Source organism: Pantoea sp. JV6 (assembly GCF_025910055.1).
In the GTDB taxonomy this organism is placed as follows: domain Bacteria; phylum Pseudomonadota; class Gammaproteobacteria; order Enterobacterales; family Enterobacteriaceae; genus Pantoea; species Pantoea agglomerans.
This window is the reverse complement of sequence record NZ_JAPCIM010000002.1, coordinates 573,850-631,520: the sequence shown is the minus strand read 5'-3', so window position 1 is coordinate 631,520 and position 57,671 is coordinate 573,850. Positions and strand designations below refer to the sequence as shown.

The 57,671-nt window shown below is 55.4% G+C and carries 49 protein-coding genes and 1 tRNA gene (1 of these 50 running past the window's edge); 15 read left to right on the top strand and 35 right to left on the bottom strand.

Annotated features, from left to right (window positions below):
- Positions 1-40 precede the first annotated feature (40 nt).
- On the top strand, positions 41-1,138 hold the full coding sequence (locus OK412_RS03530) for a glycerol dehydrogenase (RefSeq protein ID WP_264352691.1): 1,098 nt from the start codon (positions 41-43) through the stop codon (positions 1,136-1,138).
- 30 nt (positions 1,139-1,168) lie between these two features.
- Here OK412_RS03530 and OK412_RS03525 read toward each other — a convergent pair whose 3' ends face one another.
- Positions 1,169-2,017, bottom strand: coding sequence for a hypothetical protein (locus tag OK412_RS03525; protein WP_052270587.1), 849 nt, complete (start codon positions 2,015-2,017; stop codon positions 1,169-1,171).
- 413 nt (positions 2,018-2,430) lie between these two features.
- Complete coding sequence (gene cutC / locus OK412_RS03520; RefSeq protein WP_010258601.1) at positions 2,431-3,183, bottom strand: copper homeostasis protein CutC; 753 nt, start codon at positions 3,181-3,183, stop codon at positions 2,431-2,433.
- A gap of 85 nt (positions 3,184-3,268) precedes the next feature.
- On the opposite strand from cutC, the gene OK412_RS03515 reads away from it, so the two are divergent.
- Positions 3,269-4,414: a MalY/PatB family protein gene (locus OK412_RS03515; RefSeq protein WP_264352690.1), complete on the top strand. Its 1,146-nt coding sequence runs from the start codon at positions 3,269-3,271 to the stop codon at positions 4,412-4,414.
- Here the strand turns inward: OK412_RS03515 and OK412_RS03510 are convergent.
- Positions 4,411-4,971, bottom strand: a complete 561-nt coding sequence (locus OK412_RS03510) for a VOC family protein (protein WP_033769295.1) — start codon at positions 4,969-4,971, stop codon at positions 4,411-4,413. The genes OK412_RS03515 and OK412_RS03510 overlap by 4 nt on opposite strands.
- Positions 4,972-5,285: 314 nt before the next feature.
- On the opposite strand from OK412_RS03510, the gene OK412_RS03505 reads away from it, so the two are divergent.
- The 6 genes from OK412_RS03505 (at position 5,286) to OK412_RS03480 (ending at position 10,385) form a co-directional block, all read left to right on the top strand.
- Entirely contained in the window at positions 5,286-5,408 is a 123-nt protein-coding gene (locus OK412_RS03505) for a hypothetical protein (protein WP_009089698.1), read from the top strand.
- 210 nt (positions 5,409-5,618) lie between these two features.
- A complete protein-coding gene (gene argS / locus OK412_RS03500) occupies positions 5,619-7,349 on the top strand; it encodes an arginine--tRNA ligase (RefSeq protein WP_264352689.1) in 1,731 nt (576 codons plus the stop codon).
- 87 nt (positions 7,350-7,436) lie between these two features.
- Positions 7,437-8,372 (top strand): LysR family transcriptional regulator, encoded by a 936-nt coding sequence (locus OK412_RS03495; protein ID WP_264352688.1) that lies wholly within the window; start codon positions 7,437-7,439, stop codon positions 8,370-8,372.
- Positions 8,373-8,581: 209 nt separating this feature from the next.
- A complete protein-coding gene (locus tag OK412_RS03490; protein WP_264352687.1) occupies positions 8,582-9,580 on the top strand; it encodes an aldo/keto reductase in 999 nt (332 codons plus the stop codon).
- 74 nt (positions 9,581-9,654) lie between these two features.
- Entirely contained in the window at positions 9,655-9,972 is a 318-nt protein-coding gene (locus OK412_RS03485; protein WP_010670815.1) for a type II toxin-antitoxin system RelE/ParE family toxin, read from the top strand.
- A gap of 80 nt (positions 9,973-10,052) precedes the next feature.
- Entirely contained in the window at positions 10,053-10,385 is a 333-nt protein-coding gene (locus tag OK412_RS03480) for a HigA family addiction module antitoxin (protein ID WP_010258577.1), read from the top strand.
- Positions 10,386-10,547: 162 nt separating this feature from the next.
- On the opposite strand, the gene flhE is transcribed toward OK412_RS03480, so the two are convergent.
- The 18 genes from flhE to otsB form a co-directional block, all read right to left on the bottom strand.
- Entirely contained in the window at positions 10,548-10,940 is a 393-nt protein-coding gene (flhE, locus tag OK412_RS03475; protein ID WP_050679619.1) for a flagellar protein FlhE, read from the bottom strand.
- Entirely contained in the window at positions 10,940-13,033 is a 2,094-nt protein-coding gene (gene flhA, locus OK412_RS03470; RefSeq protein WP_010258569.1) for a flagellar biosynthesis protein FlhA, read from the bottom strand. Before flhA ends, flhE begins: the two co-directional genes overlap by 1 nt.
- Positions 13,026-14,177 carry a flagellar biosynthesis protein FlhB gene (flhB, locus tag OK412_RS03465; protein WP_010258565.1) on the bottom strand — a complete coding sequence of 384 codons (1,152 nt, stop codon included), beginning with the start codon at positions 14,175-14,177 and terminating at the stop codon, positions 13,026-13,028. Before flhB ends, flhA begins: the two co-directional genes overlap by 8 nt.
- A gap of 188 nt (positions 14,178-14,365) precedes the next feature.
- The gene (gene cheZ, locus OK412_RS03460; protein WP_003849160.1) at positions 14,366-15,007 is read right to left on the bottom strand and encodes a protein phosphatase CheZ; all 642 of its coding nucleotides are present in this window, start codon (positions 15,005-15,007) and stop codon (positions 14,366-14,368) included.
- Between the two features lie 9 nt (positions 15,008-15,016).
- Positions 15,017-15,406: a chemotaxis response regulator CheY gene (gene cheY / locus OK412_RS03455; protein WP_010258559.1), complete on the bottom strand. Its 390-nt coding sequence runs from the start codon at positions 15,404-15,406 to the stop codon at positions 15,017-15,019.
- A 39-nt stretch (positions 15,407-15,445) separates the two neighbouring features.
- Positions 15,446-16,495: a protein-glutamate methylesterase/protein-glutamine glutaminase gene (locus tag OK412_RS03450; RefSeq protein WP_010258555.1), complete on the bottom strand. Its 1,050-nt coding sequence runs from the start codon at positions 16,493-16,495 to the stop codon at positions 15,446-15,448.
- Positions 16,495-17,367 carry a protein-glutamate O-methyltransferase CheR gene (cheR, locus tag OK412_RS03445; RefSeq protein ID WP_010258551.1) on the bottom strand — a complete coding sequence of 291 codons (873 nt, stop codon included), beginning with the start codon at positions 17,365-17,367 and terminating at the stop codon, positions 16,495-16,497. The genes OK412_RS03450 and cheR overlap by 1 nt, the downstream gene beginning before the upstream one ends.
- 80 nt (positions 17,368-17,447) lie before the next feature.
- Positions 17,448-19,124 (bottom strand): methyl-accepting chemotaxis protein, encoded by a 1,677-nt coding sequence (locus OK412_RS03440; RefSeq protein WP_033778982.1) that lies wholly within the window; start codon positions 19,122-19,124, stop codon positions 17,448-17,450.
- Between the two features lie 106 nt (positions 19,125-19,230).
- Positions 19,231-20,793: a methyl-accepting chemotaxis protein gene (locus OK412_RS03435; protein WP_010258545.1), complete on the bottom strand. Its 1,563-nt coding sequence runs from the start codon at positions 20,791-20,793 to the stop codon at positions 19,231-19,233.
- Between the two features lie 194 nt (positions 20,794-20,987).
- Positions 20,988-22,661, bottom strand: coding sequence for a methyl-accepting chemotaxis protein (locus tag OK412_RS03430; RefSeq protein ID WP_033757951.1), 1,674 nt, complete (start codon positions 22,659-22,661; stop codon positions 20,988-20,990).
- Positions 22,662-22,822: 161 nt separating this feature from the next.
- Positions 22,823-23,320 (bottom strand): chemotaxis protein CheW, encoded by a 498-nt coding sequence (gene cheW, locus OK412_RS03425; RefSeq protein ID WP_010258541.1) that lies wholly within the window; start codon positions 23,318-23,320, stop codon positions 22,823-22,825.
- Between the two features lie 23 nt (positions 23,321-23,343).
- A complete protein-coding gene (gene cheA, locus OK412_RS03420; protein WP_264352717.1) occupies positions 23,344-25,326 on the bottom strand; it encodes a chemotaxis protein CheA in 1,983 nt (660 codons plus the stop codon).
- Positions 25,327-25,337: 11 nt separating this feature from the next.
- Positions 25,338-26,279 (bottom strand): flagellar motor protein MotB, encoded by a 942-nt coding sequence (gene motB, locus OK412_RS03415; RefSeq protein ID WP_010258536.1) that lies wholly within the window; start codon positions 26,277-26,279, stop codon positions 25,338-25,340.
- Positions 26,276-27,163: a flagellar motor stator protein MotA gene (gene motA, locus OK412_RS03410; RefSeq protein WP_003849139.1), complete on the bottom strand. Its 888-nt coding sequence runs from the start codon at positions 27,161-27,163 to the stop codon at positions 26,276-26,278. Before motA ends, motB begins: the two co-directional genes overlap by 4 nt.
- A 133-nt stretch (positions 27,164-27,296) precedes the next feature.
- The gene (flhC, locus tag OK412_RS03405) at positions 27,297-27,875 is read right to left on the bottom strand and encodes a flagellar transcriptional regulator FlhC (RefSeq protein ID WP_010258532.1); all 579 of its coding nucleotides are present in this window, start codon (positions 27,873-27,875) and stop codon (positions 27,297-27,299) included.
- Entirely contained in the window at positions 27,872-28,225 is a 354-nt protein-coding gene (gene flhD / locus OK412_RS03400) for a flagellar transcriptional regulator FlhD (protein WP_010258528.1), read from the bottom strand. The genes flhC and flhD overlap by 4 nt, the downstream gene beginning before the upstream one ends.
- Before the next feature lie 1,019 nt (positions 28,226-29,244).
- A complete protein-coding gene (otsA, locus tag OK412_RS03395) occupies positions 29,245-30,681 on the bottom strand; it encodes an alpha,alpha-trehalose-phosphate synthase (RefSeq protein WP_010258527.1) in 1,437 nt (478 codons plus the stop codon).
- Positions 30,678-31,466: a trehalose-phosphatase gene (gene otsB, locus OK412_RS03390; protein WP_033772016.1), complete on the bottom strand. Its 789-nt coding sequence runs from the start codon at positions 31,464-31,466 to the stop codon at positions 30,678-30,680. The genes otsA and otsB overlap by 4 nt, the downstream gene beginning before the upstream one ends.
- A 452-nt stretch (positions 31,467-31,918) precedes the next feature.
- Between otsB and eptA the strand changes: the two genes are divergently transcribed.
- The 6 genes from eptA (at position 31,919) to OK412_RS03360 (ending at position 37,104) form a co-directional block, all read left to right on the top strand.
- A complete protein-coding gene (eptA, locus tag OK412_RS03385; protein WP_264352716.1) occupies positions 31,919-33,547 on the top strand; it encodes a phosphoethanolamine transferase EptA in 1,629 nt (542 codons plus the stop codon).
- Complete coding sequence (gene pmrA / locus OK412_RS03380) at positions 33,547-34,227, top strand: two-component system response regulator PmrA (protein ID WP_010670822.1); 681 nt, start codon at positions 33,547-33,549, stop codon at positions 34,225-34,227. Before eptA ends, pmrA begins: the two co-directional genes overlap by 1 nt.
- On the top strand, positions 34,224-35,282 hold the full coding sequence (gene pmrB, locus OK412_RS03375) for a two-component system sensor histidine kinase PmrB (RefSeq protein WP_245116450.1): 1,059 nt from the start codon (positions 34,224-34,226) through the stop codon (positions 35,280-35,282). Before pmrA ends, pmrB begins: the two co-directional genes overlap by 4 nt.
- A gap of 310 nt (positions 35,283-35,592) precedes the next feature.
- On the top strand, positions 35,593-36,159 hold the full coding sequence (locus tag OK412_RS03370) for a flavin reductase family protein (RefSeq protein WP_022625495.1): 567 nt from the start codon (positions 35,593-35,595) through the stop codon (positions 36,157-36,159).
- 59 nt (positions 36,160-36,218) lie between these two features.
- The gene (gene msrA / locus OK412_RS03365) at positions 36,219-36,752 is read left to right on the top strand and encodes a peptide-methionine (S)-S-oxide reductase MsrA (protein ID WP_031594591.1); all 534 of its coding nucleotides are present in this window, start codon (positions 36,219-36,221) and stop codon (positions 36,750-36,752) included.
- A 264-nt stretch (positions 36,753-37,016) separates the two neighbouring features.
- Positions 37,017-37,104 (top strand) — tRNA-Ser (locus OK412_RS03360).
- A 169-nt stretch (positions 37,105-37,273) separates the two neighbouring features.
- Here OK412_RS03360 and phoH read toward each other — a convergent pair.
- From phoH to putP, 5 genes are all read right to left on the bottom strand, one after another.
- On the bottom strand, positions 37,274-38,062 hold the full coding sequence (phoH, locus tag OK412_RS03355) for a phosphate starvation-inducible protein PhoH (RefSeq protein WP_010258505.1): 789 nt from the start codon (positions 38,060-38,062) through the stop codon (positions 37,274-37,276).
- Between the two features lie 571 nt (positions 38,063-38,633).
- Positions 38,634-39,911 (bottom strand): iron uptake transporter deferrochelatase/peroxidase subunit, encoded by a 1,278-nt coding sequence (efeB, locus tag OK412_RS03350; protein WP_264352686.1) that lies wholly within the window; start codon positions 39,909-39,911, stop codon positions 38,634-38,636.
- Positions 39,912-39,913: 2 nt separating this feature from the next.
- Complete coding sequence (gene efeO / locus OK412_RS03345) at positions 39,914-41,029, bottom strand: iron uptake system protein EfeO (RefSeq protein WP_033772025.1); 1,116 nt, start codon at positions 41,027-41,029, stop codon at positions 39,914-39,916.
- 52 nt (positions 41,030-41,081) lie between these two features.
- The gene (gene efeU / locus OK412_RS03340; RefSeq protein ID WP_264352685.1) at positions 41,082-41,906 is read right to left on the bottom strand and encodes an iron uptake transporter permease EfeU; all 825 of its coding nucleotides are present in this window, start codon (positions 41,904-41,906) and stop codon (positions 41,082-41,084) included.
- Positions 41,907-42,095: 189 nt separating this feature from the next.
- A complete protein-coding gene (gene putP, locus OK412_RS03335; protein WP_264352684.1) occupies positions 42,096-43,580 on the bottom strand; it encodes a sodium/proline symporter PutP in 1,485 nt (494 codons plus the stop codon).
- 451 nt (positions 43,581-44,031) lie between these two features.
- On the opposite strand from putP, the gene putA reads away from it, so the two are divergent.
- On the top strand, positions 44,032-47,979 hold the full coding sequence (gene putA, locus OK412_RS03330) for a trifunctional transcriptional regulator/proline dehydrogenase/L-glutamate gamma-semialdehyde dehydrogenase (protein WP_264352683.1): 3,948 nt from the start codon (positions 44,032-44,034) through the stop codon (positions 47,977-47,979).
- A gap of 1,415 nt (positions 47,980-49,394) precedes the next feature.
- Here putA and OK412_RS03325 read toward each other — a convergent pair.
- The 9 genes from OK412_RS03325 to fliB form a co-directional block, all read right to left on the bottom strand.
- The gene (locus OK412_RS03325; protein WP_264352682.1) at positions 49,395-50,480 is read right to left on the bottom strand and encodes an acyltransferase family protein; all 1,086 of its coding nucleotides are present in this window, start codon (positions 50,478-50,480) and stop codon (positions 49,395-49,397) included.
- Between the two features lie 464 nt (positions 50,481-50,944).
- Entirely contained in the window at positions 50,945-51,697 is a 753-nt protein-coding gene (tcyN, locus tag OK412_RS03320; RefSeq protein WP_010247571.1) for an L-cystine ABC transporter ATP-binding protein TcyN, read from the bottom strand.
- Positions 51,694-52,362 (bottom strand): cystine ABC transporter permease, encoded by a 669-nt coding sequence (tcyL, locus tag OK412_RS03315; RefSeq protein WP_003854540.1) that lies wholly within the window; start codon positions 52,360-52,362, stop codon positions 51,694-51,696. The genes tcyN and tcyL overlap by 4 nt, the downstream gene beginning before the upstream one ends.
- On the bottom strand, positions 52,362-53,162 hold the full coding sequence (gene tcyJ, locus OK412_RS03310) for a cystine ABC transporter substrate-binding protein (protein WP_010247584.1): 801 nt from the start codon (positions 53,160-53,162) through the stop codon (positions 52,362-52,364). The genes tcyL and tcyJ overlap by 1 nt, the downstream gene beginning before the upstream one ends.
- Before the next feature lie 113 nt (positions 53,163-53,275).
- The gene (locus tag OK412_RS03305; RefSeq protein ID WP_250327577.1) at positions 53,276-54,262 is read right to left on the bottom strand and encodes a D-cysteine desulfhydrase; all 987 of its coding nucleotides are present in this window, start codon (positions 54,260-54,262) and stop codon (positions 53,276-53,278) included.
- Between the two features lie 218 nt (positions 54,263-54,480).
- Positions 54,481-54,984: a flagella biosynthesis regulatory protein FliZ gene (gene fliZ, locus OK412_RS03300; protein ID WP_010247591.1), complete on the bottom strand. Its 504-nt coding sequence runs from the start codon at positions 54,982-54,984 to the stop codon at positions 54,481-54,483.
- Positions 54,985-55,034: 50 nt separating this feature from the next.
- Positions 55,035-55,757: an RNA polymerase sigma factor FliA gene (locus tag OK412_RS03295; protein ID WP_003854529.1), complete on the bottom strand. Its 723-nt coding sequence runs from the start codon at positions 55,755-55,757 to the stop codon at positions 55,035-55,037.
- Between the two features lie 144 nt (positions 55,758-55,901).
- Entirely contained in the window at positions 55,902-56,870 is a 969-nt protein-coding gene (locus OK412_RS03290; RefSeq protein WP_033772033.1) for an HNH endonuclease signature motif containing protein, read from the bottom strand.
- A gap of 305 nt (positions 56,871-57,175) precedes the next feature.
- Positions 57,176-57,671: the final stretch of a flagellin lysine-N-methylase gene (gene fliB / locus OK412_RS03285; RefSeq protein WP_022625487.1), read on the bottom strand. The gene runs 707 nt beyond the window's last position; 496 of the gene's 1,203 nt are visible here — the last part of the coding sequence; its start codon lies off the right edge, out of view; the stop codon is at positions 57,176-57,178.

Here is a 57,671-nt window from a genome sequence, read left to right as displayed (position 1 = left end):
GGCTAAGGGCGGTTTAACTTCATATTAAGGAGCTGTGATTATGAGTAAATTTATCTTCTCTTCACCCCGTAAATATGTGCAGGGCGCGGGCGTGCTGGATGAGCTGGGCCCCTACGTGGCCGAACTGGGTGATAACGCTTTCCTGGTCGCGGATGATGTCGTCTGGAAATTGATTGGCGAACGCGCCCAACAGGCGCTGCAAAAGGCGGACGTTACCTTCAACTGGCACCCGTTCAACGGCGAGGCGTCGAGCAATGAGATCACCCGTCTGAGCCAGCTGGCGAAAAACCAGGGCTGTAATGTGGTTGTCGGACTGGGCGGCGGCAAAACGCTGGATACGGTTAAGGCGGTGGCGGATGAGCTGAAGCAGCCGGTAGCCATCGTGCCTACGATCGCCTCCACCGATGCCCCCTGTAGCGCCCTGTCGGTCATCTATTCTGATAGCGGCGTATTTGAGAGCTATCGCTTCTACAGCAAAAATCCTGATTTGGTGCTGGTGGACACCGCAGTCTGCGCCAGTGCGCCAGCACGACTCTTTGCCTCCGGCATTGCCGATGGACTGGCGACCTGGGTTGAAGCGCAGGCGGTGGCGCGTTCGCATTCAAAATCGATGGTCAATGGTGATCCGACAATTGCCGGACTGGCGATTGCCCGTGCCTGTGAAGAAACGCTGCTTACATGGGGTTACAGCGCCTATGTTGCCGTCACCCAAAAACGAGTGACGCCCGCCGTGGAAGCGGTGGTTGAGGCGAATACGCTGCTATCGGGGCTGGGCTTTGAAAACGGAGGGCTGGCAGCTGCGCACGCTATTCATAATGGGTTCACCGCGATTGATGGTGATATCCACCATCTGACCCATGGCGAGAAAGTCGCCTACGGCACACTGACGCAGATGGTGCTTGAGAAGCGTCCGGATGAGGAAATTGCGCGCTATATCCGCTTCTATCGCGCGATCAACATGCCGACCACGCTCCGGGAGCTGCATCTGGAAAATGAGAGCTGGGAGAATCTGGTCAAAGTGGGTGCACTGGCGAACAGTGAGGGCGACACGCTGAAAAACCTTAATCCAAACCTTTCACCGGAAGATATTGCAAACGCGCTGCTGGCGCTGGATGCCTTTAGTCAGACGGTTAAATAGTCACACGACTGGCGATCATCCGATCGCCTTTTACTCCGCCGCCGCTGGCTGGTCCCAGTACTCATATTTGTAGGCGGAACTGAGATGGCGCTCAATAGTGCCGCGCGTGAAGATTTCGGTCTCGTGCAGATAGCTCAGGGTACAGTTACCCACCTGATCCCAGGACTGACACTCATCTACTGACCGGATGGTGCTCAGCGGTGTGGTCGCCGTGCCGTTGAGCCGCACTTCACGCCATTGGGGATCGTAGGTATAACTGTCGGTGCTGCGGGCCGATGTGGTGCGGGTCACCAGACCTTGCGGATTCCAGTGGTAATGATTTTCACCGTTGGTCAGGGGATCGCTGCCGCGTGCCACGCTCTTCTCCAGCCTGAACTGCCGATCATAACGGTAAGTCGTGTCGGTAAAGCCGCTTTTACCCATGCTGGTAAACCTGTCGGAGGCGCTGGTAATGTTGCCATGCTGACCTTTCTGCCAGTTAATCGTCCCCTGTCGGTTATCGACCACCACCTCTTTGCCCTCTTTCAGCACTTTTACCAGATACGCATATTCCGCCACCCAGCCGCCCTGCACGCGGGCAATGTGTTGCTCCATGCTGAGAATAACGTTGCGCTCACTTTTGTCATAGCTGACGTCGGCAACCGTCAGATCGCCACAGGCGTCAAACTGCCCCAACACCCGCTTTTGCGAGTTCACATCTTTACCAAACTCGCCCGCAACCACCTGCTTGACCGCGCCTTTCGCATTCCCGCCCAGCAAAATCAGGTTATTGCTGTTAGCCACAGCAATGTTGTTCGGGCTACATGCGCTGGCGGCAGCGCTGCCACTGCAGAGAGCAGTCAGGATCAGAGTCAGGACAGCAATCGGATTGGGTTTCATAGGATCTTTTCCAGGCGACGTTGCTTTCAGTGTAAACGCTGCGGTGATGAACAGCGGCAATCTGTGAAGATTTCAGCCTGCATCGCCCTTTAAGAACCGAAGAGGCGACACGGCATCAGCATAACGAAGAAAGCGAGTGATTACTTTGCTGCCGGGCCTGAAAGTCCTGGATGACATGTAATGATTAATATGGGGCAGGTCATTTTTATCGAGCCAGGCGAAAGAGTGATAACTTCGCTGCAGCCGGATATTAGATCCCTCTGACATCAATAACATGCCAGAGAAACGCAAAAAGATTTAGCCGGGACGGCGTGTGCTTTACACAAAAAGAACCCCAGCAAGGATACTGGGGTTTGGTACTTGCAAACACCACGTCAATGATCGGCGTGCTGCGCGGCAAAATCTGTTGTGGTTCAGGCGACCCGAACGGTGCTCATCTGCATCACGCTTTTCATCGCCTCAACCACATCGCCGTCTACACAGTAGCGGCTGAACTCGTCAGTCTCGGCTTCTGAACACATGGAGACCCCCGCTTTGCGGTAGCGCATCGGCGACGCCACCAGGCGGCTGGCCGAGCTGTGAACTTCATCAATCCCCATGTCGAGAAACTTTTGCAGGTTGCTGAGACGTACCCCGGCACCCGCCATAATAATAGGACCGGTGCTGGCCTCATTTAGTTCCCTGAGTAATGCAATTCCGTTTTCAGCGCTCTGCTGCTGACCGGATGTCAGAATACGCGCCACACCCAAATCGGTTAGTTCTTCCAGCGCACGCTTGGGGCTGTGACAGAGATCGAAGGCGCGATGAAAGGTTACGGCCAGGCCGTCACACAGCGCCATAATCTGCCGCATCTGACCATGATGAATGTGAGCATCTTCATCCAGCATCCCAATCACCAGACCAGGAAAACCGAGCTCACGGATTAACGCCACATCCGATTTCATCGCTTCAAATTCGCGTGCGGTATAACAAAAATCGCCACCACGTGGCCGGACAATAGGATGAACCGGAATCGAAACTTCTTGCCGGGCGGCATTCAGCATCCCCGCAGACGGGGTCAGGCCGCCTTCACGCGGTGCGGCACAAAGTTCAACCCGATCGGCACCCGCCTGTTGTGCGGTCACAGCGCAATCCACGCCATAGCAGCAAATTTCCAGTGTGGTCATTCTCTTCTCCTTTACATGACTCTGGTTCAAGGCAGATTCATCAGTTAGTCTGGCTGCTGGAATGAGTTTACCGGGAAAGTTAACTATGGCATTCAATTTCGACCAACGGATAGACCGTCGTCACAGCGATAGCCTTAAATGGAACAAATATGCGGACCAGGACATTCTGCCGTTGTGGGTGGCAGACACCGATTTCCGATCGCCTGACTGCGTCATCGATGCGATTAAAACCCGTGCCGAACATGGGATTTTCGGCTATGGCGACACGCCAGTTGAATTTATCGATAGCGCGATAGCCTGGCTCGCCTCACGCTATCAGTGGCACGTTAATCCGGAATGGATTGTGGTTTTGCCGGGTGTCGTAAGCGGTCTGAATCTGGCAGTGCGCGCTTTCACCGCGCCTGACGAGCTGACGATTGCGCCAACACTCATCTATCCGCCGTTTCGCGGTGCAGCAAAACTGGCAGAGCGCGGTCAGATCACGCTGCCACTGACGCTGCAAGAGGGACGCTGGCTGCTGGATCTGGCTGCGCCGGAAGGTCAGCTGGACGATAAAGCGCGGCTGTTAATGCTGTGCAACCCGCAGAATCCGGGCGGCACCGTCTATCGCCGCGAAGAACTGCAGGCGCAACTGGAATTGGCGCAGAAGCACGATTTGATTGTCTGTTCCGACGAGATCCACAGCGATCTGCTGCTGGAACCCGGCGTTAAGCACATACCCTTTGCTTCACTGAGCGAAGATGCAGCCCAGCGTAGCGTGACGCTGATGTCGCCCTCAAAGTCCTTTAATATTGCCGGTCTGGGGGCTTCCATCGCCATCATCCCCAACGCCGGGCTACGCGCGCAATTCAACCGGGTACGACGCGGCATTGTGCCGGATGTTGATATTCTGGCACTCACGGCAGCAGCAGCGGCATGGCGCGAGGGTGAGCCCTGGCTGAATGCGCAGAATGCCTATCTGCGCAGTAACCGTGACTGGCTGGTGTCGCAGGTTAATAAGATGACCGGCCTATCACTCGCCTCGCCGGAAGCGACCTACCTGGCCTGGATCGACGCCAGCGCGCTGGGTGTGGCCAGCCCGGCGCTCTATTTTGAAAAGCACGGGCTGGGCTTAACCGCCGGACGTGAGTTTGGCAATGACCAGTTTGTCCGGCTCAATTTCGGCTGTACCCGCGCGCTGCTCGACGAAGCCGTTGCGCGCCTGAAGCGTGCGTTAGCCGCCCGCCTTTAGTTCTGTTCGCTGGCGACAATCTCCTCCAGTCGCCACGGATGGAACTTGATTGTCGTCTGCCCATCCGTTACCGCCAGGGTCGGATTGGGCAGGCGCTCATTCTCGCCCTGCGGTGAACTGGTTTTAAATGAAATACCCGGCTGCGTCAGCGCCTCATCTGACAGCAAGGCCATCGCGCGCACGCCCAGCGTCTGATGATCGCCGCGTAACACCACCTCAATATGCTCCCAGCCTTCATGGCGATAACGCTTTTCACCCGGCCATGGCAGTTCAACCACATCAATCTGCCTGCCTGCGACAATCAGCGGGTCATGGAGTTTAAACAGGCAAATCTGCCTGCCGTTGATCATCGCCGCCGAAAACTGCGTGCCAATCTGCTGCAAACCTTGCTGCCAGCGTATCGCCGTCGTGTCCTGATGGCAACGCACCGCGATATGGTCCACTTCCAGATCGGTAAGACGCAAACCGAGCCGCTGCGCAAAACTTTGCAACGATTCTTCAAAACGTACTAAATCTGTCTTTAAATCATCCAATTCTGCCGGAAAAGTTCTCGTCACTACCCCAGTTCCTCTCAATTTGTTTAGCATTTATAACCCGCCTGGCTTTTGGCGCGCCGCGTGCTGAGCATCACATAATGATAAGATTCATCTTATTTGGCCCGAAATTTAACGCTAATCCTTATAATAACATCTTTCATTTCGGATTTATCTCCTGTTTAGGACCATGAGTTCCTTGATGAAAGCATGTTAACTATATGATTATTATCAACTTCTTTAATACAATAAGATAACTCTCATTTACCTGGCAAACAATTGCAGCCCACCCCGCCTTCCTATAAATTTGACCTAACACAACCAAAAGGAATGGCTCTATGTCTATGCTCATCGTTGTCGCTGTCCTGATCGCACTGATGGGATTTGCAATCTCCCGCCATTGGAAGGTGCGTGAAGATAAAAGCGTAAAGAACCCACGCCGTCATCTGCGACGTCGTTAATGCTTCAGGGAAACATCTTATTCAGCTCTGTTTCCCCGCTTCATCCAACTGCTGACGCCCACTGACATTTCACGTATACTTTTCCCCTCATTTTTTTCCGTTTTGTCTGCCCCATCCGTTTCTGCCTCTCCGTGACGCGATGCGCTCAGGCAAGATGATGACAGCCCGGCTTTCTGGTCCGGGCGTTGCTCAGCACATGAAGGTAACTCGGTGAATATTCAGGCACTTCTTTCCGCAAAAGTCAGTCAGGCAATGGTTTTAGCCGGCGCACCCGCCGATTGCGAACCCCAGGTTCGCCAATCCGCCCGGGTTCAGTTTGGAGACTATCAGGCCAACGGCATTATGGCCGTGGCGAAAAAGCTGGGACAGGCACCGCGACAATTAGCGGAAACGGTGATTCAGCACCTCGACCTGACCGGCATCGCCAGCAAAGTCGAAATTGCCGGGCCGGGCTTCATCAATATCTTCCTTGACCACAACTGGCTGGCCAGTCATGCCCGGGAAGCGCTGCGTCTGCCGCGCCTTGGCGTGCAACTGGCCGAGCCCCAGACTATCGTCGTCGACTACTCTGCGCCTAACGTTGCGAAAGAGATGCATGTGGGCCACGTCCGCTCCACCATCATTGGTGACGCGGCGGTGCGTACGCTGGAGTTTCTCGGACATAAAGTGATCCGAGCGAACCACGTTGGCGACTGGGGAACGCAGTTCGGTATGTTGATCGCGTTCCTGGAAAAGCAGCAGAATGAAGATCATGCAGAGATGGCGCTGGCCGATCTCGAAGGCTTCTACCGTGAAGCCAAGCGCACTTATGATGAAGATCCTGAGTTTGCCGAGCGCGCACGCAGTTATGTGGTGAAATTACAGGGCGGCGATGACTATTGCCGCCAGATGTGGAAGAAGCTGGTCGACATCACCATGAGTCAGAACCAGAAAATCTATGACCGCATGAACGTCACGCTGACGCGCAACGATGTTATGGGTGAAAGTCTCTATAACGATATGCTGCCTGGTATCGTCTCCGATCTGAAACAGAAAGGCTTAGCGGTAGAGAGTGAAGGTGCGACCGTGGTGTTCCTGGATGAATTCCAGAACAAAGAGGGTGAACCGATGGGCGTCATCATCCAGAAAAAGGATGGCGGCTACCTCTACACCACCACCGATATCGCCTGTGCGAAATATCGTTACGAAACGCTGAAAGCCGATCGTGTGCTCTATTACATCGACTCACGTCAGCATCAGCATCTGGTTCAGGCCTGGACTATCGTCCGCAAAGCGGGTTATGTGCCGGAATCTGTTCCGCTGGAGCACCATGCGTTCGGCATGATGCTGGGCAAAGATGGCCGTCCGTTCAAAACCCGCAGCGGCGGCACCATCAAGCTCTCCGATCTGCTGGATGAAGCCTATCAGCGTGCCTACACGCTGGTGCGTGAGAAGAACCCGGAGATGAGCGAAGCGGAAGTGAAAACGCTGGCGGAAGTGGTTGGCATCAGCGCGGTGAAATACGCCGATCTGTCAAAAAGCCGTACTACCGATTACATTTTCGACTGGGACAACATGCTGGCGTTCGAAGGCAACACCGCGCCTTACATGCAGTATGCCTATACCCGCGTACTCTCCGTGTTCCGCAAGGCGGGCATTGATGCCGATTCGCTGGATGCGGAGATTGTGATCAGCGAAGAGCGTGAAGCGCAGCTGGCCACCCGTCTGCTGCAGTTCGAAGAGGTCATTACTCAGGTCGCTCGTGACGGCACGCCACACGTGATGTGTGCCTATCTCTACGATCTGGCCGGTCTGTTCTCCGGATTCTACGAGCACTGCCCGATTCTCAACGCAGAATCAGACACAACCCGTCTGAGCCGACTGCAGCTGGCCGCGCTGACCGCGAAGACGCTGAAGCAGGGCCTGGATACGCTGGGCATCGACACCGTCGAGCGCATGTAACCTCTTAAACGGAGAGGGGTTTCCCTCTCCGTTGCTGAATTCGTATATCCGCTCTGATCCCCCAAATCTTCGCAGCAGGATGGTGTTATGTCTGTAGCCGCGCACCTCATCAGCAGCCACCTTCCCACCATAAAACAGTTACAGTGCTTTCTGGCTGTTGCGCACGAGCTGAATTTTCGCCGGGCCGCAGAACGTCTCAGCATGACGCAACCTCCGCTGACCCGTCAGATTCAGAGTCTGGAAGATCTGCTGGGCCACTCGCTGTTCAGCCGCACGACCCATGAGGTAACGCTCACCGATTCTGGCCGTGCGCTGGTCGCGAAGGCGGAAGCGATCCTGACTGCGCTGAATGCCCTGAAGCAGGATGCGCAGCCCGCAGCGGCACGGCTACGCATCGGGCTGACCCGCACGCTGAACTTTGAACTGATTGCGCCACTTAACCGGCTGCTCGCCGCTTTTCATGCCAGCGAAGAGATGGAGATGCCCCGCCTGACCTCCCCTCAGCTTTTGCAAAGCCTGGCCAAAAACAGTCTGGATTTAATACTTACCGGAGAAAAGGGGTCGGATGCGGAAGAGACCGTTCAGTACACCTGGGTTTACCGTGAGCCGCTGCTGATTGCCATACCGTCGGCGCATCCTGCCAGTGTGGCGGAACGGGTCTCGCTGGAAGCGCTGGCCGATCTGCCGCTGTTCTGGTTTGCCCGCAGCGCCAATCCGCTGTTTTACGATAAATGCGAGCGCTACTTCGCCACGCTCAGCGTCACGCTGAAACGGGTGAGAGAGCCGGACGATTCCCTGCTGATGCTGTCACACATCGCCAGAGGAAAAGGGTTCGCCCTGATGCCGCAGTCAAAATGCACCTTTAATCAGGCAGGTCTCTGTTACCGCCCGCTGACAGAAGATGCGGCACAGCAGCTGGCGATTGATGTTTACGCGGCGATTCGCGCCGATGAAAAAAATGAGGCGGTTCTTAATGCGCTGAGAGAACTCTCTGATCCCGGGGATGCGATAAAGTCCGCATGATGCTGCATCGCTGAAACGCAGCGAAGCATCCCCCTCTTCTTACTTGTTAATCCCCGCTCAGCCTGTTGCTGCGAGCTTAGTGTATCGGCATGCCGGATGTATCTCTGAAGCCCTTTCATCCGCCTGATACCTTTTTTGCATGACGGAAAGAGCAATTCATTGCATTCACGCGGAGTGAAACAATCGCGTCTCACTTACGAGGAGCGACAATGAAAAAGCGAACGTTAACTCAGGGTCTGGACGTCAGCGCAATCGGCTATGGCGCGATGGGGCTCAGCGAATTTTATGGTCAGACCGATGACCGTCATTCCCTGCAACTGCTCAGCCAGCTGCGCGATCTGGATATCACCTTTATCGATACCGCCGATCTTTACGGGCGCGGTCACAACGAGCAGTTGATAGGTCAGTTTCTTGCCGGGCTCAATCGGGCCGAACGGCTTAAGTTCACCGTGGCCACCAAATGTGGCATTGAACGTCCTGCTGATGCGGCCTATGCCCGCACCATCAACAATCAGCCGGACTACATTACCCGCTGCTGCCATGAATCATTGAAACGGCTGGGCGTTGAGCGTATCGATCTCTTTTATCTGCACCGGATCAGTCCGGCGACACCGATTGAGGAGAGCATGCAGTGTCTCAGCCGTCTGGTGCAGGAGGGAAAGATTGCCCGGATTGGGCTGTGTGAAGCGTCGGCTTCAACGCTGAATCGGGCGCAGGCGATCCATCCGCTAGCCGCACTGCAGACGGAGTATTCACTCTGGACGCGTGACATTGAAGAAGAGATTCTCCCTATGGTGAAAAAGCTCGGTATCGGACTGGTGCCCTATTCGCCGCTGGGCAGAGGATTCCTGACGGGTAAATACCGTAAAAACAGCGATTTTGCCGAGGGTGATTTCCGCAAAAACAATGACCGTTTCCGGCAGGAAAATATCGATCACAATCTCCAGCTTCTTAACGCGGTGACGCCACTGGCTGAGAAATATCACGCCACCACCGGGCAGATTGCGCTGGCCTGGCTACTGGCACAGTATGACAAAATTGTGCCGATACCGGGCACCAAACAGATCGCTTACCTTACTGAAAACGCGCAGGCCGCAGATATCGAGCTGGAAGAGGAAGATATCGCGATGCTGAACGCTGTTCATCAGCAGATTGAAGTTAAAGGCGGTCGCTACTCTGAGGAGGGAATGAAGGGGGTGAACGCCTGAATACAAACTACGCACTTGCGCACTGTGCATCGGTGCGTTAAATTGTTTTCAGTGTGATACAGGGAGGTAATGAGGTGGCGACGTTAAGGAATATTGAAAGTTTCAGGGATGACTGGCTTAAGGATTATTTTTTATATGGCAAATTTTCCAAAAGAATACCGTCAAGCCTCTCATCAGCGCTGGCGCGAAAGCTCGACATCATCAATGCGGCGATTAGCTATAAGGATTTAAAGTCGCCGCCAGGCAATCGTTATGAGGAACTAAACCCGCCTCTCAAGGGATATGCTTCAATCAGGGTCAATGAGCAATATCGGCTGATCTTTAAATGGATAGAAGGTAAGGCCGTTGACCTTTATCTGGATGCTCATAGCTATAAAACGCACAAGCGATGAAAACTGAGTCTGGCTGCATCAGGCGCTGTAAGACAGCATGTAACACATCAACCTCTGTCAGTAATAAAGAGAGCAAGACTATGAACCAGGCGACCCGCAAACCGACCACTGTCGGTGACGTATTACTTTACGAATATCTGGAGCCAACCGGCCTGAAGATTCTCGACTTAGCGGAGATGCTAAAAGTGCACCGCAACACGGTCAGCGCCCTGGTCAACAATAACCGGAAGCTGACGCCGGATATGGCTTTCAGGCTGGCTGCAGCCTTCGAAACCAGCGTTGAGTTCTGGCTTAATCTGCAAAACAGTGTCGATATCTGGGAAGTGATGCATGATGCCAGGGCACAGGAGGAGATCAGTCGCGTAACACCGTTGAAGGATTTTCTGGTGCAGAAAGAGAATCAGCTGGCGTGAAAAGCTTTATAACGCACTGGTCATGACGGGATTTGAAACGGGCCAATTATCTGTCAGCCGCTGGGTCAGGGTTAGCATCGGTTTACAGCCAGGGTCATCACGTAACAAGGGAGCCAGGAGGCGATCTCTGGCTCGCCTTCAGTCAATTCAGCAACGATATCCTTACTCGTAATTGACCATTACTTCACTGCTCACCACCCGTAATCCGGGTGGCAGCGCCCCGCTTCCGGCAAAACCAAACACCATGTGCAGGGTCTCACCGGCGCTCAGATGTGCCAGCCCGCGCGTGGTGCCGCTGGCCCCCTCCAGGGAAGTGCAGCGCTGTTCGCCGCACAAGCGCACCTGCAGGCCGGACGGGGCCGGTCTGCTCAGCTGATAACGCCAGTTAATAACGCTGACCTCCCCGCCAATGTCGGCGGGCGGCGTCAGCGGCTGCGCCCGTTGCCAGCTGCCGCGGTTCGCCAGCAGCGGCCCATTGGCCGTGGCGCTCCAGGCACCACCGGCCGCCTGCGCCATCAGTGGCAGCATCACGAATGCCATCACCAGCCAGCGCATTATTTGCCTCCGATGGTGGCAGTCATACGGATCTGGCGGTTGTCGCTCAGCTCCAGATTAGAGAGCACCACCAGCTGTGGCAGATTGCGGCGCAGGAAGCGCGCCAGCAGCGCACGCAGCGGATGATTGACCAGCAGCACCGGTGGCGCACCCAGCATCTCCTGACGCTGCAATGCCGCCTGTGCCTGACTTAACAGCCGATCGGCCAGACCCGGCTCCAGTCCGCCACCGCCCTGCAACGCCTGTAACAGCAGGCGCTCCAGCGTGGAATCGAGCCCGATAACCTGCACTTCATCATTACCCGGGAACCACTGCTGAGTAATCGCACGGCCCAGCGCCACACGCACCACGCTGGTCAGCTCCTGCGGATCGCTCTGCACCGGCGCGTGTTCCGCCAGCGTTTCGATAATGGTGCGCATATCGCGAATCGACACCCGCTCCACCAGCAGGTTCTGCAGCACCTTGTGCAGGGTGGTCAGCGAGATCACACCCGGCACCAGATCTTCGGTCAGCTTCGGCATCTCCTGAGTCACACGATCCAGCAACTGCTGCGCTTCCTGACGGCCAAACAGCTCGCTGGCGAACTGGCCAATCAGATGGTTAAGGTGGGTTGCCACCACGGTACTGGCTTCAACCACGGTAAAGCCCTGAATCTGTGCCTGCTCTTTCAGCGCGCTATCAATCCAGACCGCCGCCAGTCCAAAGGCAGGATCAACGGTCGCTTCGCCTGGCAGACTTCCGGCAGCCGTGCCCGGGTTAATCGCCATCCAGCGGCCAGGATAGGCATCACCGCTGCCAATCTCCACCCCTTTCATCAGGATGCGATAGCGTGCCGGTGGCAGCTCCATGTTGTCGCGGATATGCACTACCGGCGGCAGGAAACCGACATCCTGGGCGACTTTCTTACGGATACTGCGGATACGTCCCAGCAGTTCACCATTTTGCTGATGATCGACCATCGGAATCAGGCGATAGCCCACTTCCATGCCCAGTGTATCTTCCAGCTGCACATCGGTCCACGACGCTTCGGTGGCGGCTGGCGTGTCCGCCGTTTTGGCGATGCCGCCCGTGACTTCCACTTTCTTCTTCGGCTGCATTTCGCGGCCGCGCAGCCACCAGGCCAGACCCAGTAAGGCGGCGGTGAACAGCAGGAAGACGAAGTTCGGCATGCCCGGCACCAGACCGAGCAGACCAATCACGCCGGCACTCAGCATCAGCACGCGCGGATCTTTGAACAGCTGGGTGACCATCTGCTCGCCGACATCCTGATCGGTGGCAACGCGCGTTACGATAACACCGGCTGCGGTAGAGATAACCAGCGCCGGGATCTGCGCGACCAGACCATCACCGATGGTCAGCAGCGTATAGGTCTCTGCGGCATGACCCACATCCATACCGTGCTGCACCACGCCCACCAGCAGGCCGCCGATGACGTTGATCACCATGATCATAATACCGGCGACGGCATCACCACGAACGAACTTACTGGCACCGTCCATCGAACCGTAGAAGTCCGCTTCCTGGGTCACTTCGGCACGGCGGCGTTTGGCGTCATCTTCACCGATCAGACCGGCGTTGAGGTCGGCATCGATCGCCATCTGCTTACCGGGCATCCCGTCCAGCACAAAGCGCGCGCCCACTTCGGCGATACGGCCGGCACCTTTGGTGATAACCATAAAGTTGATGATGACGAGGATGATAAACACCACGATACCGATGGCGAAGTTACCGCCCACCAGGAAGTGACCGAACGCTTCAACCACCTGTCCTGCCGCGGCGGCACCCGTATGCCCTTCCATCAGGATGATACGGGTTGAGGCCACGTTCAGCGCCAGACGCAGCAAGGTAGAGAACAGCAGAATGGTCGGGAACGCCGCAAACTCCAGGGTCCGCTGGGTGAACATCGCCACCAGCAGGATCATGATCGACAGCGCAATGTTAAAGGTGAACAGCAGATCGAGGATGAACGGCGGTAATGGCAGAACCATCATCGACAGGATCATCAGGATCAGTACCGGCCCGGCCAGCACCTGCCACTGCATATCTTTAAAGTTGCCCGGTAAACGTAGTTTTGCGGCCAGGTTATTAGCCATCGTTTTTGCTCTCTCCTGCAAAGTCCATCTCTGCCGGAACCGGCAGGTTTTTTGGTTTGGTTGGGATCAGGCCGCCTTCGCGCTTCCAGCGACGCGACTGCCAGACCCACGCCAGCACCTCGGCCACGGCGGCATAGAGCGCGCCGGGAATGTGCTGACCAATTTCAGTATGTCGGTATAACGCACGCGCCAGCGGCGGTGCTTCCAGAACCGGGATGCGGTGTTCGGCAGCCAGTTCACGAATTCTCAGGGCGATCTCACCTGCGCCTTTCGCCACCACTTTCGGCGCACTCATCTTCTTCTCGTTGTACTGCAGTGCCACCGAGTAGTGCGTCGGGTTGGTGACGATGACATCGGCTTTCGGCACATCCGCCATCATTCGGCGTCGCGCTGCGGCGCGCATCTGCTGCCGGATGCGCCCTTTAACGTGCGGGTCACCTTCCTGCTGCTTATGCTCGTCGCGGATCTCCTGCATCGACATTTTCAGCTTTTTAAAGTGGCTGTGCAGCTGCCAGAAGACGTCATATCCGACCATCGGGATCAGCCCCAGCATCACCAGCGAACAGCAGACTGCGATCATCTCCATGCCGTGAATCAGCGCGGTGACGGGCGCTTCGCTGATCAACCGCAGCATCTCGGGCCAGTGGCTCCAGATGTACCACCAGCCCACCGAGCCAACCAGAATAGTCTTGAGGATGCCTTTAAACAGTTCGGTCCACGCCTGCGCCGCAAACATTCGCTTGAACCCAGCCATCGGGCTCATCTTCTTCAGGTCGAACTTGATCGATTTACCGCTGAAAACGATACCGCCCAGCAGCATGGGCGCGGCGATTGCCACCAGCACCAGACCGCCCATCAATGGCAGCAGCGCCATCAGTGCCTGCGTGATCAGGCTGCCGATGTGGCTGACGATAATTTTGTCATCTCTGACCATGCCGTGATCAAAACGGAGTCCGGTGGCGACCATCGCTGCCAGCCGGTGCGCCATCATGTTGCCGCCCATCCACAGGATCATGATGCCGGCCAGCAGCATCAGTACGGATGTGAGTTCGCGCGAACGCGGAATCTGGCCCTCTTCACGCGCTTTCTCAAGTCGGTGGGCCGTGGGCGATTCTGTTTTGTCTTCGTCGCTATCTTCAGCCACGACAAACCTCGGTTGGCAGGAATTCTGAGCATAGGATGACAAATCTGGCTTAAGTTAAAGCGGAGATAAGATGAAGAAAACAGGCGTTCTTTCGGGGATGGGTCTGACAATGCGGAACGGGGCCACCCGAAGGTGACCCTGTTTATTATAATCTGCAGCTGTTTCACCCGCCCGCAGGCGGACGAAACCTAGAACCCTAAGCTGTCCAGCAGGTCATCAACCTGATCCTGGTTCGCCACCACGCCCGGTGCATCGGCGTGAATCTGCGGACCGTTCAGCAGGCTGGTGCCTTCCTGACGCTTCTCAGCGCTGACTTCTGGCATATTCTCCAGCAGCACCATTAACAGCTGGCGCTCAATTTCCTGGATCACATCCATCATGCGCTTGATCACCTGACCGGTCAGGTCCTGGAAATCCTGTGCCATCATGATTTCAAGCAGCTGCTTGTTGGTAAAGGCGGTATGCTCTGGCACGGCGGTGAGGAATGCGCGCGTATCCGTCACCAACTCCCGCGCATCACCCAGTTCAATCGGGTTCTCAAACCACTCATCCCAACGCCCTTTCAGCTGGGTTGCCCCGGCTTCCATCTTATCCTGATGGGGTTGTGCTGCTTCAACACAGTTCAACGCACGGTCGGCGGCCTGCGCCGTCATCTGCACAACATAATCCAGACGGTCGCGGGCATCAGGAATGGCTTCAGCCGCATCGGCTATGGCTTTATCCAGCCCCAGCTCGCGCAGGCTGTCGCGCAGCATGCGCGTCAGAGAGCCAATACGTGAAATGATGTCGTGTGCCGCGGCATCCTCAGTTGGTTTCGGAAAGTCGCTCATCACATCCCCTTACATGCCCAGTTTTTCGAAAATTTTACCCAGCTTTTCTTCCAGGGTTGCCGCAGTGAATGGCTTCACGACATATCCGCTGGCACCGGCCTGGGCGGCGGCGATAATGTTCTCTTTCTTCGCTTCCGCGGTCACCATCAACACCGGCAGCGAACTCATTGCCGCGTCGGCACGAATGGTCTGCAGCAGCTGCAGGCCATCCATGTTTGGCATGTTCCAGTCGGAAATCACGAAGTCGAAACCACCCGCTTTCAGTTTGCCGAGGGCGTCCACACCATCTTCCGCTTCTTCTACGTTATTGAAGCCCAGCTCTTTCAGCAGGTTACGCACAATACGACGCATCGTATTGAAGTCGTCTACTACCAAAAAGCGCATGTTTTTATCAGCCATATCTACTCCTGAGTTGTCTCGCCCGGCGGGACGGGCCTGTTAAATACGCAATGCCTGTCCGGCGCTAATTTTCGCCAGCATGTGCTGGCTGATGTTGCTTAAATCCACGACTTCGCTCACGCCGCCTGTGGCAATGGCCTCACGCGGCATGCCAAATACCACACAGCTGGCTTCGTTCTGGGCGATAGTCCAGGCGCCTGCCCGATGCATTTCCAGCATCCCGGCGGCACCGTCGTTGCCCATGCCGGTGAGGATGACCCCCACCGCATTTCGTCCGGCGTAAGTTGCCACCGATTTAAACAGCACATCCACAGAGGGTTTGTGCCGGTTAACCGGTGGCCCTTCATTCAGTTTCACCACATAGTTGGCGCCACTTCGGGCCAGCTCCATGTGCATTGCGCCTGGCGCGATGTAGGCATGGCCTGGCAGAATACGCTCACCATCTTCAGCTTCTTTCACCGTGATCTGACACAACTTGTTCAGACGCTCGGCAAAAGAGCGGGTAAAGCCTGGCGGCATATGCTGGGTAATCAGCAGTGCCGGGCTGGTCGCCGGTAACGGCTGCAGCACATGGCGAATCGCCTCGGTACCCCCGGTTGAGGAGCCAATCGCAATCAGCTTCTCACTACTCAGTAGCGGACCCGCTTTCAGCGTCGCCGGCACCGGCATCGCTGCACGGTTGTGCAGTCGGGCACGGGAAGCTGCACGAATTTTGTCGCCAATCATCTGGCTGTAAGACAGCATCCCTTCGCGGATACCGAGCTGTGGCTTGGTGACAAAATCCACCGCTCCCAGCTCCAGCGCGCGCAGGGTAATTTCAGAGCCTTTCCCGGTCAGTGATGAAACCATCACCACCGGCATTGGCCGTAACCGCATCAGTTTTTCCAGGAAATCGAGGCCATCCATGCGCGGCATTTCCACATCCAGCGTCAGCACCTGCGGATTGAACTGCTTAATCAAATCGCGGGCGACCAGCGGATCGGGCGCCGTAGCGACCATCTCCATATCCGGATGGCTGTTGATGATTTCAGTCATCAACTGCCGCATCAGCGCAGAGTCATCTACACACATCACGGTGATTTTGCTCATCATCTTTCCTTCGTCAGTCCATAGACGGTTTGCCCGCGCAGCCAGAACTCTTTACTGATCTGACTGAAGTTTTCTGAGTGCCCGGCGAACAGAATGCCACCCGGCTTCAGGAGCGGGACAAACCGACGCAGAATCTTCTCCTGCGTCTCTTTATCGAAATAGATCATCACGTTGCGACAGAAAATAGCGTCGAACTGACCCGGCAGCGCCCAGTCATTGGCCAGCAGGTTAAGCTGCGCGTAAGTGACCATATTGGTCAGCTCGGGACGCGCCCGCACCATACCGGCATGAGGACCGGTGCCGCGCAGGAAGTAGCGCTGCATTTGCGCGGGTGACAGCGTGCGCAGCTCCTCCTGGCGATAAACACCCGCCACCGCTTTTTCCAGCACCTGGGTGTCGATATCGCTGGCATGAACCTGGAACTTGCCCGGTCCGGTGCCCAGCGCTTCCGCCAGCGTCATGGCGATGGAGTAAGGCTCTTCGCCGGTTGACGCTGCGGTACTCCAGACGCTGAAGTTGCCCTGTCGCTTACGTGCATGCTCCGCCAGAATCGGGAAGTGATGCGCTTCGCGGAAGAACGCGGTCAGGTTAGTGGTCAGGGCATTGATAAACGCCTGCCACTCGGCACTGTTCGGATCGGACTCCAGCAGCGCCAGGTAGCGACCGAAATCATCGATATTCAGCGTACGCAGGCGACGAACCAGACGGTTGTAAACCATCTCACGCTTGTGATCGGCCAGTACGATACCGGCACGCTGATAGATCAGCTGGCTGATACGACGAAAATGCGTATCGGAGAGCGGTAAACGCTGCACCATTTGCGACAGCAGCGTTGTCGTCTCATTTTGATCTAAAATTGTCGATTTTTTCATCTCTGCACCTGGCCCGAACTCAATACATTATTTGTCTGCTGCGATGCCCGGCGGCTCAATGGCGGCCGGGCCACGGGCGTTTAAAAGGTTTCCCAGTTGTCGTCGCTGCGGGTAGCAGGCGAACGACCAACGGCTAACGGTGCATCTGACTGGAGAGTTTTCATCGCCGTTGTCTTGTTAACGGCCTGAGCGACAAATTCTTTACCAATATTGAACACTGATACCGCTTGTTTTAAGTGACTTGCCTGATCTTCGAGCGCTGCAGCCGCTGCCGCTGACTCTTCGACCAGTGAGGCGTTCTGCTGGGTGACGCGATCCATCTCGGTCACGGCAAGCCCCACCTGGTCAATGCCACGGCTCTGTTCGTCTGACGCTGAGGCGATCTCACCCATGATGTCGGTGACGCGGGTGACCGCGCTGACGATGTTGCTCATGGTGTCACCGGCGCTCTCTACCAGCACCGAGCCGGTATTAACGCGGCTAACCGAATCTTCAATCAGACCTTTAATCTCTTTGGCGGCCTGGGCGCTGCGCTGCGCCAGGCTGCGCACTTCACCAGCAACGACCGCAAAACCGCGACCCTGCTCACCGGCACGCGCCGCTTCAACGGCGGCATTCAGCGCCAGGATGTTGGTCTGGAAGGCGATGCCATCAATCACACTGGTGATATCGGCAATCTTTTTGGAACTGCCCGCAATTTCTTTCATGGTGGTGACCACGCCATCCACCACTTTGCCGCCCTGCTGCGCGGTTTCAGAGGCGGTCAGCGCCAGCTTGGACGCCTGACGGGCGTTTTCGGCATTCTGCTTCACGGTCGCGGTGAGCTGCTCCATGCTGGCAGCGGTCTGCTCCAGCGAAGCGGCCTGCTGTTCGGTACGTGAAGAGAGATCGTTATTGCCGATGGAGATTTCGCTGGCACCGGTATAGATGGCATCAGAGCCGTCTCGTACGGTACGCACGGTACGGACCAGCTCCTGCTGCATGTGCTGCAGCGAAGTCAGTAACTCACCGATTTCGTTACGCACGCTAATCTCAACCGGCTGGGTCAGATCGCCCCGTGCGATGTGCTGGATATGCTCAATGCTCTGACGCAGCGGACGGATCAGCACCGAGCGCATCACGTTCCACACCAGGATAATCATCAGCAAGGTCACTGCCAGCGTGGCGATGACAATAGTGATGGAGCGGTTATACGCGTGCTGGTTGGCTTCCACACCCTGCTGAGACAGCGCTTTATTGTGCTCAAGCCACTCGCTGTAATCTTTCTGGAACTTGTCCTGATAGCTCTGGGTCGGCTGATCCACAAAACCTTTGAAGTTGCCGGCGGTGAAGAAGACCATCAGTTCCGCCAGCGCATCGTGATAGGCCTTGTAGTTCGCCTGTAACGCCCGGACGTTTTCGGCCGTTTTGCCTTCTTCTGACAGGTTATCGTTGAATATCTGATAGCTGACTTCAGCCTGCTTCAGCTCCTCGCCCGCCAGGGCGACCAGCTCTTTCACGCTGGCACCCGAGCCCGACATCTGTGCATCCTGCAGAAAACGGATACCGGCGCGGTTAAGGGTGTTACGCGCCTGAACCAGCGAAACCCATGAGGTGCCCATCGCCTGTTGCAGAGTATTCAGGCGTTGGTTGTAGGCAAAATTCTCTTTATCTGAACTGACAGTTTTGAAAAACATTCCGCCGGAAAACAGCTGCAGCAGCGCAAACAGCGCCAGCACACACAGCAGGCCGGAGACGACTCGTACTCGACTAAACATAAACACCTCATTGGTTGGCGATTCGTGTGTATTTATCGGCGGAGACGGGGGGAACTTTATGCATGGCGACGGCTTTACGCCGCCGCCATGTTGAAAGAGGAAAAAATCAGGCGCGGGAAATTTTGAAAACGGAGACGGCCTGGGTCAGGACGCTGGCCTGCTGCTCCAGTGCGGCCGCAGCGGCGGCAGATTCCTCAACCAGCGAGGCGTTCTGCTGGGTCACGCGATCCATTTCGGTAACGGCCAGACCGACCTGCTCGATACCGCGGCTCTGCTCATCGGAAGCCGAGGCGATCTCACCCATGATGTCGGTAACGCGGGTCACGGCACCCACAATCTCATTCATGGTGCTGCCGGCGCTTTCAACCTGCAGTGAACCGCTGTTGACGCGTGACACCGAGTCTTCAATCAGGCCTTTAATCTCTTTGGCGGCCTGAGCGCTGCGCTGGGCCAGACTGCGCACTTCACCGGCCACCACCGCAAAACCGCGACCCTGTTCACCGGCACGTGCCGCTTCAACCGCCGCATTCAGCGCCAGGATATTAGTCTGGAAGGCGATGCCGTCGATCACGCTGATAATGTCTGCGATCTTCTTCGAGCTGCCGGCGATCTCTTTCATGGTTGTGACCACGCCATTCACCACTTTACCGCCCTGCTGCGCGGTTTCGGAGGCGGTCAGCGCCAGCTGGGATGCCTGACGGGCGTTGTCAGCATTCTGCTTCACCGTGGCAGTGAGCTGCTCCATGCTGGCGGCGGTCTGCTCCAGCGAAGCGGCCTGCTCTTCGGTGCGGGCCGACAGGTCGTTGTTACCGGCGGCGATTTCGCTGGCACCGGTAAAGATGGCATCAGAGCCGTCACGCACATTCCCCACCGTCATCACCAGCGACTGCTGCATCTCATGAATGCCTGCTGCCAGCTGGCTCATCTCATTACGCCCCTCAACCACAATCGGCTGGGTCAAATCGCCGGAGGCAATAGCGCGTATCTGTGCCAGCAGCTGTTGCAGCGGCTGAATCAGCACCTGACGCAGGCCAAACCAGCAGGTAATAATCACCGCAAGCACCGCAACACCAATCGCGGCCAGCAGCCACATCATCTGTTTAAAGGCTTTCTGGTTCTGCTCCATTCCCTGATCGGAAAGCTCAGTCTGACGCGCACGCCATTTGTTGTAACTCTCCTGCATCGCGACCTGTTTCTGCTCAATGTTCTGTTTAAACATCCCTTCCAGGTCACGCGCCTGCAGACTTTTTACCATCGCCTTCAGGCCGTTTTCGTAGTTAGCGTAATCGGCTTCAAGCGTGTCGCCCATGGTTTCGTCAAGACCTGACGTGGTTGGCAGATGGTAATAGATTTTAAAGTGGCGATCGGCTTCCGCTAACTGGGTATTGGCTTTGTTGATCAGCTCATCAAGCTGACCACCGTTCATCTGCGAGGCCATGCTGGTCTGTAAGCGCAGCATGCCGCGGTTCAGCGTGGTACGACTGTTGTTCAGTGAAATATAGGCGTCAGTCATCTCGGTGACATTGCGATTAGAGACCTGCGACAGCGCAAAGGACTCTTTGTCTTTATTGAGGGCTGACCAGAAAAGGCTGCCAGCGACTAGCTGGAGCGCGCCGAAGATGACCAGGACTGCGATTAAACTGGTCACCACTTTTATTTTTTTTAACATCTTGTTCCCCTGCAGGTTAATTTAGGTGCAGCGGCTATATCGGCGATGTAACAGGATTAATTAACGCTATTCAGCGCTTTCAGGAGAGAAGTGGCTTTTGTAATTATTTTTATCAGCATGAGCTGCTGAGTTTGGCTTTACGCAGAGGAATCGCGAGGGGTTGCTGCGCATCCCGCAGGATGCGCAGCATGACATCAGAAGGTTTCCCAGTGAGTATCACTGACCGGTGCCGTCAGGGCTTTGCGTGGTGCCAGCGCCGCCGTAGCGGGTGCGGCAATCGGCAGATGCTTTGTCAGCGTCTGCTGCAATGCGCCGCGTTTAATTTTGAAGACCGACACTGACTGACTTAACCGGCTGGCCTGATCTTCCAGCGAGGCGGCTGCGGCAGCGGACTCTTCCACCAGCGAGGCGTTCTGCTGGGTAACGCGATCCATCTCAGTGACCGCCTGCCCGACCTGATCGATACCGCGACTCTGCTCGTCCGACGCCGAGGCGATTTCACCCATGATGTCGGTGACGCGCGTAACCGCACTGACGATATCGCTCATGGTTTCCCCGGCGGTGCCGACCAGTTGCGAACCGACATTGACCCGGTTCACTGAGTCATCGATCAACCCTTTGATCTCTTTTGCCGCCTGGGCGCTGCGCTGGGCCAGATTACGCACCTCGCCCGCGACCACGGCAAAACCGCGACCCTGCTCGCCGGCACGCGCCGCTTCAACGGCGGCGTTAAGCGCCAGAATATTAGTCTGGAAAGCAATGCCATCAATCACGCTGGTGATATCGGCAATCTTCTTCGAGCTGCTGGCGATTTCGCTCATGGTTTTCACGACACCCGCCACCACGTTGCCGCCTTTTTCTGCGGTTTCTGAGGCGCTGAGTGCCAGCTGTGACGCCTGGCGGGCGTTTTCGGCGTTCTGTTTCACCGTGGCAGTGAGCTGCTCCATGCTGGCCGCCGTCTGCTCCAGTGACGCAGCCTGCTGTTCTGTGCGGGCAGAAAGATCATTGTTTCCGGCAGAGATCTCGCTGGCACCGGTGAAAATCGCATCCGAGCCGTCACGCACATTGGTCACCGTGCGCACCAGTGACTGCTGCATGTCATGCAGACTGGCCGCGAGCTGAGTCATCTCATTGCGCCCTTCCACCACAATCGGCTGGGTTAAATCGCCCTGGGCGATATGCTGAATGTGATTAATGCTGCTGTTGAGGGGTGTCATCACGATTTTGCGCAGTCCAAACCAGCAGAGCACGATCACGGCGACCACGACGGCCATGATGGTGGAGAGGATCCACATCATACGGCTGTAAGCAGAACTGTTCTCTTCAACACCAAGCGTAGTCAGGCGATTCTGATCGGCTCGCCATTCACGGTAAACCGTCAGAAACGCACTCTGGCTTGGCGCCACCGGGGCTTTACCGGCCGCAATCAGATCGTTTGCCTGTAGCGCGGTCTGCAACTGATCCAGCGCAGCGCCATAGTCGCTGTAGCGCTGCTCCAGCTGGTTGTTTAACTCACTATTTTGTCCCGGCGTATCGGGTGTCTCTTTAAAGACTTTGAAAAAACCGGCGGCCGCCTGCTGAAAGTTTTTGCTGTCGTCAAACAGCGTGGCGACATCGGCCGTTTTGCCTTCCAGCTTACTGGTGGCGAAACGCAGCTGAATACGGGTCAGCAGCACCCGGCTCTGGTTAAGACTCATATAGGCGTCGTTGAGCGACTGCGTATTTTGCATCGCCAGCTGCGACACGGCGAAGCTTTGCTTGTCGTGGCTTAATGCGGAGTAGAAAACAGAACCGGAGAAGGCCTGTAACAGCCCAAACACCAGCAACACCAGTAACAGGCTGGTGACAACACGGATTTTCGTTAACATGAGTAACCCTGAAGAAAGTAGGTAATTAAAGTGACTGAGGGATTATCGGCAGGTGACAGCGGGAAATTAGAGTGCAATGCGGCTTTATTCTATGAATAGAAAGGAATTATCGCTCAGTGAAACTATCACGGGCCAGCCATAACCGGCCCGTGATGATTCAATTACGCGCTACGCAGGTTATCCACCAGCGCCATCTCGTCGCTGCTCAGCAGCTTCTCAATGTCGACCAGAATCAGCATGCGATCGCCCAGCGCACCCAGACCGGTCAGGTACTCGGTGGACATGGTCACAGCGAACTCTGGTGAAGGACGGATCTGATCCTGGGTCAGCGACAGCACATCAGAGACGCCGTCAACCACGATACCGACCACGCGATTTTCCAGATTCAGCACGATAACCACGGTGTTTTCATTGTACTCAACATCGGGTTGCGCAAACTTCACGCGCAGATCGATAATCGGCACGATTACGCCGCGCAGGTTAGTGACGCCGCGGATAAATTCAGGGGTATTTGCGATACGCGTTACCTGATCGTAACCGCGAATTTCCTGAACTTTGAGGATATCGATGCCGTACTCTTCGTCGCCCAGCGTGAAGACCAGAAACTCCTGACCCACAGTTTCGCCAGCGATTTTTGTCACGGTTGCCATTCCATTCATGTTATTTACCCTTTCGTTATCAATCAGGCGGCAGCGCCAGCCACACGTTTTTCACGGTTAAGTGATTGCAGTGCTGAAACATCAACAATCAGCGCCACGCTACCATCGCCAAGAATGGTGGCGGCAGAGATGCCCGGCACTTTGCGATAGTTACTTTCCAGGTTCTTCACCACCACCTGATGCTGGCCAATCAGCTGATCGACCAGTAGCGCGTAACGTTTGCCCGCGCTTTGCAGGATTACCACGATGCCCTGAGTGGCCTCGGTTTTGGCATCCTGCACATCAAAGACGTTCCACAGCTCGACCAGTGGCAGATATTCGCCACGCACTTCCAGCACGCACTCGCCACCGGCCAGCGGTTTCAGCTCTTCGGCGCGCGGTTGCAGCGACTCCATCACCGCATTCAGCGGCAGAATAAAGACTTCATCGGCCACACGAACGGACATCCCATCAAGGATGGCCAGGGTCAGCGGCAGCAGGATACGAATGGTGGTGCCTTTGCCCTGCTTCGAGGCGATCTCGACGTGACCGCCCATCTCCTGAATATTTCGTTTCACCACGTCCATACCGACGCCGCGTCCTGAAACATCCGTCACCTGCTCTGCGGTGGAGAAGCCCGGTGCGAAGATCAGCATGCCGACCTCTTCGTCGCTCATGTTCTCGTGAACCGGCAGGCCCGATGAGAGGGCTTTAGCCAGAATACGTTCACGGTTCAGACCGGCACCATCATCAGACACTTCAATGCAGATGTTGCCGCCCTGATGTTCCGCTGAAAGCGTCAGGTTACCGGTTGCCACTTTACCGGCCACCAGACGTTTCTCTGGCGTTTCGATACCGTGGTCAAGACTGTTACGCACCAGGTGCGTTAAGGGATCGATGATGCGTTCAATCAGGCTCTTATCGAGTTCGGTTGAGCTGCCCAGCAGCGTCAGTTCGACCTCTTTGCCGAGTTTGCTGGCCAGGTCACGCACCAGACGCGGGAAGCGGCTGAAGACATATTCCATTGGCATCATACGAATCGACATCACCGATTCCTGCAGATCGCGGGCGTTACGCTCCAGCTGACCCATGCTGTTCAGCAGGTCACCGTGCGCGACCGGATCGAGTTCGCCGGAACGCTGAGCGAGCATTGACTGGGTAATCACCAGTTCGCCCACCAGGTTGATCAGCTGATCGACCTTCTCCACCGCAACACGGATGCTGGTGGATTCGCTCGATTTGGCAGGGGCCGCGACGCGCTTACTTTCACGCTTCACTGCGGCCACCGGCAGTTCGGTGACGGTGGCAGTGTGAACGTCTTCCACCACCGGTTCGGCCTCGGCAGCAACAGCAACTGGCTCGGCAACGGCTTCGTCTGCTGCCGGGAAGCGGATCTGTGCTTCGTCGATGACGAAGCAGAGCACCGCCACGATGTCATCTTTACCGACGCCATCAATGCAGACATCCAGCGTGGTGCTGCCTTTCTGTACGTTTGTCAGGGTGCCGAGATTACTCATCTCTTCCAGCATCAGATCGACCTCTTTCTCTTTGAGATCGATCAGCTGTACACGCAGGCCGCTGGTGCTGGCCGGTTCTGCGCTGGCAGTGGCAACACTGGCCGGAACATCAACCGGCAGACCTTTGGCCTCTAGCGCCAGCTGGCGCAGCGCTTCACAGATATATTTGAAGCTCTCCGCGTTAGGCTCCTGCGCGGTTTTATAAGCATCGAGCTGTTCCTGCATAATATCTTTGGTTTCCAAAAACAGGTTGATGATGTCGGTGCTGAGCTGCATCTCGCCGCGACGAGCACCATCCAGAATGTTTTCCAGGATATGAGTCGTTTCCTGTAATACCGTAAAACCAAAGGTTCCGGCCCCACCCTTAATGGAGTGAGCGGCACGGAAGATGGCGTTAAGCTGTTCCGAATCTGGCTCCTGCGGGTCTAAGCCCAACAGGTGTTGTTCCATATCCGCTAATAGCTCATCGGCTTCATCAAAAAACGTCTGGTAAAAATCGCTGATGTCCATACTCACGGGAATCACCTCGGCTGTGAGGGGGCTGCTGTATTCACCGCGCCGCCTGGTGTTGCAGGTGCGGTAATCTGTTCAATGGCCGCCGGATCGCTGATCTGGACGGCATCACTTTCTGCGTTCTCTTTTTCTATTGCCGCTTCGGTGTCGTGGTTCAACACCAGCAGGCTGATGCGGCGGTTAACGGCGTCATTACCGCCACGATTTTTCAGGCGCATGGTGTCGGCCATACCCAACACCCGTAAAATTTTTCCGCTGTCTAAGCCGCCCATCACCAGTTCACGGCGTGAGGCGTTAGCACGGTCTGTCGACAGTTCCCAGTTGCTGTAGCCTTTGTCACCGCTGGCATACTGAAAATCATCAGTATGTCCGGCCAGGCTGATGCGGTTCGGAATGTCGTTAAGGACTGGCGCTATCGCACGCAGAATATCGCGCATATAGGGCTCAACCTCGGCCCGACCGGTCTTAAACATCGGGCGATTCTGGCTGTCGATAATCTGAATACGCAGCCCCTCTTCCACCATGTTGATGATCAGATGCGGGCGCAGCGCTTTCAGACGCGGATCCGCTTCAATCAGCTGGTCGAGCTTTTCACGCAGCCGGTTAAGACGAATCTCATCCAGCTTGCGTTTCTGGGCGTCCATATCGACGACTTTGTTCACTTCGCCAATCTTTTTGGTCGGATCATCACCGCCGCCGGGGATCGGGCTCTCGCTGTCGCTGCTGCGCGCCCCGCCGGTAATCGCTACCTTCAGCGGTGTTTTGAAGTAGTCTGCTATCTGCACCAGCTCCTGCGGGTTGGCGATTGAGAGCAGCCACATCACCATAAAAAAGGCCATCATCGCCGTCATAAAGTCGGCGTAGGCAATCTTCCACGATCCGTGGCTGCCTTCATGGCCTTTATGTTTGCGCTTTTTGATCAGCACAATTGGGCGATTGCCGTGTTTCATGAAGCCTCGTCTGAAGTCTGTTTAGCCGGGTTCTTGGCGTTACGTACGTGCTCTTCCAGTTCGCTGAACGACGGGCGCTCGGCGGAATAGAGTGTCTTACGACCAAATTCCACCGCAATCTGCGGCGCGTATCCGTTCAGGCTCGACAGCAATGTCACCTTAATGCACTGCATCATCTTGGTGGTTTCCGCACACTTCTGACGCAGCACTGACGAGAGTGGAGAGACAAACCCGTACGCCAGCAGGATGCCCAGGAAGGTGCCCACCATCGCATGCGCGACCAGCGCACCGAGTTCAGCGGCCGGACGATCGGCCGAAGCCAGTGCATGGACCACGCCCATTACCGCGGCGACGATACCGAATGCCGGAAGACCATCACCCACTGCAGCAATACTTTGCGCTGGTACGTCACACTCGTGTTCGTAGGTCTCAATCTCTTCATCCATCAACGCTTCGATTTCAAAAGCGTTCATGTTGCCGCTCACCATCAGGCGTAAATAGTCAGTAATAAAATCCACTAACTGTTTATCGGCAAGAATGCGGGGATAATTAGCAAAAATTTCACTCTGGCTGGGATCTTCAATATCGCGTTCCAGCGATAACATGCCCTGCTGACGCGACTTCGCCATCAGGCGATAAAGCAGCGCCATCAAATCCATGTAAACCGCTTTGTTGTACTTGGAGCCGCGAAATAACTTAGGCAGCGCCTTCAGCGTTTTTTTAATCGACTTACCGTTGTTGCCGACTAAAAAAGCACCGGCACCGGCACCGCCGATCATTAATAATTCGGCTGGCTGATAAAGCGCGCCCAGATGGCCACCTACCAGCGCATATCCGCCCAACACGGAGCCTAAAACAATCAGGTAACCTATAATTATCAGCACAAAAAAATCCTTACGTCCGTAACGTGTTGGTGGAAGTTAAGCCAGAGAGCCGCAGATGTTATTCCTGAACCGCAAGCAAAAAAAAAGCAGCGGTATTAACCGCTGCTGGATGGCTTCCACAGTGCGAACAAACTTAAACGGCGTGTTTAACCTGTTCATCCAGCAGTTGTGGAAACATATCGGCAGGTTCTGCAGAAAGTTTACGTCTTTTTACTGCCCGTGATGGTGGCTGGCACAGGCTGCAGGTAAAGCTGCCAACCGGCTGATGCGCATGATTAATAAAGCTGCCGTTGCAGCTTTTACAATCTGCCAGTTCCAGCATACCGCTATCAACGAATCGGACCAGGGTCCAGGCACGAGTCAGCGCCAACAGCGGGCCCTCGTCCGATTGAGGACACTGTTCAAGATACAGGCGGTAAGCTTTAATCACGGCATCGACGCCGCTGCACAACCCGGTTTTCAGCAAAAACTTCCAGGCGTTACAGAACATAGAAGCATGAATGTTCTGCTCCCACGTCATAAACCAGTCCGTAGAGAACGGCAGCATACCTTTCGGTGGCGGACTGCCACGTAATTCTTTATAGAGCTTAATGAGACGACCGCGGCTCAGTTGGGTTTCGCTCTCAAGCATCTGTAAGCGGGCACCTAATGTAATGAGCTCCATCGCGAGATGAATATCACGTGCTTCCTGAACAATACTTTTCTCACTCATGACATTGCTCTCTTTTTAGCAGGTGCATCATCTTTAGACGCATTACGCAGTAAACGGCTCGATAATAAAATACCGGTGTGGATTTGTTGTAAATCATCCACGCGTGATTCCTGCGTCAGGCGATTAATGGTGCTGCTATCGGTAAAACGAAACTGGCAAACCAGTTGATTGGTTTCCGCCATTTTTACCATCTCAGGCAATGTTAATTCAGATAATGCATTCGCCATTTTCTCGTCAATTCCGAGGCGAAACATTGCAGAAGCTTTATCCTGGTTAATTAAACGCTGCGCAAGCAGTAAATAAGACAAGTTGAGATCGTAAATATGTTTCAGTACTTCAGAGGTGCCCATTATTTTTCCATCCTGAGAGATGCGACGTAACTGTATCGCAGAATAAATCTGCGGTTCGAGCTGCTGTTTGTTAAATCAAAAGATGGCAAAAAAAACTTCACGTAACGTTAATGTCACCGTTTTCGCCTTCCATTTTTGTGTGGGTTTCAGACCCACCGAAGGTCGAAAATCCATGCCATTTTATTTTCGAGTTCTGGACATCTTCCGTGACGTCTTCTTACATTTTTTAGGACTATTCCGAAAACAACGCAAATCTATATCGTCTGATTTCGACATACAACGACAGTGATGTGAAATTTTAGATAAAGTGTGACGCAGATCACACTTTTAACGCAAATTTCTTCAGCAACCCTTTACCATTACTTACCGACTGGTCATTTTTTGAGCAAAAAAGCCCGATTTTAAGTCCAATTGGTCCTGAGAAAGGTTTAATAGGGGGTAAAAGCATCGCTATTCGACGCTTTGCGCAGTCCGAAATGAATATCGGGTGTTAATCGTTTTAACACACTATTTAGAACCACCCAAAGAAAGGTTATCAGCATATTATGCTGCTGCGACCTGCAGGTATTTGCTTTTAAATTAGTTACTTAAGGGGAGTATCGCAGAGAGTGAGTAATGAAATCGTTAAGGTTTATACGGCAGCAGGTCAGATTTCTGGCAACCTGGCGTTAACAGTGGTGACCGGGTGTACAGACTCTGATTCCCAATGTAACAAGGGGTTATATAAGAAAGTCGAATGAATTAACGAAGGGTTATGCGTTGGCACTATCACTATCGGCAGCCTGAAGAGAAACTTGAGTAAAGAAGGTAAAAAAAGCGGCAGGGGCTGATACGACGGGGGTTTGCGGGCTTACCTGCATTTATCGGGCCACTCCGGGCTGCCACTGACGTTATCAGCGTCGAATCGTAGCAAACGGTCATTAACAGATAGCAGGCGAGTTTTCTGTGACCTGGGCCGAAAAAAAAGCAGCGACGCCACAGAGGCGCCGCTGCTTTCATAACCTGAGTCACAACAGATATCAGGCGAGTTTTGGGAAGGTCGCGACCTTGTTAACCGTGTTGTGGTCAACGCTGCGCGGTTCAATGCGTTCCAGGTCTTTCAGGAAGCCTTCACGCCAGGCGGTAATATCATTTTTACGCAATACCGCCATCATGTCGTTGTAGCGTGAAATCCTTTCGGTACGCGGCATAGTAATCGCCTTATCCAGCGCGGCGGCCACTTCATCACGGTCATACGGGTTCACAATCAGCGCGGAGGTAAGCTCGTTGGCCGCACCCGCAAAGCGCGACAGCACCAGTACACCAGGATCATCCGGGTCCTGCGCAGCCACGTACTCTTTCGCCACCAGGTTCATACCGTCACGCAGCGGCGTAACCAGACCGACATCGGTCAGACGGAAGATTTTCATCAGCAGTCGACGGTCAAAATGCTGGTTAAGGTAGTAGAGCGGGGTCCAGCCCAGCGTACCGTATTTACCGTTGATGCGCCCTGCTTCGGTCTCCAGCTGATGACGGATATCCTGATACGCCTGCACATCGCCGCGCGAGGTCGGTGCAATCTGCGAGTAGCGAATTTTGCCGCGATGCTGCGGGAAGTTCTCCAGCAGCGCTTCATAGGCAAGAAAACGCTCAGGCAGACCTTTGGAATAGTCGAGACGTTCGCAGGCAATAATATTGCGTGCATCGCCCAGCTCTTTCTTCATGGCGGCCATTTTCGGTGGCAGCGGCCCTTCGGCCATCTCTTTAATACTGTCTGGCTCAATCCCGATGGGATAAACCTCAGTCATAAAGGTGTTGCCAAAGGCGCGATGTTTTTTGTCGCCCTTATTCTGCAGCTGAGTGAGCTGGCTGACGCTGTCGAGGAAGGCCACCCGATCCGATTCGGTCTGGAAACCCAGCAGGTCATATTCGCACAACATTTCCAGAAGCTCTTTGTGCGGCGGCAGCGCATTAAATATTTCAGGCGTCGGGAACGGAATATGCAGGAAGAAGCCGATACGGTTATTAATGCCCGCCCGACGCAGCGCAGCTGCAAACGGTAAAAAGTGATAATCGTGGATCCAGACAATATCATCCGGCTTGATCAGCGGTTTTAAACGCTGTGCCACCGCATCGTTAACGTCGCAATACCCTTCCCAGGCTTCCCGCTGGAACTGCACCAGGTCAAGGCGATAATGGAATGCGGGCCAGATGACAGTGTTTGAGAACTGGCAATAGTAGAGATCGTAATCGTTCTGGCTCAGCGGGAACGAGGCATACTCAATACCCTCATGTTCCTGAACCGTGACTTCTTCTACCTCTTCGCCTGTGTACTCGCTGATTTCACCGTTCCAGCCAAACCACAGTCCACCGGTGCTTTTCAGTGCATCGAGAATACCGACGGCCAAACCGCCAGCGCTGGTTTTTGACCCATCGGGCATGGCGACACGGTTAGATACAACCACTAAACGACTCATAACCTAAACTCCTTACCGACGTTGTCTTGATCTGATAGTAATAATGTTCTTTCCAGCCAGCCGTAAACCGCATCGACATCATGAAGCCGATAATGGGCCTGGGTGGAACCTTCTCCGACTTTGATCGAGACGCCCTGCCGTGCGTTCACGGCCAGAAAGCCCTTCTCATCCGTCAGATCGTCGCCAATAAAGACCGGCGTACGTCCGGCAAAAGGGGGCTGCTGCATAAAGTCGCTGATTGCGGCGCCTTTATCGATACCTGCCGGTTTAATCTCAACCACACATTTCCCCGGCTGAAGCGCCAGTCCGGGAAAACGTTTCACTGACTGTTCAGCCAGTCGCATCACATCCTGCTCATGCTGCATCGCCTGGCGGTAGTGAAGTGCGAAAGCCATGCCTTTTACCTCCAGCTGGGTGCCAGGCCAGGATGCCATAGCATTCTGCAATTCCGCCCTGAGCGATTGCTCCACCTCGACCGGCAGGCTGATGCGTTGCAGATTACCCTCTGCATCACGGCGCTCAGCACCATGTACGCCCGCAGCCGGACCGTACCAGGGAGCGGCCAGCGCATCGAGTTGTTCTATGGGTCTGCCGGAGACCAGCGCAAGCGCGCCCTGCGAGAGTGCAGAGAGCTGCTGCAGTTGCGCGATGACCTGCTCAGGAATAAATACCGCTTCGGGACGGGACTGAATCGCTGCCAGCGTGCCGTCGACATCAAAAAAGAAGGCGTACTGCCCGCCGCTTAATGTCGGGTACCTGGCATGGGTGTCTGCCGCTTGGGTCACGTTACTTCTCCTGAAAATCGAATTTTAATAAAACATTGAGTTAAAACAAGAATGTCCTGACGCAGTCAGGTCAGCAAGCGGGAAATTCTGATAAAGCGGTGATTGAGGGATAAAACGCGGTAACGGGATAGGTCACTCTCCTCAAACTTGCAAGCGCATTGCTGACAATACTGGCTAACTGAGAACATCTTCACAGTAAGTGTAGTCATTAACAGGGGTTATGCCAGAAAGATGCAGGTTTCATGCCAGCCGCTGCGGTTAAGTCAGCATAAAAGCGCCATTCAATTCTGCTTCGCTTCCGCTGATCAGGCCAGACACGATCCGCTGCTGACTGGAGTCACGCACGTATCGCACCCGGCAGAGTCGGCCCCCCAAAGCTTAAGGCTCTTAAGGTATTCCTAATATTGAAAGCGCATTCTCGTGACACTTTTATTACTCTGGTTCCTGCTCACATGGCGTTTACCCTGAAGAGGCCGCTGATTAGCCGCCTTATGTTGCTGATTCTGGCTGCGGTTTACATCGCGGTTTTCCTTAACGTTGCCTATTACCGTCAGGTGCTGGCGGTGATGCCGCTGAACGACCTGCACACCACGCTGGTCTTTTTATCAATGCCGCTGGTCGCCTTTAGCGTGATCAATATCGTGATTACGCTGGCCTCGTTTATCTGGCTGGATCGGCTGCTGGCCGCGCTGTTTATTCTGCTCTCCGCCTCGGCACAGTTCTTTATTCACACCTATAACATTGTGGTCGATCGCTCAATGATCACCAACATGATGGATACCACCGCCTCGGAATCTTTTGCGCTGATTACGCCACAGCTGCTCGTAACCCTGCTCACCTCGGGCGTGCTGATGACGTTGCTGCTGTTCTGGCCGCGAATCAAAAAACAGCAGTGGCGCGGCGTGCTGGCGCGACTGCTCAGCGTATTGCTGTCAGCGGCGCTGATTGTGCTGATCGCCCTGCTCTTCTATAAAGATTACGCTTCGCTGTTCCGTAACAACCGCGAGCTGGTAAAAGCGCTGAGCCCCTCTAACAGCATCGCGGCGACGCTCTCCTGGTATAAGCATGAGCAGTTGCAGAACGCGCCGCTGATGCGTATCGGTGAAGATGCGCACCTGCAGCCCAGCCGCAGCAGTGGCAAACCGAATCTGACGATTCTGGTGCTGGGCGAAACCTCGCGTGCGCAAAATTTCTCGCTGGGCGGTTACGGTCGTCTGACCAATCCCTTGCTGGCGAAAGATGATGTGATCTATTTCCCGCACACCACCTCGTGCGGAACGGCGACGGCGGTTTCCGTGCCCTGCATGTTCTCCAACATGCCGCGCGCCCACTATGATGATGTGCTGGCGGCCCATCAGGAGGGATTGCTGGATATTATTCAGCGCGCCGGGATCAGCGTGTTGTGGAATGAGAACGATGGGGGCTGTAAAGGGGCCTGCGATCGCGTTCCGCATCAGGACATGACCAGCCTGAACCTGCCCGGCATGTGTATTGATGGTGAGTGTTACGACGACGTGCTGTTCCACGGTCTGGATGAGTACATCAGCCAGTTAAAAGGCAACGCGGTGATTGTGCTGCACACCATTGGCAGTCATGGCCCGACTTACAGCCATCGCTATCCGCCACAGTTTCGTCAGTTTGAACCGACCTGCGACACCAACCAGATTCAGGACTGTTCGCAACAACAGTTGATCAACACCTATGACAATACGCTGGTCAATGTGGATCACATCGTCGATAAAGCCATTAACGTACTGCGTGCACATCAGGACCGCTTCACCACCAGCCTGGTCTATCTGTCTGACCATGGTGAATCCCTGGGTGAAAATGGTGCTTACCTGCATGGCCTGCCCTATGCTATCGCGCCGGACACCCAGAAACATGTGCCGTTGCTGATCTGGCTCTCCGATGATTATCAGAAACGTTATGCGGTTAATCGCGGCTGTCTGAATAAACTGGCGGCGACAGACGATTTTTCACAGGATAATCTGTTTTCAACCATGCTGGGATTAACCGGCACCGCGACCCACGAATATGTGCCTGCGGATGATATTTTGACGTCGTGTCGGAGCCAACCTTAATGAAGATACTGATTGTTGAAGATGATGCCCTGCTGCTGCAGGGTCTGATGCTGGCGCTGGAAGGGGAAGGCTATGTCTGTGATGGCGTTACGCGGGTGCGGGATGCTGAAGCGCATTTCGCCAGCGGCTTGTATAGTCTGGTGGTGCTGGATCTTGGCCTGCCGGATGAAGATGGACTGCATTTTCTGATACGACTGCGGCGGCAGAAGAAGATGACACCAGTGCTGATCCTGACCGCACGCGACACCATCAGCGAACGCATTGCCGGACTCGACGCAGGCGCGGACGACTATCTGATCAAACCGTTCTCGCTGGATGAGTTGCTGGCGCGGATCCGCGCGCTGATTCGCCGCCACGTCAATCAGGGCGACAGTCATGTCAGAGTGGGTGCGCTGGCGCTGGATATGACCCATCGCCAGATTACGCTCAGCGACGTACTACTGGATCTGACACCCAAAGAGTTTGCGATTCTGTCACGGCTGATGCTCAAGGCCGGGAATCCGGTTCACCGTGAGATTCTCTACCAGGATATCTATAACTGGGAGACCGAGCCTTCTACGAATACCCTGGAAGTGCATATCCATAATCTGCGCGACAAAATCGGCAAAAGCGCTATCCGCACCGTGCGCGGTTTTGGCTATGCGCTGGTGACGCAGGATGGCGTTCGTGAGGCAACATGATAAGACGTTTCGATCATCGCAGTATGCGCTTTCGTCTCATCCTGACCATCGGTCTGATCCTGTTGGTTTTCCAGGTGATCAGCGTGGTCTGGCTGTGGCATGAGAGCAAAGAGCAGATTCAGTTTCTGGTGGAAGCGCAGCTGCAGAAGCGCAACATGGACAGTCACGTTAAGCGTGAAGTGCATGAAGCGGTAGCCAGCCTGGCGGTGCCAAGTCTGGTGATGATTACCCTGACGCTGCTGCTCTGCTATCAGGCGGTGAAGTGGATTACCCGGCCGCTTTATCAGCTGCAGCGTGAACTGGAGAGTCGCAGCGAAGAGAATCTTGATCCCGTCGCCTGCCACAGTCAGGTTCAGGAGATCGATGCGGTGACGCAGGCGATAAACCAGCTGGTCGCGCGTCTGAACAGCAGTCTGGAGCGCGAACGGCTGTTCACCGCCGACGTGGCACATGAGCTACGCACGCCGCTGGCGGGATTGCGGCTGCATCTGGAGTTAATCGAACGTAACAGCGATGTCAAAGTTCAGCCGCTGGTGCAGCGCCTGGATCAGATGACGCACAGTGTGTCGCAGCTGCTGAATCTGGCGCGCGCCGGACAGTCCTTTACCTCTGGCACCTATCAGAACGTGGGGCTGATTGAAGATGTGATCCTGCCAATGGAGGCAGAGCTGAGTATCATGCTGGAGGCGCATCAGCAGACGCTGGTGCTCGATCTGCCGCAGGAGCAGTTTGTGCGCGGTGATGCCACGCTGCTGAAGATGTTGCTGCGTAACCTGGTTGAGAACGCCCATCGCTACAGCCCGGATAACAGCACCATCAGTGTACAGCTGGTGTTAGCTCCTCAGCCGATGCTGGTGGTGGATGATCAGGGTCCGGGAATTGATGAGAGTAAAAGTGGCGAGCTGAGTAAAGCGTTTATCCGGATGGACAGCCGCTACGGCGGTATCGGACTCGGGCTGAGCATCGTCAGCCGCATCGTCCAGTTACACCGGTTTCAGTTTTTCTTAGAGAACCGCCGCGACCGAAGCGGTTGTCGTGCCGTGGTGAAGTTTTAAGCGCTGAACCAGGCGGAGAGGAACAGAACGACCGTGGCTGCGGCAATCAGCAGTGCAGCATATTCACTCATCGGACGCGGAGCAGTCACAGACAGGGCAACAGGAGCAGTTTTCATAGCATCATCCTCAGTTAAAGCAGGCAGTATCGCGATTGCATATTAAGGAAACCTTAAGCTCGCGACACTGCCGCTAAAAATGTCTGCGCTGCCAGACGCCGCCATCAACCGCGCATTTCTGCCCGCTGACACGCCTGCTGCATCCGCCCGGTGCTCTACACTTAATGGCTACGTTCCGTTACAGGAGTTACGCCATGAGCCAACGCATGCACAAATATGCTTTTCCGGTCAGCAAAGCCCGCAAATACCTTGAACCCGGACCGGTCCTGCTGCTCAGTTCGCAGTACAAAGATCAACATGACATCATGACGCTCGGCTGGCACACGGTGCTGGAGTTTTCTCCGTCACTGGTCGGCTGCATGATTGCCGGTATGAACCACAGCCATGAGCTTATCCGCAACAGCGGTCAGTGCGTGCTGAACATTCCTTCTGCCTCGCTGATTGATGAAGTTGTGGCAATCGGCAACAGCCACGGCGACAGCATTGATAAGTTTGAGGCCTTTGGCCTGACGCCGGAACCCGCTCAGGTGGTTGGCGCGCCGATGATTGCCGAATGTTTTGCCAGCTTTGAGTGTCAGCTTTATGACGATTCGATGGTCGCTAACTACAACCTGTTTATTTTTGAGATTGTTAAAGCGCACGTTGCCGAGCAGCCGGAATACCCCACTACCCTGCACTACACTGGCGAAGGCCGGTTCAGCGTGATGAGCGACAAAATACTGGATAAGAGCGGCGATTTTAAACCGGAGATGCTGATCTAGTTGAAAGCGCTCTGCCGCGCCCCCATTCACCTCTTTCGACCTGACAGGAGTAAATTATTATGGCAATCGAATACGCAGTTATCGCTGGCGGCTGTTTCTGGTGTACCGAAGCGGTATTTAAGGATGTGATCGGCGTAGAGTCGGTGGAAAGCGGTTATACCGGTGGTGCCCGTCCTAATCCGACTTATGAGCAGGTCTGCAGCGGTGCGACCGGTCATGCAGAAGCGATCCGCATTGGCTTCGACCCGGAGAAAGTCAGCTTTGGCGATCTGCTGGATATCAGCTTTGTGACGCATGATCCGACCCAGCTTAACCGTCAGGGTAATGATATTGGCACCCAGTATCGTTCCGCCATTTTCCCGGCCAATGCAGAGCAGGAAGCGGAGGCACGCGCCGCCATTGCCCGCGCTCAGGCTGACCATGATGTGCCGGTGGTGACCACTATTGAGCCGCTGAAAGAGTGGTATCCCGCTGAAGCTTATCATCAGGATTACTGGGAAGGCGCGGGCCAGCGCAACGGCTACTGCATGGCGGTCATTCCACCGAAACTGCAGAAGCTGCGGAAAAGTTTCGCTAACAGAGTAAAGAGCTGATTCCGGCATCAGTCGGGGCGGCGTCTGACCAGTAACAAGGTTGAGAACGCCGCCCCGGTTTATTTGCTGCCATAAAACTCACCTGACCGGGCTCATCAGGATGGCGGGATGTGGCCGGTAAAACGGCGGGTTTTATGCCGCAGTAAATCGATTCGTTCAGAGCTTAAGCGAATAGATCAAAAGAGAAAAATAGTGCTTGACCGTTTTCAGTCGACTCCCTATAGTACCGCCCCGTTGACCCATCGCGGTCAGCGAAGTAAATCTGGTGAGGTGTCCGAGTGGCTGAAGGAGCACGCCTGGAAAGTGTGTATACGGCAACGTATCGAGGGTTCGAACCCCTCTCTCACCGCCATCTTCAAAAAAGAGCCTGAACTTTTGTTCAGGCTCTTTTTTTTGCATATTTCACTCTGAGAGAGCGTAATAACTCCCGCCGGGGAACGACCACGGGCGCAGCCCTGTCCCACAATAAGAAAACCCGGCCGGAGCCGGGTTTGGGCGCTACACTTCTACTCAATCAAACGCTAGCTATACGCGTGCAGGGTGCGCTGACACAGCGCAGAACGCACACAATCTTCTTTGCCGAAGCGTACAATGCCAACCATCTCGTCCTCTTCGAAACGCGCCAGCGCGTCTGCGAGACCGGAAGGCACCCCAGCGGGCAAGTCGCACTGGGTAATATCGCCGTTAACAATGACCGTGACGTTTTCGCCCAGTCGGGTCAGGAACATTTTCATCTGCGCGGCGGTGACGTTCTGCGCCTCGTCCAGAATTACCACAGCATTTTCGAAAGTGCGACCACGCATATAGGCGAACGGTGCAATCTCTACCTTGGCAATTTCCGGACGCAGACAATATTGCATAAAGGATGCGCCAAGACGTTTAACCAGAATGTCATAAACCGGGCGGAAATAAGGCGCGAATTTCTCAGAAATATCGCCGGGAAGGAATCCCAGATCCTCATCTGCCTGCAGTACCGGGCGCGTAACGATAATCCTGTCGATATCCTTATTAATCAGGGCCTCAGCCGCTTTTGCGGCACTGATCCAGGTTTTACCGCACCCGGCTTCACCGGTTGCGAAGATCAGCTGTTTTCTCTCTATGGCGTTAAGATAGTGCGCCTGAGCTTCATTACGGGCTTCAATTGGCAACCGGTCACGCGTATCGCGCGCCATGCCAATGGCATCCAGTCCACTCATATGCACCAGCGAAGTGACCGACTCTTCTTCACGCTGACGATGACTTCTTGAGTCACTACGAAGCACTCTTCTTGCTTCACGACGCGCTTTGATCACTGCTTTCTGTCTTCCCATAGTGGCACCTTTCAGTTGGTTTCATTTCCTGCGTCAGGCCGGTGGCCCGTTGCGATAACGTGAACGCTTTAGAGGTTTCAGTTGGCTTCCTTTTGAGCCATGACAGGACAGGATAGTGGGTATGCAGCAGCGCAATAGCGTAGCTGAACACCGGATAAAACAGGATGCGATAAAACAAAAGAGATGGTTGAAGGAAGGAAGAAATAACGAGGCAGAATTGCCCTCGCGGTCAGGCGCAATCTATTTACTGACAGTGACTTTCCATTAAAGACTCGACCCATGCGCGAACTCCAGTGTGATACATCAACACATCCGATTACGCCTGTTTAATAAAGTGCACCATTTTGTTGGGCCTTTGCAATAGTAATTTTACCTGCTGGCAAAAGAATTGCTAATCACGTGTATGTATTTCTTTTAAGGCAAAATGTAAAAGCGTTTTATTACAGTGAATTAGCTTATTTTATATATGCCAGACAACCGCTAAAACTCAGTTTAACCTCAGTCAGCAAAGCACGAAAACCGTAAAACGTGGGCGACCAGAACAGGTACGCCCACAGTGGTTGAATTTTAATCAGGCTTCCAGCAACGACTGCGCTAAATAATGGCTGGCGTCTGGTACACCGGGCAAAACAAAAAAGTAACCGCCGCCAAAAGGCCGGATATATTCTTCCAGCGCTTCGCCGTTCAGGCGCCGCTGCACCGTGAGAAAGCCGCGTTCCAGATCGTGCTGATAGCAGACGAATAGTAACCCCATCTCCAGCTGTCCCGATGCAGAGATACCCGCGGAGTAACTGTAGCCGCGCCGTAGCATCAGGCTGCTTGCCGTCTCTGGCGTGCGGGGGTTGGCAAGACGGATGTGCGCATCCAGCGCAATTACCTCACCGTCCGGATCACGGGCGTAATCCGGAACGTCGCGCTCATGCTGCATCCCCAGCGGCGCGCCACTTAATTTCTCGCGACCAAAGATAGTCTGTTGCTCGCCCAGCGGCGTGCGATCCCACATTTCGACGTGAAAGCGGATTAACCGTACAGCCTGATAGCTGCCATTGCGCGCCCAGACCGGTTCGTCCTGATCGTCGGTCACCCACAGCAGCTGATTCATCAGAGCAGGGTTGTGGGTATCCGGATTGGCGGTGCCATCTTTGAAACCCAGCAGGTTGATCGGGGTCTCCTGCCCCTGACTTCGCGCGGCGTGATCGGAGATAAAGCCTTCGCGCCGCCAGCGTACGCCAAGCAGGTCAGGCGTATGCTTGATGATATCCCGCAGGGCATGAATCACCGTATCCTGGGTGTTGGCACAGAGCTGCAACAGCAGATCGCCATGACACTGACTGGCATCCAGCGAATCATTGGGAAAGCGTGTCATCGGCTGCAATTTTTTCGGTTTGTGCGGCGCCAGACCAAAGCGTTCATCAAACAGTGAATTGCCGACCGACACGGTAATCGTCAGATTATCAGGCGCGATAGTCGCCCCAAGAATACCGGAATCCATTGGCGGCAACCGCGGATTGGTGACTACCGGTGCCGGACCGCCCGTGGTCAGGAAGGCAATACGCTGGGTCAGCAACCGGAACAGACGCACCAGCTCCGCTTTATCGCTGCTGAGCAGATCAAACGCCACCAGCATCATCGATGCCTGCTGTGGCGTCGTGATACCCGCCTGATGCTGACCACAAAACGGCTGCATCTGCTGTCGGGCCTGCGGCGTAACCGTCCCCGGCGAAAAGCTGTCGGCGGCGGCTGCATGGAACGGACAGCCGCCACTCAGCGCTGCCGCGCCACCCAGCAGCCCCAGCCCTTTTAGTAACCGACGACGCGCAGGCTGCGCGTCATCTTCCTTGCGACTCATGATTAATCCAGACCCAGGGTGCCACGAAGTAATGAAAGATCTTCCGCCAGTGCGGTGATCGGTCCTTTCAGCGCGTTACGGTCGGCGCTGGTCAGTTTCTCATAGGATTCAAAACCGGTTTGGGTGCGGTACTTACTCAGGATCGCATCCACTTTTTTGAAGTTGGCGTCAACCTTGGCCAGCAACTGCGGGTTCGCTTTGCTTACCATTGGCCGCAGCAGCTCGACAATTTTCTGCGCGCCATCAATGTTCGCCTGGAAGTCCCACAGGTCAGTCCGGCTGTAGCGATCTTCTTCACCGGAGATTTTGCTGGAAGCGACCTCTTCAATCAGGCCTGCTGCGCCGCCGACCACTTTGGCTGGCGGGAAGGCCAGTTCGCTGATGCGCACCTGCAAATCTTTCACATCTTTATTCAGCTGCTCAGCGTAGTCCGCCATGCCTTTCGTGCTGTTATCAGCAAACAGCGCTTTCTCCAGACGGTGGAAACCGGTGAACTTAGGATCGGCCGCTTTTTTCTCATAGTCATCTTCACGGGCGTCAATGCTGCCGTCGAGATCGGAGAAGAGCTCAGCAATCGGCTCAATGCGCTCATAATACTGACGGGTCGGAGCAAACAGCGCTTTGGCTTTTTCAACGTCACCCGCTTTAACGGCGTCAGTAAAGGCCTGGGTGTTGCTCACCAGCTGTTTCACCTGATCGGTCACATAGGCTTTATATTCGGTGATCGGGCCTTCCAACTGCATACGTGCTGAGGTGCCACTTTTTGCCGCACCCTCACCGGCTTGCACAATCAGCTTGCCTTTTGGATTGCTCAGCAGCCCACAGGTCATCTCATATTCGCCCGCCTCCAGATTGGCGGTCAGTTTCTGACTGAAGCCCGGCGCGATATTCTCACGCTCTTCAACCACCATCACGCCTTTGAGGATCTCCCACTCCAGCGCTTTCTGGCTGTTGTTTTTAATCAGGAACTGGGTCTTACCGGCCTTGACCGTTAAGCTCATCGGCTCGCACTGCTTGTCGGTGACGCTTACGGTAACCTGAGGAACCGCCGCGGCCGCCGTTGCGGAGATTGCCAGCAGAGGAAGCAGCAGTGCCTTGCGGCGGAAACGCATTGTCATCTCTCTTTCCCTATCATGTTGCAGGCGTAAGATGCGCCCGTTAAATGTCAAATTACACAGTGGCCGACGCAGCAGAACGCGCAGGCATAAAGAACAGAATCAGCGCCGGGATCAGGTAGGCAAAGTAAACCGTCACTTCACTGACGCTTGGGGACTCCTGATAACCCAGCACCCCTTCCAGCAGGGTGCCGAACAGCGAATGGGTCGATAAGGTATTGCTGAGATCGAAGGCGACATCCTGAAAGCGATTCCATAAACCCGCTTCGTGGAAGGCGCGGATGGCGCCCGCTGCCAGACCCGCGGCGACAAACAGGATGAATACGCTGGTCCAGCGGAAGAAATGGGCCATGTTAAGACGGATACCGCCCCAGTAGAGCAGCATGCCCAGCACGACCGCGGTTGCCAGACCCAGCACCGCGCCAATCGGCGGCGCATAACCGACATCCTGGGTAAACGCCGCCAGCAGGAAGAACACAGACTCCAGCCCTTCGCGCGCCACGGCAAGAAACACCATCAGCACCAGTGCCAGACCGCCACGACCTGAGCGTTGCAGCGCCTGATCGACCGCGTGTTCAAGCTCGACCCTGATGTTGCGGGCGACTTTGCGCATCCAGAAAACCATTGAGGTGAGGATCACCACCGCAATCAGCGCCACGATGCCCTCAAACAGCTCCTGCTCTTTCTGCGGGAACTCACCGGTGGTGGCATTGATGAACAGACCCAGGCCCAGACAGAGCCCGGCGGCAATAAACACGCCAGCCCACATCGCGGGAAACCATTGGGTGCGCTGGGTGCGTTTGAGATAGCTGGCTATCAGGCTGACTATCAGCGCGGCTTCAAGCCCTTCGCGCAGCATGATGAGAAAAGGAACAAACATCGCCAACCTCTTGAATGTTAAGCAGCGTCAATAAACAGTAAAATAAGGTAAAGTGTAAACGATACCGATTATCATTATCGCTGAGAAAAAAACAAGTTGCCGGTGGAGATAATTTCATCTTTGAGTGGTTTATCTTTGTAACAAAAAAGCCCGCCCCTTTCGGGACGGGCCAGGCGATTAACGCCTCGCTTATTTTGTCTGGAACTCCGCCTCTGCAGCGACAAAGCGCTGCTGCGCTTCTGCTGATGGCTCACGGCCCATCAGCGTGAACACTACAATGGCGATGCTGGCGAAAATGAAGCCCGGGATGATTTCATACAGTCCCAGCCAGCCATACTGTTTCCACACCAGCACGGTCAGCGCACCGACGATCATGCCCGCCAGCGCACCGTTGCGGTTCATCCGCTTCCAGCAGACACCAAACAGTACCACCGGACCAAACGCCGCACCGAAGCCCGCCCAGGCGTAGCTCACCAGGCCCAGCACGCGGTTTTCCGGGTTAGCCGCCAGCGCGATCGCAATCAGCGCCACCAGCAGCACCATCAGACGCCCTACCCATACCAGCTCTTTCTGGCTGGCATTTTTACGCAGTAAGCCTTTGTAGAGATCTTCGGTCAGGGCGCTGGAGCAGACCAGCAGCTGACAGCTCAGCGTTGACATCACGGCTGCCAGGATCGCTGACAGCAGAATACCGGCAATCCACGGGTTGAACAGGATACGCGCCAGCTCGATAAAGACCCGCTCCGCATTGGCGTTAACGCCAACCGCCAGCGTCGGGTTGTTCTGGAAGTAGGCAATACCGAAGAAGCCCACCGCCACGGCACCGGCCAGACAGAGCACCATCCAGGTCATACCGATACGGCGAGCGGTACGGATTGAACGATGCGAATCCGCCGCCATAAAGCGCGCCAGAATATGGGGCTGCCCGAAGTAGCCCAGGCCCCAGCCGAGCAGGGAGATCACCGCGACGAAGTTCAGTCCCTTCAGCATGTCGAGGTTTTCCAGGCTCTTCGCTTCAATCACCGCCAGCGAATCAGACCAGCCGCCGACCGCGATAATCACAAACACCGGCGTCAGGATCAGCGCAAAAATCATCAGGCTCGCCTGAACGGTATCGGTCCAGCTCACCGCCAGGAAACCGCCCACCAGCGTATAGAGAATGGTCGCCGCTGCACCCGCCCACAGAGCGGTCTGGTAACTCATACCAAAGGTGCTTTCAAACAGACGCGCACCGGCTACCACGCCTGAGGCGCAATAGATGGTGAAGAACACCAGGATCACAATGGCGGAGATCACGCGCAGGATTTTACTGTGGTCCTCAAAGCGGCTGGTAAAGAAGTCCGGCAGCGTCAGGGCGTTGTTGTGATGTTCAGTCTGAACCCGCAGGCGACCGGCCACGATTTTCCAGTTCAGCCAGGCACCGATCGTCAGGCCAATCGCAATCCAGCTTTCAGAGATACCGGAGATGAAGATCGCACCCGGTAAGCCCATCAGCAGCCAGCCGCTCATATCGGATGCACCGGCTGAGAGTGCTGTGACCACGCTACCCAGACTGCGGCCACCGAGGATGTAATCATCAAAGTTTTTGGTTGAGCGATAAGCCACAAACCCGATTAATACCATCCCAAGAATATAAACCAAAAAGGTCACCAGCAAAGGTGTACTTACACTCATCTTTCTCTCCACTTATTATTTGATATCCCAGAGAAATCGCCAGCTACCCGCCTGCCGGAACGGGGCAAAGCGGGCCGATTTTCTTCGTCAGGGCGTCACTCATTTCCCAGCGGCGCGGTATCCTGCCGGAAAGGCGTTGTGCGCACAATGGATTTAACACAGGCGTTACAGTGATTTCACTAACCGTTTGTGAAAACGTGCTCATAGGTTGCACTCGCTCACAGTTATCCGGTTGCACCGTCGTATTACCTGTCTGAAACCCGCTTTTCATCGGGTCTGCCAGCCTGGCGAGGATCTTGCAGCAATATCCGTGCCGCATTGCGGGATTTAACAATCGTCGACGTTAAAAGGGTGTTAACTGGCTCACATTTAACACGGTTGCACAAAGTTGCAACTTAAGTGATAGTGCAGCCAACGCCGTATCGAACCACTATCAAGGAGCTCTGGAGTCATGGCTACAACCACCATGGGTGTAAAACTGGATGACGCGACACGCGAGCGCATCAAACTGGCTGCGCAGCGCATCGATCGCACGCCACACTGGCTGATTAAACAGGCGATCTTTAACTACCTGGGCCAGCTGGAAACCGGCGATACCGTGCCGGAGATCCCGCTTTCTGCTCAGGCGGCCGCAGAGTCCGACGACACCCAGCCAGAGGAGACGCACCAGCCGTTCCTTGATTTCGCAGAGCAGATTTTACCTCAGTCAGTGACCCGTTCAGCGGTGACCGCCGCATGGCGTCGTCCGGAGACTGATGCGGTGCCAATGATGCTGGAACAGGCACGTTTACCGGCGGCGCTGGCAGAGAAAACCCATCAGCTGGCTTACCAGCTTGCCGACAAGCTGCGGCACCAGAAAGGGGCAACCGGACGCGCGGGCATGGTGCAGAGCCTGCTGCAGGAGTTCTCACTCTCCTCCCATGAAGGTGTGGCGCTGATGTGTCTGGCTGAAGCGCTACTGCGTATTCCCGACAAGCCAACACGTGATGCGCTGATCCGCGACAAGATCAGCAACGGCAACTGGCAGTCACATCTGGGACGCAGCCCGTCACTGTTTGTCAACGCGGCGACCTGGGGCCTGCTGTTCACCGGCCGCCTGGTCTCGACCCACAACGAGTCGAATCTCTCAAGCTCGCTTAACCGCATTATCGGTAAGGGTGGCGAACCGCTGATCCGCAAAGGCGTGGATATGGCGATGCGTCTGATGGGCGAGCAGTTCGTCACCGGTGAAACCATTGCCGAAGCGCTGGCTAACGCCCGCAAGCTGGAAGAGAAAGGCTTCCGCTACTCCTATGACATGCTGGGCGAAGCGGCCCTGACGGCAGGCGATGCCAAAGCCTATCTGCTCTCTTATCAGCAGGCGATCCATGCCATTGGTAAAGCGTCGAATGGTCGTGGCATCTATGAAGGTCCCGGCATCTCTATCAAGCTCTCAGCACTGCATCCCCGCTACAGCCGGGCGCAGTATGAGCGCGTGATGGAAGAGCTCTACCCTATTCTGAAATCGCTGACGCTGCTGGCCCGCTCTTATGACATCGGCATCAACATCGATGCAGAAGAGGCGGACCGGCTGGAACTGTCGCTGGATTTACTGGAGAAACTCTGTTTCGAGCCAGAGCTGGAAGGCTGGAACGGCATCGGTTTTGTGATTCAGGCCTACATGAAGCGCTGTCCGTTTGTGATTGATGAGCTGATCGATCTGGCGCAGCGCAGCCGCCGTCGCCTGATGATTCGTCTGGTGAAAGGCGCGTACTGGGACAGCGAAATCAAACGCGCCCAGATGGAAGGCCTGGAAGGCTATCCGGTCTACACCCGCAAGGTTTACACCGATATCTCTTACCTGGCCTGCGCCCGCAAACTGCTGGCCGTGCCAAGCCTGATCTATCCGCAATTCGCTACCCATAATGCCCACACCCTGGCGGCGATTTATCAGCTGGCGGGCAACAACTACTATCCCGGTCAGTATGAGTTCCAGTGCCTGCACGGCATGGGCGAACCGCTCTATGAGCAGGTGGTCGGCAAAGTGGCGGACGGCAAACTTAACCGCCCCTGCCGTATCTATGCGCCGGTCGGTACCCATGAAACCCTGCTGGCCTATCTGGTGCGCCGCCTGTTAGAAAACGGGGCCAACACCTCCTTTGTTAACCGCATTGCCGATACCTCGCTGCCGATTGATGAACTGGTGGCCGATCCGGTGAGCGCGGTGGAGAAGCTGGGTGCCAGCGAAGGTGCCATTGGTCTGCCGCATCCGAAAATCCCCCTGCCGCGCGATCTGTATGGCGATAACCGCGTCAACTCTGCGGGTCTGGATATGGCCAACGAACACCGTCTTGCCTCACTCTCCAGCGCCCTGCTGAGCAGCGCCGCACAGCCCTGCCTGGCCGAGCCAATGATCGACGGTGAAGCGGGTGCCGGCGAGTTGCGCGACATTCTGAACCCGGCAGCGCCTGGCGACCGCGTAGGTCAGGTCCGTGAAGCCACAGAGCAGGAAGTTTCTGTGGCGCTGGATGCCGCGGTGAACAGCGGGCCAATCTGGTTTGCCACACCACCGCAGGAGCGTGCCGCCATTCTGGAACGCGCCGCACAGATCATGGAAGGCCAGATGCAGCAGCTGCTTGGCATCCTGGTGCGTGAAGCGGGCAAAACCTACAACAACGCCATCGCGGAAGTGCGCGAAGCGGTTGATTTCCTCTATTACTACGCCGGAATGGTGCGTGACGATTTCGACAACGAAACCCATCGTCCGCTGGGGCCGGTGGTCTGCATCAGTCCATGGAACTTCCCGCTGGCGATCTTTACCGGTCAGATTGCGGCTGCACTGGCAGCGGGCAACAGCGTGCTGGCCAAACCGGCCGAGCAGACACCGCTGATTGCCGCACAGGCGGTTCAGATCCTGCTGGATGCGGGTGTGCCGCCAGGCGTGCTGCAACTGCTGCCAGGTCAGGGTGAAACCGTCGGTGCACAGCTGACCGGTGACGTTCGGGTGCGTGGCGTGATGTTTACCGGTTCAACTGCGGTGGCGACACTGCTGCAGCGTAATCTGGCGGGTCGCCTTGACCAGCACGGTCGTCCTGTGCCGCTGATTGCTGAGACCGGCGGGATGAATGCGATGATCGTCGACTCTTCCGCGCTGACTGAGCAGGTGGTGATCGATATCGTCGCCTCTGCCTTCGACAGTGCCGGACAGCGCTGTTCTGCCCTGCGCCTGCTCTGCATTCAGGAAGATGTCGCCGACCATACCCTGAAGATGCTGCGTGGCGCGATGGCGGAGTGCCGCATGGGCAATCCGGAACGCTTCTCGACCGACATCGGTCCGGTCATTGATGCCGAAGCGAAAGCCAATATCGATCGCCATATTCAGGCGATGCGTAATAAAGGCTTCACGGTCTATCAGGCGGTGCAGGAAAACCCGCAGGACAGCAAAGAGTGGAATAGCGGTACCTTTGTTAAACCGACACTGATTGAGCTGGGTCAGGTCAGCGATCTGGATAAAGAGATTTTTGGCCCGGTGCTGCACGTGGTGCGTTTCACCCGCAATAACCTGCCGCAGCTGGTTGAGCAGATCAATGCGTCCGGCTATGGCCTGACGCTGGGCGTACATACCCGCATCGACGAAACGATTGCACAGGTTACGGCGAACGCCCGAGTCGGCAATCTCTACGTCAACCGCAATATGGTGGGCGCGGTGGTCGGCGTACAGCCGTTTGGTGGCGAGGGCTTATCCGGTACCGGTCCGAAAGCGGGCGGTCCGCTCTATCTTTACCGCTTGCTGGCGCATCGTCCGGATAGTGCGCTGCGTCTGACTTTTGATCGTCAGGATGCAGAACGCCCGGCGGACAGCACGCTGCGTCAGTCACTGCTGGCACCGCATCTGGCACTCAGCAACTGGGCTAAGGATAAGCCTGAACTGGCTGAACTCTGCCAGCACTATGGCGATCTGGCGCAGGCGGGCGTGGTCCGGCTGCTGCCTGGCCCGACAGGCGAGCGCAATACCTTCTCACTGTTGCCGCGTGATCAGGTGCTCTGTCTGGCTGATAACGAGCAGGATGCGTTAATCCAGCTGGCCGCGGTGACCAGCGTCGGCAGTAAAGCACTGTGGCAGGATGATGAGCTGCATCGCACCCTGCTGGCCTCACTGCCGGATGCAGTGAAAGCGCGCATCACGCTGGCGCGTGACCCGTTAGCGGCAGAGTTTGATGCAGTGATCTATCACGGCGATGCCGATCAGCTGCGTACCCTGTGTGAACAGATTGCCGCACGTGAAGGCGCGATTGTGTCGGTGCAGGGCTTTGCCCGCGGCGAGACCAATCTGCTGCTGGAGCGTCTGCTGATTGAGCGTTCGCTGAGTGTGAATACCGCTGCGGCAGGCGGTAATGCGAGCCTGATGACCATAGGGTAGCGCTGAAGCTTAAGGGGGTTGTTCGCTGCGCGAACGGGGCTGGGATTGTTCGCTGCGCGAACGGGCTATGAGAAGGTTTCGTTCGCCTGGTAAGCCAGGCAGTTTCAGATTCGCCTCTGCAGGCGACCGACAAGGGGGCGCCAGTCGCCGCGCCCCCTTGACCCCGGGCTCCGGCCTGCTTCACCGCCGCTTCGCGGTTCCTTCGCTACTTCAGGATTTCTCACGGACCAGCGGGACGCGCCATCCATGGCGCGAACCCGCCTCTTCGCGACATCCCTGTCGCTCGTCCTGAAATCCCTCATCCGCTCAGCGGTTCTGACGGCCTCCCCACCCCCTCGCTGTTATCTTTTCTTTTTATGTTGGGTTCGCTGTCGCTGTGAGTTTGGGATTGCCTCTGACTTTCGGCTCAGCACACAGAATGGCATTCAACCCACCCGCTGTTATCTCTGCTTTTATGTTGAGTGCTTTATCGCTGTGGTTTTTTGGGATTGCCTCTGACTTTAGGCTCAGCACACAGAATGGCATTCAAACCTAACCGCTGTTATCTCGTTTTCAGGTCACTAAGAGTGTTGCGGTGAGATTCCGGAATTGAGACTGGCTTTCGGATCACCAGACAACGCTGCACTAATGAAAACACAAAGAAATCACCGGCAGGGGTTTACCAGAGGCGTCCGAAGCGCTGAGGAACAACCGGAGGCCAGGATGAGCCGACAGGACGTCGGCGAAAGGACGGTACGAGCCAGGGATGGCGAGTCCGGACGGTCCGTCGGCCGCAGGGCGTGACGAAGGCACCCCGCACAGCGGGGCGCGCAGGCAGCCGGACGCCGGGATTGTTAAGGGGCGGGCGTCCGCCCCTTAACGCGGCCGCCTGCACAGGCAACCTGAAACTCCCCATCGCCTGGCGGGCGAAACCCGCTCAGTGCTAACGCCTTGCATTGAGAAACCTTTTAATTGCGATCCTGCTACAACGTGAAACCAATCTGCTTCTTCCCCGCTTTCAGCGGCCTGAACCCAGCCAGTCCGGGTGACAAACCCACCGGCAGGGGTTTGCCAGAGGCGTCCGAAGCGCTGAGGAACAACCGCAGGCCAGGATGAGCCGACAGGACGTCGGCGAAAGGACGGCACGAGCCAGGGATGGCGAGTCCGGACGGTCCGTCGGCCGCAGGGCGTGACGAAGGCACCCCGCACAGCGGGGCGCGCAGGCAGCCGGACGCCGGGATTGTTAAGGGGCGGGCGTCCGCCCCTTGACGCGGCCGCCTGCACAGGCAACCTGAAACTCCCATACGCCTGGCGGGCGAAACCTGCTCAGTGTTTACGCGCGGCTAAGTGAACTAAAACGCCCCATCGCCTTGCAGGCGAAACCCGCTCAGTGCAAGCCCGCTGCAAAGCGTAACTTCCCCGCTGCTAAGCGTAACTTACCCACCGCTCGCGCCGCCAGGCGCTCTTTTCATTAACGTCGGGAACACAAACAGCGACTGCCCGACTCCGCGATTGGTCAGCGACCAGATTGCCACTGAACAGAGCGAGCAGAGACCCACGATGGCCACCGGATAGAAACAGGCCCAGAGAAACGAAAACCACGCCTGCTCGAACAGATGATGCCGCTGCGCGAACAGAATCGCAGACATACCAAAAAACTCGATAAAAATACGATGGATGACATAAATCTGCAGCGTATTGCGGCCAACCCAGTTGAGATAGCGCATGCTGAAGTGCTGATTCAGCCAGCGACAGGCCGCGATACTGAATAACACCGCCAGTACACACAGGAACAGACTCTTATCCAGACCGACTAGCACATGAATCCCGGCGGCTGCCGCCAGTAGCGCCCAGGGCATCAGATTCTCACGCCGCCATTCACTCAGGCGCAGCATCGTCTGGCTCCAGAATGCCCCTAACAGGAAGAACACAAAATATTGGGCCAGGCTCTGTGGTCCCCAGAACGGGATCACTTTTTCTGCCGCCAGATAATTCAGCAGGATCGCCACCGCCACCAGGGCCAGCTTATATTGACGGAAAACTTTAGCACAGAGGAAATAGAGTCCCAGCCCATACAGATACCACGAGGTGCTCATAGCCATAAAGGTCAGCTTGAGAAACTCGAATAGCGAACCCGCATAGGCGGCATTAAGGTTCTGCGAAATACGCTGGCCAGTAATTTCAGTGGAGATACCGATAATTGACCACCACTGAATAAACCCCCACAGAATATAGAGATAAAAAAGATTGGTGATGCGACTGGTAAATACCTGCTTCCATGGCCGGTTCAGAATGCCATTGGTCGCCAGCAATCCCGAGACGAAGAAAAAGGCGGGCATACGCAGCGGCGACAGTACCGTATTAAACTGTATCCATATTTCGGCGGGGATCCATCCGGCAGAGAGATATTTCATCGTCCCTTCAAAGCCGGGTAAAACTGTGTGGTACAGGACCACCAGTAATATGCAGGCGCCCTTCAGGGTATCTACCCACAATATCTGATCTGACTTAGTCTGGTTCATTCAATGACTCCTGCTGTGTAGGTCAGAATGCTGGAAAGTAAAAGCGAGGAAATCAGTATTGCTTTTATGATTATCCGGCAATTATTCGCCATTGAACCGGTGATGAATGTAGCGAAACTCTTAAAAGCCGCTGAGTGGCCCTGTTACCACAGTTATTTACTTAGCAGAACGTTTCCTTACACTTATTAATATCGACGCAACACACTAATTAGCAGTGCCGCAGCCTGTTTAAAGGATAATGTTGCTTCATAATTCAGAAAATATAATTAAGAGAAAGTGGCAACGGGAAAAGCCAATATATCCCCGATGAAAAGAAAAGATTTGTCAGATGTGCCAAAAGGTTTAACAGCGGCAGAGTTATTTATGATACTGCGCCTGTTAATAACGTGACCATAGCCATTTGCAGCTTAAAAAATGAGGGTTTTAAACAGGTTAAAACTGCCTTCCTGGGAAGGCAGTGTGGATTACTGATTCAGAAATTTATCAAGGAACTGACGGGTGCGCGGCTGCTGAGGGTTACTGAACAACGCTTTCGCTTCGCCCTGCTCCACAATCCGCCCCTGATCCATAAAAATGGCGCGGTCAGCCACATCGCGGGCAAAGCTCATCTCATGCGTGACGATGACCATGGTGCGTTTCTCTTCGGCCAGCGCGCGAATGGTGCTGAGCACCTCGCCCACCAGCTCCGGATCCAGTGCCGAGGTCGGTTCATCAAACAGGATCACTTCCGGCCGCATCGCCAGCGCACGCGCAATCGCCACGCGCTGTTGCTGCCCGCCCGACAGACGGCGCGGATAGCTCTCTTCTTTGCCGTGCAGCCCGACCTTCTCCAGCAGCGTGCGGGCGCGGGCTACCGCATCCGCTTTCGCTTCGCCTTTGACGATCACCGGCCCTTCAATAATGTTCTCCATCACCGAACGATGCGGAAACAGATTGAAGTTCTGGAAGACAAACCCGACCTGCTGACGCAGACGACGCACCTGCTCTTTCTGCTTACTCTGTGCCAGCGCTGCATCAACGGTAATCTCTCCAACGCGGATGGTGCCGCTATCCGGCACTTCCAGCAGATTGATACTGCGCAGCAGCGTGGTTTTACCTGATCCGCTGGGGCCGATAATGGCCACCACTTCACCGGCGGCCACATCAAGGTCGATGTCGTGCAGCACCGTCTGGCCGTTAAAAGACTTCACCAGCTTTCTGACTTCGATGGCGCTCATTTCGACTCCGAATCCTGACGATTAACATGCTGTTCCAGCCGGTTCTGCAACGCAGATAACACCGTTGCCATCACCCAGTAGATCAGCGAGGCTGCCAGATACATGGTAAAGACTTCCAGCGTGCGTGAGGTGATCAACTGCGCCTGACGGAACAGCTCCGGTACCTGAATGGTCGCCGCCAGCGAGGTATCTTTCACCAGGCTGATAAAGCTGTTGCCCAGCGGGGGCAGCGCGGTGCGGGCTGCCTGTGGCAGGATCACCCGGCGCAGGGTTTGCCAGCGCGTCATGCCGATACTTGCCGCCGCTTCCCACTGCCCGCGCTCAATCGATGAAATCGCGCCACGCAGTGACTCTGAGGCATAGGCTGCGGTATTCAGGGAAAGACCAATCATCGCGGAGGGGATCGGATCCAGTTCAATGCCAAACTGCGGCAGGCCGTAATAGATCATAAACAGCTGGGCGATCAGCGGCGTGCCACGAAAGATCGAGACATAGATTCGTGCCAGCCAGCGAACCGGCCAGAAGCGCGACAGACGCATCAGCGCCAGAATAAAGCCCAGCAGCAGGCCAAAGAACATGCCGCCGATGCTGAGCTGCAGCGTAAACAGTGCGCCTTTTAATAAAAAAGGTGCTGAATCCAGCACCAGTTGAAGACTTTCCTGCATTATTTCGTCACGTCCGCGCCAAACCATTTCTGAGACAGCTTGCTCAGCGAGCCATCTTTCTGCATGTCAGCAATGGCCTGGTCGATCGCTTTCAGCAGGTCGTCGTTGCCTTTACGTACCGCCACGCCCGATTCCTGACGAGAGAACGCATCGCCCGCGACCGCCATGGTATCGCCCGTTTTCTTCACCAGATCCAGCGCGGCCAGACGGTCAACCAGAATGGCATTCAGACGGCCAGAACGCAGATCCTGATATTTCGTCGGGTCATCATCATAGGTGCGGATGTCCACGCCCTTCACATTCTCACGCAGCCACTGCTCGTAGTTGGTGCCCAGACCGACGCCCACTTTTTTACCGGCCAGGTCAGCAGGTTTGGTGATGGTGTTCGCATTGGCTTTCATGGTCAGCGCCTGAATGCCGGAGACCGTGTATGGCGTGGAGAAGTCATACTTCTTCTTACGCTCATCAGAGATGGTGACCTGGTTGATGACCACATCGATGCGCTTCGCGTCGAGTGAGGCCAGCATGCCGTCCCACTTGGTCGGTTTCAGGCTCGCCTTGACGCCCATGTGCTGTGCCAGCTGTTCCGCGAATTCCACTTCAAAGCCGGTCAGCTTGCCCTTTTCATCCTGGAAGCTGAATGGCGGATAGGTGCCTTCCAGACCCACCAGCAGCGTGCCGCGCTCTTTAATTTTGTTCAGCAGATTTTCCGCTGCAAAGGTTTTAACGTTGACGCCAGCAATCAGCGCCACGGCCATGACGCCCATCATCATCTGACGACCTGCACGAGAAAAGGACATATTCACCCCATTATTGACAGTATTGTGTGTGTGTTCTTATAAGGGCAGCACGGCTTGTCGCTGCCAGTCCAGTAGGATAACCCACGGAGTATAAACTGTTTTATTCGCTTGTCTCAGACCGAAGGATGATAAGCAAATAACGCCGGTGCGCCACCCGTATGAATAAACAGCAACGGACCTTCACGGCGGAAACGATTCTGGCTGACGCCATCCAGCAGTCCGGCCATTGCCTTGCCGGTGTAGACCGGGTCCAGCAGGATCCCTTCCAGCCGCGCCAGCAGTTTCACCGCAGCCATGCCTTCATCATTGGGTTCGCCGTAGCGTGGCGCAAAGTAGTCATCCCACAGGTTAATCGGTGCCTTAGCCTGCACTTCCAGCGTCTCCGCCAGCGACTGACGCAGCCGCTCCACCAGCGGCAACTGCGCCTCAACCTGGCGTGAAACGGTGACGCCCACCAGCTCGGTCTCCGGCAGCAGATGCTCCAGACCCACCGCCAGTCCGGCATGGGTGCCGGCACTGCCCGAGGCCACCACCACGGCGGCGAAATCGACCACGCCTTCGCTCTGATGAGCAATCTCCTGCGCGCACTCTACATAGCCTAGTGCACCCAGCGCATTTGAGCCGCCGACCGGCACGATGTAAGGACGATAACCCTGGGCTTCCAGACGCGTGGCCTGTTCAGCCAGCTGTTCCGCAGGGTTATTCAGCGCATCCACCATGATCACTTCAGCGTCCATCAGATCCAGCAACAGACGGTTGCCGTTGCTCAGGTAATTTTCAGCGTGGGTGCCAATCGGGTTTTCCAGCAATGCCACGCACTTCAGGCCAAGCCGGGCCGCGACTGCCGCCGTCTGACGCACATGATTGGACTGTATAGCGCCCGCGGTCAGCAGCACATCGGCGCCTTCACGCAGCGCGTCCGCCGCCAGAAATTCCAGCTTGCGCAGCTTATTGCCGCCCATCGCCACCGGCGTGAAATCATCGCGTTTGATGAAAATATCGCGGCCCAGATAGTCAGAGAGCCGAGGCAGATGTTCTAACGGCGTGGGTGCACCCAGCAGTTCAAGACGCGGGAATTGGTGTAACAGATGTAAAGACAATGCTGCCTCCGTTCGGGCATTCAATTTATCCTTACAGTGTTGCAGAAGATGCGAAAAGGATCACCCTGATTCAGGTGTCAGCAGATGCGGTGAGACAGATGCATAATGGAAGATGCAGGAGAAAGAAGCGCCGTGCTCCCCCTTCCCTTCTACCCGGCTGGCGGGCAAAAGGGGAACGTGCCGCAGGCACGCGGAGGAGCAATCGGTGCAGATCAGGGTTAACCCTGCTGCCAGCCTAAGAACTGATCGTACTTGCGCAGCGCGATGCGGTAATTGTTATTACCGGCATCGGGCAGATCGCTTTCCAGACACTGATGCCAGCTATTTCCCTGAAGCCTGTCGGCCGGGAAATTTCTGGCTTTCAGCATCTCATCCAGACGACGCAGCCGCACCACATATTCACGAATCGTGCTGGGGCTCATCTCTGTCTGTTCAAACAGATACTGTTTAAACGCCATTATGTCGAAGTAATTAGGATGGGTATTACAAAAAATATCACTGCAAAAACGACAAAGCGCGGTCAGTTCGGGCTGAAGTTTCAGCCACAGCTGCTCATCAATCATCTGGTCCATCCGAGCGATGGCCTCTTTATTGATGATCTGGCCACGAAAAACGAGCGCCATTCGATCTAATACCTTGCCACAGTGTGAACAGTTGCTCTGGCTGTGTTTATAGTCTTTAAGATAACGACTTAACGGTCTGGCCTTGGTCTTGGCTCCCATTACTGAGTCCCCGGTTTTTTATAATTTTGAATCGCCAGGAACTGATACTGCTAGCGCGCTCCCGCAAGTCGGGCACGCAGGCGTTTAATCGCCTGACTGTGCAGCTGGCTGACACGGGATTCACCCACATCAAGCACCGCCCCAATCTCTTTCAGGTTCAGTTCTTCCTGGTAGTACAGTGTCAGCACCATCTTTTCACGATCGGGTAACGCTTCGATCGCTTCAATGACGCGCTCACGCAGACTCCCTTCAAGCAACTGATGAAGCGGATTAGCCTCTTCATGGCCTTCCGTCACCAGCTCCGCGCTGTCGCCGTGCTCTTCCCGATACTCGTCGTAGGAGAAAAGTTGACTGTTGTTGGTGTCCAGCAGGATCTGCCGGTACTCCTCCATGGAAACATTCAGCTGTTGCGCCACTTCCTGCTCAGAGGCAGAACGCCCCAGCGACTGTTCCACTCTGTGCATTGCTCCGGCCACCTCGCGTGCATTACGACGCACACTGCGCGGTGCCCAGTCCCGACTACGAAGCTCGTCGAGCATGGCGCCACGAATACGCTGCACGGCATAGGTGGTAAAGGCTGTACCCTGGAGCGCGTCATAACGCTCTACGGCATTTAACAGCCCTATCCCACCCGCCTGCAGCAAGTCGTCAAGCTCAACACTGGCCGGCAGGCGAACCTGCAGACGCAACGCTTCATGGCGCACCAGCGGCACGTAGCGCTGCCAGAGCGAATGCTTGTCCATCACGCCTTCGGCGGTATAGAAATCGTTCACGTTGACTACCCTGCGTTAATGAAGTTATCGGCATGATTATCCAATTCTGTAGCGTTTTCGATTGGCTGAATAGGCGGGGTAAAACGAGGCTATTTCATTTTTGTTACCTCAGAGTGCAGATCCTTCTGCACTCTTCAGTGAAGATTAACGACGGGCGCGCAGCCGTTGCCGGGTGGCGGGCGGCACTGCCGCCCACAGGCTGCAGATGCGACCTTCCAGTTCCTGATACCAGGGCGCCAGATGCTGCTGCGCCTCCTCGCCAGGATGCACCAGAATCTCGCCCGATTCACCATCAATGCTAATCAGTCGGTTAATAAACAGCCGCTGCAAATCACTGCGTAAAAACAGGCCGTTATCGATGCTGTTATCTGCCAGTACACCGTCATCCCCTTCCTGCGTGTCGATATGGCAGGCTTCCACCCATGGCCAGTTATGCCGTTCGGTCAGCTCGGTGCCGGTCATCACACAGGCGCCGTAGCGGGCTTTGACACCGGCGCTGAATTCCGCCTGGCTGGCGCGCTGCAGCACCCGGGCTTTAACACGACGCCCGACCTCAGTTCCCGGCATCACCGCCGCCGGAACTTTGTGCTGCGGCGTACTCAGCACCACGATGAACTGAATGCGCTGCGACTGCGGAAAACAGGGATCTGCCTGTGGATTGAAAAGCTGCCAGTAAGCGTCTTCATCATCCTGATGCATCAGCACCAGTTTGTAGCCGCGACTGTTCAGCAGATTCTGTGCCGTGGCGGATTGCGGATCGATCATCGCGAAGACCTGGCTGCTGCCCATCACCTTCCACAGGTTGTCGCGCTTTTCGCTATCGCTGCGACGGAAATAGAGGAAGGAGAGATTCTGCTTAAGGTAGTGCTCAAAGCGACGCAGGTAATTTTTACGTTCGTTGTCATGGGAGATGAACAGCAGATCCTCCAGCGGGCTGTTGCTCTCTTCCTGCGCGAACACCGCGCGGATTTTCAGCGTGCGCAGCCCGGTTGACGGACTCAGCAAGGCGCGCGCCGTCAGCTCTTTATCATCAGGGTATTGCAGAGCATAACGCCGGGCGATCTCTTCAAAGGTCAGCCGCTCACCCGGTAACAGGTCATAATTGAAGCGCATAGACACTCCACAAAGTTAAAATCAAAAATGATGTTGTTCTGTGAGGAGTTATCGGCAGTCTGTGGGGGAACTGTAACGGGCTGGGGGGATTGCCTGGGATTGAGAGACAGGCAGCCTGCAAGGTTGTGGTCAGGAAACCGGTTTGAAGGAAGCGGGTGTTAAATTGCGTTGCATTGCCTGGAGCTGCTGGCATAAAAATAAGCCAGCACACCAGCTGCAATTCTTTCAGCAATTAGCTAATGCCCGCCCGTAGCTATCAGGGACAAATGGGCGATGCCGATGATGCGAAGCTGCATCGCCTCAGATCATTTAAGCAGATAAATCAGCGACAAATCGTCATTGACCTTGACCTTATCAATCTCGGCCAGAAACGCCATCACCGATTGTGGCGTATGTTTTGTTATTGAGTGGTAGCTGTAGATGATATTAATAATATCCTCTTCACTAACGGTTCCGACCAACTCAACATTGGCCGCAATCAGTGATTTAAGCAGGAACCATTCTGCCGTCAGAAGATATAAGCTCAGTAACGGGCTGCGATTTTCGTTATTAGGGAAGAAATCATCATAAATGCGGTACTGAATATAGTTATTCATTATCCACGGCCGTTCAGCAAGCCAGGGCATAACCTGCTTCTGCCAGACGTTGTCCAGCCGGATCATTGGCTGACTGACGTCATCGGTTTTGGCCCCTTCGGCCTGAATGTAAATCAGCTTATTAACGTAGTGATTCAGGGTAGGAAAGGCGCGCTTATCGGCCATGGTGCTGAACCAGCTTTGCAATCTCAACAGTAAAGACCAT

What these genes read in the sequence shown, in the direction of transcription:
- OK412_RS03530 (WP_264352691.1), top strand. Translation starts at nt 41, where the DNA reads ATGAGTAAATTTATCTTCTCTTCACCCCGTAAATATGTGCAGGGCGCG.
- OK412_RS03525 (WP_052270587.1), bottom strand. Translation starts at nt 2,017, where the DNA reads ATGAAACCCAATCCGATTGCTGTCCTGACTCTGATCCTGACTGCTCTC.
- cutC (WP_010258601.1), bottom strand. Translation starts at nt 3,183, where the DNA reads ATGACCACACTGGAAATTTGCTGCTATGGCGTGGATTGCGCTGTGACC.
- OK412_RS03515 (WP_264352690.1), top strand. Translation starts at nt 3,269, where the DNA reads ATGGCATTCAATTTCGACCAACGGATAGACCGTCGTCACAGCGATAGC.
- OK412_RS03505 (WP_009089698.1), top strand. Translation starts at nt 5,286, where the DNA reads ATGTCTATGCTCATCGTTGTCGCTGTCCTGATCGCACTGATGGGATTT.
- OK412_RS03495 (WP_264352688.1), top strand. Translation starts at nt 7,437, where the DNA reads ATGTCTGTAGCCGCGCACCTCATCAGCAGCCACCTTCCCACCATAAAA.
- OK412_RS03490 (WP_264352687.1), top strand. Translation starts at nt 8,582, where the DNA reads ATGAAAAAGCGAACGTTAACTCAGGGTCTGGACGTCAGCGCAATCGGC.
- OK412_RS03480 (WP_010258577.1), top strand. Translation starts at nt 10,053, where the DNA reads ATGAACCAGGCGACCCGCAAACCGACCACTGTCGGTGACGTATTACTT.
- flhE (WP_050679619.1), bottom strand. Translation starts at nt 10,940, where the DNA reads ATGCGCTGGCTGGTGATGGCATTCGTGATGCTGCCACTGATGGCGCAG.
- flhA (WP_010258569.1), bottom strand. Translation starts at nt 13,033, where the DNA reads ATGGCTAATAACCTGGCCGCAAAACTACGTTTACCGGGCAACTTTAAA.
- cheZ (WP_003849160.1), bottom strand. Translation starts at nt 15,007, where the DNA reads ATGAGCGACTTTCCGAAACCAACTGAGGATGCCGCGGCACACGACATC.
- cheY (WP_010258559.1), bottom strand. Translation starts at nt 15,406, where the DNA reads ATGGCTGATAAAAACATGCGCTTTTTGGTAGTAGACGACTTCAATACG.
- OK412_RS03450 (WP_010258555.1), bottom strand. Translation starts at nt 16,495, where the DNA reads ATGAGCAAAATCACCGTGATGTGTGTAGATGACTCTGCGCTGATGCGG.
- cheR (WP_010258551.1), bottom strand. Translation starts at nt 17,367, where the DNA reads ATGAAAAAATCGACAATTTTAGATCAAAATGAGACGACAACGCTGCTG.
- OK412_RS03440 (WP_033778982.1), bottom strand. Translation starts at nt 19,124, where the DNA reads ATGTTTAGTCGAGTACGAGTCGTCTCCGGCCTGCTGTGTGTGCTGGCG.
- OK412_RS03435 (WP_010258545.1), bottom strand. Translation starts at nt 20,793, where the DNA reads ATGTTAAAAAAAATAAAAGTGGTGACCAGTTTAATCGCAGTCCTGGTC.
- OK412_RS03430 (WP_033757951.1), bottom strand. Translation starts at nt 22,661, where the DNA reads ATGTTAACGAAAATCCGTGTTGTCACCAGCCTGTTACTGGTGTTGCTG.
- cheW (WP_010258541.1), bottom strand. Translation starts at nt 23,320, where the DNA reads ATGAATGGAATGGCAACCGTGACAAAAATCGCTGGCGAAACTGTGGGT.
- cheA (WP_264352717.1), bottom strand. Translation starts at nt 25,326, where the DNA reads ATGGACATCAGCGATTTTTACCAGACGTTTTTTGATGAAGCCGATGAG.
- motB (WP_010258536.1), bottom strand. Translation starts at nt 26,279, where the DNA reads ATGAAACACGGCAATCGCCCAATTGTGCTGATCAAAAAGCGCAAACAT.
- flhC (WP_010258532.1), bottom strand. Translation starts at nt 27,875, where the DNA reads ATGAGTGAGAAAAGTATTGTTCAGGAAGCACGTGATATTCATCTCGCG.
- flhD (WP_010258528.1), bottom strand. Translation starts at nt 28,225, where the DNA reads ATGGGCACCTCTGAAGTACTGAAACATATTTACGATCTCAACTTGTCT.
- otsA (WP_010258527.1), bottom strand. Translation starts at nt 30,681, where the DNA reads ATGAGTCGTTTAGTGGTTGTATCTAACCGTGTCGCCATGCCCGATGGG.
- eptA (WP_264352716.1), top strand. Translation starts at nt 31,919, where the DNA reads ATGGCGTTTACCCTGAAGAGGCCGCTGATTAGCCGCCTTATGTTGCTG.
- pmrA (WP_010670822.1), top strand. Translation starts at nt 33,547, where the DNA reads ATGAAGATACTGATTGTTGAAGATGATGCCCTGCTGCTGCAGGGTCTG.
- pmrB (WP_245116450.1), top strand. Translation starts at nt 34,224, where the DNA reads ATGATAAGACGTTTCGATCATCGCAGTATGCGCTTTCGTCTCATCCTG.
- OK412_RS03370 (WP_022625495.1), top strand. Translation starts at nt 35,593, where the DNA reads ATGAGCCAACGCATGCACAAATATGCTTTTCCGGTCAGCAAAGCCCGC.
- msrA (WP_031594591.1), top strand. Translation starts at nt 36,219, where the DNA reads ATGGCAATCGAATACGCAGTTATCGCTGGCGGCTGTTTCTGGTGTACC.
- phoH (WP_010258505.1), bottom strand. Translation starts at nt 38,062, where the DNA reads ATGGGAAGACAGAAAGCAGTGATCAAAGCGCGTCGTGAAGCAAGAAGA.
- efeB (WP_264352686.1), bottom strand. Translation starts at nt 39,911, where the DNA reads ATGAGTCGCAAGGAAGATGACGCGCAGCCTGCGCGTCGTCGGTTACTA.
- efeO (WP_033772025.1), bottom strand. Translation starts at nt 41,029, where the DNA reads ATGACAATGCGTTTCCGCCGCAAGGCACTGCTGCTTCCTCTGCTGGCA.
- efeU (WP_264352685.1), bottom strand. Translation starts at nt 41,906, where the DNA reads ATGTTTGTTCCTTTTCTCATCATGCTGCGCGAAGGGCTTGAAGCCGCG.
- putP (WP_264352684.1), bottom strand. Translation starts at nt 43,580, where the DNA reads ATGAGTGTAAGTACACCTTTGCTGGTGACCTTTTTGGTTTATATTCTT.
- putA (WP_264352683.1), top strand. Translation starts at nt 44,032, where the DNA reads ATGGCTACAACCACCATGGGTGTAAAACTGGATGACGCGACACGCGAG.
- OK412_RS03325 (WP_264352682.1), bottom strand. Translation starts at nt 50,480, where the DNA reads ATGAACCAGACTAAGTCAGATCAGATATTGTGGGTAGATACCCTGAAG.
- tcyN (WP_010247571.1), bottom strand. Translation starts at nt 51,697, where the DNA reads ATGAGCGCCATCGAAGTCAGAAAGCTGGTGAAGTCTTTTAACGGCCAG.
- tcyL (WP_003854540.1), bottom strand. Translation starts at nt 52,362, where the DNA reads ATGCAGGAAAGTCTTCAACTGGTGCTGGATTCAGCACCTTTTTTATTA.
- tcyJ (WP_010247584.1), bottom strand. Translation starts at nt 53,162, where the DNA reads ATGTCCTTTTCTCGTGCAGGTCGTCAGATGATGATGGGCGTCATGGCC.
- fliZ (WP_010247591.1), bottom strand. Translation starts at nt 54,984, where the DNA reads ATGGGAGCCAAGACCAAGGCCAGACCGTTAAGTCGTTATCTTAAAGAC.
- OK412_RS03290 (WP_033772033.1), bottom strand. Translation starts at nt 56,870, where the DNA reads ATGCGCTTCAATTATGACCTGTTACCGGGTGAGCGGCTGACCTTTGAA.